Origin of the sequence: Microbacterium sp., assembly GCF_036566905.1 — a bacterium.
GTDB lineage: Bacteria > Actinomycetota > Actinomycetes > Actinomycetales > Microbacteriaceae > Microbacterium.
In genome coordinates this window covers 1-49,109 of sequence record NZ_DATCVK010000020.1, presented here as the reverse complement: position 1 = coordinate 49,109, position 49,109 = coordinate 1, and the positions used below count along the sequence as shown (strand labels likewise).

The following is a 49,109-nucleotide window of genomic DNA, read 5'->3' as shown; positions in this document are numbered from 1 at the left end:
GAACGGCGCCGCGGTCACAGGCGCTGCGGCGGGAGCCGGGCTGAACGGCGAGGGAGGCGGTGCCCCCGGTGCCGCGGCGACCGGAACGGCCTCGGCGGGGGTGTCAGCGTCGTCGACGGGCTCGTCGGACGTCGGGGTCGCAGTGATGACGGGCGTGGATCCCGTGTTCCGCAGTTCGCGGATCTGCTTGCGGGTGAGGGCTGGCGTTGCCGGGTGCTCGGGTGTACTCATTCCTTGCTCCGGTAGAGATGGTGCTTCGCAATGTATTGGACGACCCCGTCGGGCACGAGGTACCACACGGGGTGTCCTCGCTGAACTCGATCACGGCAATCCGTCGACGAGATCGCGAGGGCGGGGATCTCGAGCTGGCTGACGTCGTCGCTGGGCAGACCGTCGGTGTTCAGAACGTGTCCGGGCCTGGACACTGCCACGAAGTGAGCGAGGTCCCACAACTCATCATGGTCTCTCCAACTGAGAATTTGCGCTATGGCGTCCGCGCCCGTGATGAAGAACAGCTCCGCGTCTGGGCGCTGGGCCTTCAGATCGCGGAGCGTGTCGATGGTGTACGTGGGGCCGTCGCGGTCGATGTCGACGCGACTGACGGTGAATCGGGGGTTGGATGCCGTGGCGATGACGGTCATCAGATAGCGGTGCTCGCTCGGCGAGACGTCGGCCTTCTGCCACGGCTCCCCCGTCGGCACGAAGACGACCTCGTCGAGGTCGAACCACTGTGCGACCTCGCTGGCAGCCACCAGGTGCCCATGATGGACCGGATCGAAAGTTCCGCCCATCACTCCGACCCGGGGGGCTGTCGTCACCGACATTCAGGGAACCTCAGTGGCCGTGCCCCGCTCGCTGTACGTCGTCCGCGTGGGCCCTGGCGTAGGCCTCGGCCTTCTGCGAGTGGCGGTTCGCCACGTTGCGGTACGACAGCGTCACGAGCGCCAGCGCGCCGAAGACCACGATCGCGGTGATGCCGTACCCGACGGTCTCGAGGGCGACATTGCCGTGGTGCTCGGTCTCCTCGGCGGCGAGGGCGATGATCGTGGCGAGTGTCATTCGGGCTCCGTTCGGGTTCGCCGCGGGGACGCGGGACTGGACAAGTCTATTCCGTTACGCGCGGACCTGCCCGGCACCGCGCGCGAGCCACTTCGAGCTGGTGAGCTCGGCGAGTCCCATCGGGCCGCGGGCGTGCAGCTTCTGCGTCGAGATGCCCACCTCGGCCCCGAACCCGAACTCGCCGCCGTCGGTGAAGCGCGTCGAGGTGTTGGCCATGACCACGGCCGAGTCGACCTCGGCGAGGAAGCGCGCCTCGTTGGCGGCATCCTGCGTCACGATCGACTCCGTGTGGTGCGTCGAGTAGTGGCGGATGTGGGCGAGCGCGTCGTCGAGATCGTCGACGACCCGCATGGCGATGTCCAGGCTGAGGTACTCGGCTGCCCAGTCCTCGTCCGTAGCGGGGACGATGCCCGAGGCGAGTCGGCCTACGGTGTCGTCGCCGTGGACCGTGACGCCGCTCTGCTGCAGCGCCGCGACGACGGGACCAACGAGGCGATCAGCGGCGCCACGGTGCACGAGCACCGTCTCGACGGCGTTGCAGACGCTCGGGCGCTGCGTCTTCGCATTGACCACGATGTCGCGCGCCCAGTCCAGCGGCGCGGTCTCGTCGAGGACGATGTGGACCACGCCCGCGCCGGTCTCGATGACCGGGACGGACGACTCGGTGACCACGGTCTCGATCAGCTGGGCGCTCCCGCGCGGCACGAGCACGTCGACGATGCCGCGGGCGTGCATCAGCTCGCGCGCACCTTCGCGTCCGAACTCGTCGACGGTCTGGATGGCCTCCGGGTCGATGCCGCGGTCGGCCAGCGCCCCCCGCATCGCGCGCACGAGCGCCGCGTTCGTGTGCTCGGCGGCTGTGCCTCCGCGCAGCACGACGGCATTTCCCGAACGCAGCGCCAGGGCGGCGATGTCGACCGTGACGTTCGGGCGTGCCTCGTAGATCGAGCCGATGACGCCGAACGGAACCGACACCTTGGTGAGCGACACCCCGTTCGCGAGCGTGCGCTCGTCGAGGACGCGGCCGACGGGATCGCGCAGCTGGGCGATCTCACGGACCGCGGCGGCGAGGGCCGCCACGCGGGGTTCGTCCAGACGCAGCCGGTCCTGGAGAGCCGTGGACAGACCGCTCTCGCTGCCGCGCCGCAGGTCGTCGGCGTTGGCGGCGACGATCTCCGGGGCGGCGTCGTCGATCGCGTCGGCGATCGCGAGCAGCGCATCGCGCTTGTCGTCGTCGCCGAGAAGGCCGATGCTGCGTGCCGCATCCTTGGCGAGCAGCATCCGTTCCCGTGCCGTCGTGGCGGTGGTGGTCATCCGCCCAGTGTATCGACCGCCGTGCGCACCGGACCGGTGGCGGCGGGCGCCGTCGGCTCGGGGTTCGGCTGGAACCACGTGCCGATCTCGTCGCCCGACAGGGCCTCGCCGACGAGGTCCGCGCTGGTGACGAGCACGCCGATCCCAGATGCCGCGGCCAGCCGCGCGGCCGACACCTTGGTAGCCGCTCCCCCGGTGCCGACGCTGTTGACGACGACCGAGCCGAACTCGAAGCCGTGCAGATCGTCGCCGTACGTCACGTGGGGGATGGGGCGGGCGCCGGGCTCGTCGGGCGGACGGGTGTAGAGGCACTCGATGTCGCTCAGCAGCACCAGCGCGTCGGCGCCGATGAGCTGGCCGACGAGGGCGGCGAGCCGGTCGTTGTCGCCGAAACGGATCTCGTGCGTGGCGACGGTATCGTTCTCGTTGACGATCGGCAGGATGCGCAGGCCCAGGAGCCGCTCCATCGCGCGCCGCGCGTTGGACCGGTGAGTCGGGTTCTCGAGGTCGCCGGCCGTGAGGAGCACCTGGCCGGCCACGATCCGGAAGGGCCGCAGGGCTTCCTGATACCGATAGATGAGCACGTTCTGCCCGACGGCCGCGGCCGCCTGTTGTGTCGCGAGGTCGCTCGGGCGCTCGTCGAGCAGGAGATACGGCATCCCCGTCGCGATCGCGCCGGACGAGACGAGCACGACCTCGGTGCCGCGCCCGTGTGCGGCGGCGAGGGCGTCGACGAGCGGCTTGATCTTGTGGGCGTTGTCGCCGCTGATCGAGGACGAGCCGACCTTCACGACGACCCGGCGAGCCGCCGGGAGGTCGCGGCGCTCGCGCGCGCTCACTCCGCGTCCTCCTCGTTTCGGTAGCGCTCGGCGACCCGCTCGGCCTCGAGCTCGGCGCGCGCCTCGGCCTTCGCATCCATCATGTCGTGGTACTTCTCGCGTCGCTCGGACGTGGTGCGGCGGGTGTCGCGCAACAGGCGCGGGTCGGTGCCGCGCGGCGCCGTCATGAGCTCAGCGTTCGACGAGATCGAGGGCTCCCAATCGAAGATGATGCCGTCGCCCTCGCCGATGACGACAGTGGCGCCCGGCGTCGCACCGGAGCGGTAGAGCTGGTCCTCGACGCCCAGCTTCTGCAGCCGGTCCCCCAGGTAGCCGACGGCCTCTTCGTTCTGGAAGTCCGTCTGCTGCACCCACTTCACCGGCTTGTCGCCCAGGATCCGGTAGATGTTGCCGTAGGTGCCGCCCTCGACACGCACCGAGAACTCCTTCTCAGAGCCGCGCGGGCGGATCACGATGCGCTCGGGCGCGGGCGTCGCCGCCAGCTCGGCACGATGCGCCGCGACGATGTCTCCGAGGGCGTACGTGAGCTGTCGCAGACCTTCGTGGCTCACCGTGGAGATCTCGAAGACGCGGAACCCGCGGGCCTCGAGGTCGGGGCGCACCAGGTCGGCGAGGTCCTTCGCCTCCGGCACGTCGATCTTGTTGAGTGCGATGAGCTGCGGGCGGTCCAGCAGCGGGGTCTGCCCGTCGGGAACGGGATACGCCGCCAGCTCGGCCAGGATGACGTCGAGGTCGCTGAGCGGGTCACGACCGGGTTCGAGCGTGGCGCAGTCCAGGACGTGCACGAGAGCCGTGCAGCGCTCGACGTGGCGCAGGAACTCGAGCCCGAGGCCCTTGCCCTCGCTGGCGCCCTCGATGAGCCCGGGGACGTCGGCGATGGTGTACCGCTGCTCCCCCGCCTGCACGACGCCGAGATTGGGGTGCAGGGTGGTGAACGGGTACTCCGCGATCTTCGGTCGAGCGGCCGAGACCGCCGCGATGAGGCTGGACTTGCCCGCAGAGGGGAAGCCGACGAGCGCGACATCCGCGACGGTCTTGAGCTCCAGCAGGACGTCGCCCTCCCAGCCGGGCGTGCCGAGGAGCGCGAAGCCCGGCGCCTTGCGCTTGGGATTGGCAAGTGCGGCGTTGCCGAGCCCGCCCAGGCCGCCGGGAGCCGCCACGAAGCGCATGCCCGGCTCGATCATGTCGACGAGGGTCTCGCCCGACTCGTCCTTGACGACCGTGCCGACCGGGACGAGCAGCTCGAGCGACTCGCCGGCCGCACCGGAGCGGTGATCGCCCATTCCGAAGCCGCCATTGCCGGCGGAGCGGTGCGGTGAGTGGTGGTACGACAGCAGCGTCGTGACCTGGGGGTCGGCGACGAGCACGACGTCACCGCCGTGGCCGCCGTTGCCGCCGTCAGGGCCGGCGAGCGGCTTGAACTTCTCGCGCTTGACCGACACGCAGCCGTTGCCGCCCTTGCCGGCGCGCAGGTGCAGCGTCACTCGGTCGACGAACGTGACCATGCGGTCCCCCTGAGGTGTGGATGCTCCCCCGGCGGTGCGGGAAAGCGATAAAGGGAAGGGGCGAGCCGAAGCCCGCCCCTTCCGGAAGTCTGTGCGACTGGCTGGATTACTCCGCGGCCGCCACGATGTTGACGACCTTGCGGCCGCCCTTCTTGCCGAACTCGACCGCGCCTGCGGCGAGAGCGAACAGCGTGTCGTCGCCACCGCGGCCGACGTTGGCGCCGGGGTGGAAGTGGGTGCCGCGCTGACGGACGATGATCTCGCCGGCGAGGACCTGCTGGCCGCCGAAGCGCTTCACGCCCAGTCGCTGAGCGTTGGAGTCACGACCGTTGCGGGTGGAGCTTGCGCCCTTTTTGTGTGCCATCTCTGCGTCTCTTCCTGGACTTACTTGATGCCGGTGACCTTGACGCGCGTGAGGTCCTGACGGTGCCCCTGGCGCTTCTTGTAACCGGTCTTGTTCTTGAACTTCTGGATCACGATCTTCGGGCCGCGCTCCTCACCGAGCACCTCGGCGGTCACGGTGACCTTCGCGAGCTTGTCCGCGTCGGTCGTGACGGAGTCACCGTCGACGAAGAGCACCGCGGGGAGCTCGATCTTGTCGCCGACCTTGGCGGCCTGGCGATCGAGAACGACGATCGTGCCGACCTCCACCTTCTCCTGCCGGCCTCCGGCGCGCACAACTGCGTAAACCACTTCACACCTGTTTCTTCTGGGAGCGCACGCGCTCATGACGTCATCCAAGACTTGGCGCGGATATCTCGACGCACCAAGGGTCCACTTTATCAGATGCGCGATCAGTCCGCGAAAGCACGCCCCCGCCGTGTCGCGGCGTCCCCGTAGGATCTGGACGTGGCCATCCTGATCGACGATCCTCGCTGGCCGGCGCACGGGCGGCTGTGGGCGCATCTGGTGACGGACTCGGACCTCGACGAGCTCCATGCCTTCGCCGAGGCGAACGGCATTCCGCGCCGTGGCTTCGACCTCGACCACTACGACGTGCCCGAAGAGGCGCACGCCCGGCTGATCGCGGCAGGTGCGCAGCACGTCAGCGGCCACGAGTTGGTCAGGCGCCTCATCGCGTCGGGACTTCGGGTGCGGGCGCGCGATCGCCACTGAACCGTCAACGCGGAGCGGATGCCGAGAGCTCGAGCACGTCGGCCGCGCGACGCGGGCCGTCGAGCGTGCGGATGGCTTCGCCGAGGCGACGTGCACGGGCATGGAGAGGCGCGTCGTGAAGCGCCCGCTCGATCGCGCGGCGGATCGCCAGGGGCTCGCTCCGGCGCGACATCGTGGCGCCGACGCCCGCCCGCACGATCGCGCGGCCCATGCGCGGCTGGTCCGAGGTCGCGTCCAGCGGAAGGGTGAGCACGGGAACGCCGTGCGCGAGCGCCGCGAGCGTGGTCCCGTGGCCGCCATGACCCACCACCAGCGACGCGTGTGAGAAGAGCTGGTCGTGCGGCATCCACTCGTGCACCTCGACGCCGTCGGGCACGGCCACCTCGCCGGCCGTCACGGACGGCCCGAGCGTCGCCACGACCCGAGCGTCCAGCCCGGCGACGGCGTCGAGCACCCGCTGCCATGTGGCGACGAGGTCGGCGAAGCCGAACGTGCTGAGGCTCACCACGACGGTCGGCTCCGTCGGCACCGCGTCGACCGCGTCCGTCATCGCGCCGACGTAGACGACGGTCCCGCGGGCGGCCGACAGCTCCGGTTGGTGCGGGAACGGAACCCTGAGCCCGGGGACGGATGCCACGACGATCGGCGCCGCGTGCGTCCGCGGCCGGCCCACGCGCACGCCGCGCGGCCACATCAGGGCGCCGAGCACCCGGAACCCGGGCGCCAGGAATTCGTGCATGGTGTGCTCCAGGACGACGAAGCGCTGCTCCATGCGGTCGAGGACGTCCACGACGGCCAGCAGCATGCAGTCCACGACGACGACGTCCACCGGATCGGCCACCAGCTGAGAGACGGTGTCGCCGGCGATGCCACGGTCGGTGAAGAGCCGCAGCATCTCCGCCGGGCGCGGATCGAGCACGAAGCCCGGTGCGCTCGCGTACGCCGTGAACCGCAACCCGGCGGCGCGATAGGCGCCGCCCTGCGAGTCGTGTCCGAGCACCCGCACGTCATGTCCGCGCTGCGTGAGCCCGCGAGCGATCGCGATCGTCGGCATGCGGTTGCCGCCGCCGTCCCACGTCACGAACACGTAGCGCGCCATGGCGCCCCCGTTCCCCGCCCCGGCGCCCACCCTAGCGAGCCAGGGTGCTCCCCGACAGAGGCGCGCTCCCCGCTCCGGCGACGGCCGGTGCGGGGAGCGGCGTGGGTCTCAGTCCTCGGAGGGCGTGTGAGGCACCGGAGTGCCCGTCAGCGCCGCGGTGGTGACGCGGCGGCGGGAGCGCCCCTGGCCGGGAGCCTTGGGCTCGGGGAGCGCGTTCAGCACAGAGTCGAGCAGCAGGTCCTTCTCGGTCCGGCTCTCCTTCTTCGACCCCGAGTCGGGGCGCTTCTTGCGCTGCTTCTTGGGGCGTTCCACGGGCGCCTGCTCGATGACCGGCGCCGGCTCGGCCGGTGCGACCTCGTCACTGTGATGGATCGTGGATGCGGCGATCTGCGCGAGCGCCGACTTCACGCCCTCGGTGATGACGTGGGTGCCGTTGGATCCGCCGTTCGCGGGGGCGGGCGCGCCGCCTCGCGGTCGGCGACCCGAGGTCGGTGTACCGGCAACGGGTGCGCGGTGCTTGACGACCGGGTCGTGGTGGACGATGACGCCGCGCCCTGCGCAGACCTCGCACGCCTCGCTGAATGTCTCCAGCAGACCCAGCCCCAGCTTCTTGCGGGTCATCTGCACCAGGCCGAGCGACGTGACCTCTGCCACCTGGTGCTTCGTGCGGTCGCGACTCAGGCACTCGACGAGACGGCGCAGCACGAGGTCGCGGTTGGACTCGAGCACCATGTCGATGAAGTCGACAACGATGATGCCGCCGATGTCGCGCAGACGCAGCTGCCGGACGATCTCCTCAGCGGCCTCGAGGTTGTTCTTGGTGACCGTCTCTTCCAGGTTGCCGCCGGATCCGACGAACTTCCCGGTGTTGACGTCGACGACCGTCATCGCCTCGGTGCGGTCGATGACCAGCGAGCCGCCGGAGGGCAGCCAGACCTTGCGGTCGAGGGCCTTCTCGATCTGCTCGGTCACACGGAAGGCGTCGAACGGGTCCTGCTCGCCCTCGTAGCGTTCGACACGATCGAGGAGATCGGGCGCGACCGACTCGAGGTACTTCGAGATGGTGTGGTGCGCGTCCTCGCCCTGGATGAGCATCTTCGAGAAGTCCTCGTTGAAGACGTCGCGGACGATCTTGACCAAGAGGTCGGGCTCGGAGTGCAGCAGAGCGGGCGCCTGGATCGTCTCGATCTGCTTCGAGATGTGCTCCCACTGGTTCGTGAGGCGCTGCACGTCACGGGTGAGCTGGTCCTCGGTGGCCCCCTCGGCAGCGGTGCGGACGATGACGCCGGACGACTCGGGAAGCACCTCCTTGAGGATCTTCTTCAGGCGTGCGCGCTCGGTGTCGGGCAGCTTGCGCGAGATGCCGTTCATCGCACCGCCGGGCACGTACACGAGGTACCGGCCGGGAAGCGAGATCTGGCTCGTCAGGCGGGCTCCCTTGTGACCCACGGGGTCCTTGGTCACCTGTACCAGCACGCGGTCGCCGGTCTTGAGCGCGAGCTCGATGCGGCGCGGCTGGTTGCCCGTCTCCACGGCATCCCAGTCGACCTCGCCGGAATAGAGCACGGCGTTGCGACCGCGGCCGATGTCGACGAACGCCGCCTCCATGCTCGGGAGCACGTTCTGCACGCGTCCGAGGTAGACGTTGCCGATGAGCGACGCGTCCTGGTTGCGCGCGACGTAGTGCTCGACGAGGACGTTGTCCTCCTGCACCGCGATCTGCACGCGGCCGTTGCGCGAGCGCACGATCATCACGCGGTCGACCGACTCACGGCGCGCGAGGAACTCCGCCTCGGTCACGACCGCGCGGCGGCGCCCGGCCTCGCGGCCGTCGCGGCGGCGCTGCTTCTTGGCCTCGAGCCGCGTCGACCCCTTGATGCGCTGCGGCTCGGTGATGAGCTCGACGGCACGCTGGCGCGGCTGCGACGGCGCCTGCGCCTGCTCGGCGGGGGCGGATGCCTCGTCCCGGCCCTCGCCGCCGCGGCGACGACTGCGCCGGCGCGAGGTGCTCGACGAGGCCGTCGTCTCGGGCTCCTCCTCCGGCTGGCGGCCGGAACGCGGTGGGAGCGGGGCGATCTCGGGCGCGTAGAAGACCAGCTGCGTCGACACGGCCGACACGAATTCCTCGGGCAGCAGGCCCAGGCTCACCGCGGTCGGGAGCTCCGGCTCCGATGGGGCGTCGGCCTCCGACGGGGTGTCGGCCTCCCCCGCCGCCTCGGACGCGGTGTCGGCGTCTGCCTCAGCCGTCTCGGGGGTCGCCGACTCGGCGATCGGCTCGACCTCCGTCGTGGACTCGCCGGGCTCGTCGCTCACCGAAGGGGCGTCGGCTGCATCCGTGGGCACCGCGTCGTCCTCGGTACCGGCCTCTGCATCGTCGGCCGCGGCGGGCTCGTCCGAGTCGTCGGGTTCGGCCGTCTCCGGGGCCTCGACCGCCGCGTCCGCCTCAGGGGCGGGCGGCGCTTCGTCCGCTGGCGTCAGCCGCGCGTCGGGTTCGGTCTGCGGGGTGAATTCGGCATCGTTTCCATCAGCCATCACTGGCGTACTCCTAGCGGGGCGACACCGCGCGTCGCCCGGCGAAATCTCGTGCGGCGCCGCCCATGCCCACCGGACGGGGCGGTGCCGCGAACTCACTCGGTCTGCAGCGGATATCCGGCGCTAGGCGGATGCTCGCGCTGCCAAGGGCATTCGTCGCCCTGAAGTCTTCTGGTGATGATCGTCACGGCGCGGCCGCGAGTCATCGACTCCCATTATCGCACTTCCCCAGCCAGAATGCCCATTCGCACCTCGCGAGCGTCCTCCCCACGCCGAGGCGTCCGGATTTGCCACGGTGCCCGGTGCGGCATCCATGCAGATCGCGGTGCCATAATCCGAGTCATGCCCGAGCAGCAGACCCACACCCGTCCCACGGGACTCGCCATCTGGCTCGTCGTCGCCGGCGTCGTCGGATGGTGGGCGGCCTTCTCGCTCACGATCGAGAAACTCCACGCACTTGCGAATCCCGACGCGATCGCGTCATGCGACTTCAGCGTCCTGGTGCAGTGCACCGCGAACCTCGGCTCATGGCAGGGAAGCATCTTCGGCTTCCCCAACCCCATCCTCGGAATCACCGGCTGGGTCGCGCCGATCGTCGTCGGCATGGCGATCCTCGCGCGCGCCCGGTTCGCGCGGTGGTTCTGGTGGTGCTTCTGGCTGGGGATCGCCTTCGCGTTCGGGCTCGTGATCTGGCTCATCGGCCAGAGCATCTACGCACCCAACCTGCACACGCTGTGCCCGTGGTGCATGGTCACCTGGTCGGTCACCATCCCGACCTTCTACGCGGTGACGCTGCACCTGCTGCGGGCCGGACTCGTGCCCGCGTCGGAGGGCGTGCGCAACGCCGCCGACCGGCTCATGGCCTGGGTCCCCCTGGCCGCCATCGTCAGCTACGCGCTCATCCTGCTGCTCGCGCAGCTCGAGATGAACGCCGTCGTCAACATCTGGCAGACGCTGTTCGGCTGACCGCCGGAGTCTCCGGGCGGCCAGCCGACGAGCCGATCAGCCGAACCAGATCTCGAGCTCGCGCGCTGCGGACTCGGTGCTGTCGGAGCCGTGCACGAGGTTCTGCTGCACCTTGAGGCCCCAGTCGCGGCCGAAGTCGCCGCGGATGGTGCCGGGGGCTGCCGTGGTGGGATCGGTCGTGCCCGCGAGCGAGCGGAAGCCTTCGATGACGCGGTTCCCTGCCAGTCGGATGGCGACCGAGGGGCCCGACATCATGAACTCGACCAGCGGCTCGTAGAAGGGCTTGCCCTCGTGCTCGGCGTAGTGGCGCTCGAGGGTCTCGCGGTCAGGCTCCACGAGACGGATGTCGACGAGCGCGTATCCCTTCGCCTCGATACGGGCGAGGATCGCGCCGGTGAGGCCGCGTGCGACGCCGTCGGGCTTGACGAGGACGAGGGTCTCTTCGGTGGCCATGCGGGTCTCCGTTTCGGATCGGGGTTATGAGGGGGGATTCGCTGCGAGCCGCGCATTGCGCCGGTCCAGAGCAGCTCCCTTGATCGTCGCATATCCGTACATGGCGCCGAAAATGACGGCGACGATCGCCAGCGCCGGCACCAGGAACGCACCGAGCGCGATGATCCCCTGCAGCACCCACCCGAGCACGATGCCCCAGCGGTAGCGCACCACCCGGGTGGTGGCGATCATCAGCAGCGCGAGCAGGGCGCCGGCCACCACGCCCCACCACGGCTCGATCGGCGCCGGCAGCGCCCTGAGTCCGTAGATCACGAGACCCGCCAGGAACGCGACGATGGACTCGAATCCCAGCACGATCGTCGCGAGCGACTCGGCCGCACCACGCGGGCGCCGGGTCCGGGGTGCGCGCTCGGCGTTCATTCGCTCCACCCGGCCTTCCAGTCCTCCGCCGCAGCGAGGGTCAGCGCCTCACCGGCGAGCACCACGGATCCGGCGATCACGACGGCGCGGCGATCGGCTGCCGCCGCCCACGCCCGCGCCGCCTCGGCGGCCTCCGCGAGATCGCGATGCACCGAGACGCGGAGGTCGTGCGACTCGGCGAGGTCGGCGATCGCGTCGGCGTCCTCGGCGCGCTCCGAGTCGGGTGCGGTGGCGAACACGTGCGCGGCGACGGGTGCGATCTCCGCGACGATGCCCGCCGCGTCCTTATCGGAGAGCACGCCGAGCACGACGCCCCACTCATCGAAGTCGAAGGCCTCGCGCAGCGCGGTCACGAGCGCACGGGCGCCGTGCGGGTTGTGCGCCGCATCGACGAGCACCGTCGGGCTCGCGCCGACCAGCTGAAGGCGGCCGGGCGAGGTCGCGCCGCCGAGACCGTCCGCGAGCACATCCGCCGCGATGGGCTGGGAGCCGCCTCCGACGAGCGACTCGACCGCTGCGATGGCGAGAGCGGCGTTGAAGCCCTGGTGCGCCCCGTACAGCGGCAGGTACTCGTCCTCATAGGTCGCGGCGAGCCCACGCACGGTGATCTGCTGCCCCCCGACGGCCAGCCGCTGCTGGGCGAGCGCGAACTCGGCGCCCTCGAAGGCGATCGAGGCGCCGCGCGCCGCGGCGGCCGAGCGGAGCACTGCCTCGGCGGCGGCACCCTGTCGTGCCGAGACGACTGCCGCTCCGTCCTTGATGATCCCGGCCTTCACCGTCGCGATCTCGGTGATGGTGTCGCCCAGGCGGTCGGCGTGATCGAGATCGATCGGTGCGAACACCGCCACATCGCCGTCAGCGCTGTTGGTCGAGTCCCATGAGCCGCCCATGCCCACCTCGAGCACGAGCACGTCGATCGGTGCATCGGCGAACGCGACGAACGCGAGCACCGTGAGCAGCTCGAAGAACGTGAGCCGTGCGTCGTCGTTCGCCGCCAGCTCGGCGTCGACGAGGTCGACGAACGGGGCGATCTCGTCCCACGCGTCCGCCACGGCGGCATCGTCGATCGGCTCGCCGTCGATCATGATGCGCTCCGTGAAGCGCTCGAGATGCGGGCTCGTGAACAGCCCCGTCCGCAGGCCGTGGGCGCGCACGAGGCTCTCGATCATGCGGCTGGTCGACGTCTTGCCGTTGGTGCCGGTGACGTGGACGACGCGGTAGGTCTTCTGCGGGTCGTCGAGCAGTTCGAGCACGCGGCAGGTGCGCTCGACGCGCGGCTGCACCCACTGCTCGCCCTGCCGCTGCAGCAGCGCCTCGTAGACGGCGTCGGCCCTCTGGCGATCGCGATCGCTCATGCCGAGACCCCCGTCCGGCCGACCGAGACGGTGAACGCGCCGCGGTTGGCGTACGTGCCCGCGTCGATCACCGCCTCGTACTCCACGGGAGCGCGGCCGCCGCCTGAGGCGATCAGTTCGGCGACGCGGGAGCGCACCGCGTGCGTGACGGCGAGGGTCTCGCCGGCCACGTTCGCGACAGCGAATGCGGCGGCGACCGCCTCGGCGTCCGCGGGGTCGTCGAACAGCAGCCCGAGCCCGATGCGGTCGCTGACGTCGAAGCCGGCGGCCTTGCGGGTGTCCTGCACGGCGCGGATGACGTCGCGGGCCAGCCCCTCGGCCTCGAGCTCGGGCGTCGTCGTGGTGTCCAGCAGCACGAAGCCGTCGCCCGAGAGCAGCGCGATGGCCGTGCCGTCGGCGACGCCGCCCGCCTCGAGGGTGAGGTCGTACTCCCCCGGCTCCAAGGCGATGCCGTCGACCACCACGCCGCCGTCGCGCTCCTCCCACACTCCCGCCTTGGCACCGGCGATGACGTGCTGCACCTGCTTGCCGAGGCGGGGCCCGGCGGCGCGTGCATTCACGGTCAGGCGCTTGCTGATGCCATAGCGCGTCGAGACGTCGTCGCCGAGCTCGATCAGCTCGACCGACTTCACGTTGAGCTCGTCGCGCAGGATGCCGTCGAACTGCGCGAGGGACGCAGCCTCCGCCACCGCCACGGTGAGCGCCGGCAGTGGCAGGCGCACGCGACGGCCCTCCTTCTTGCGGAGCGCGTTCGCGACGCTGGATGCCTCGCGCACGGCGTCCATCGCCGTGCGGATATCGTCCGCGGCGGGGAACGCGTCAGCGTCCGGCCAGTCCTGCAGGTGCACGCTGCGGCCGCCGGTGAGTCCCTGCCAGACCTTCTCGGCAACCAACGGGATCAGCGGCGCCGCGACGCGGGTCAGCGTCTCGAGCACCGTGTACAGCGTGTCGAACGCCTCTCGGCTCTTCGGATCATCGGAGACGCCGACCCAGAAGCGGTCGCGCGAGCGGCGGATGTACCAGTTCGTCAGTGCCTCAGCGAAGTCGCGGAGCTTCGCGGCGGCGAGCGTGGAGTCCAGCACCTCGAGGTCGGCGGCGACATCGCGCACGAGGTCGCCCGCGAGTGCCAGGATGTAGCGGTCCAGCACGTCGGTCGAGTCGGTGCGCCACGAGGCCTGGTAGCCCTCGCCGGTCGCACCGCCGGCGGCGTTGGCGTAGGTCGCGAAGAAATACCACGCGTTCCACAGCGGCAGCAGGAACTCCCGCACGCCGGCACGGATGCCCTCCTCGGTGACGATGAGGTTGCCGCCGCGCAGCACCGAGCTCGACATCAGGAACCAGCGCATCGCGTCGGAGCCGTCGCGGTCGAAGACTTCGCTGACGTCGGGATAGTTCTGCAGCGACTTCGACATCTTGAGTCCGTCGCTTCCGAGCACGATGCCGTGGCACGACACTCCCGTGAACGCGGGCCGGTCGAACAGCGCGGTCGACAGCACGTGCATCACGTAGAACCAGCCGCGCGTCTGCCCGATGTACTCGACGATGAAGTCGGCGGGCGAATGCTCGTCGAACCACTGCTGGTTCTCGAACGGGTAGTGCACCTGCGCGTACGGCATCGAGCCGGAGTCGAACCAGACGTCGAAGACGTCCTCGATGCGGCGCATCGTGCTCTTGCCGGTCGGATCATCGGGATTCGGGCGCGTCAAGTCGTCGATGTAGGGCCGGTGCAGATCGACCTCGCCCTCCGCGTTGCGCGGCAGGCGACCGAAGTCCCGCTGCAGATCCTCTAGCGAGCCGTAGACGTCGACGCGCGGGTGCTCCGGGTCGTCGCTCTTCCAGACCGGGATCGGCGAGCCCCAGTAGCGATTGCGGCTGACGGACCAGTCGCGGGCCCCCTCGAGCCACTTGCCGAACTGGCCGTGCTTGACGTTCTCGGGCACCCAGGTGATCTGCTCGTTGTTCGCGAGCATGCGGTCCTTGATGTCGGTGACGCGGATGAACCAGCTCGACACCGCGCGGTAGATCAGCGGGTTACGGCACCGCCAGCAGTGGGGGTACGAGTGCTCGTAGCTCGCCTCGCGGAGGAGCCGCCCCTCCTGGCGGAGCAGCCGGATGAGCGGACGGTTGGCGTCCATCCACAGCTGGCCGGCGACATCCGTCACCTGCGGCAGGAAGCGCCCGCCGTCGTCGAGGCTCATGATGAGCGGGATGCCGGCGGCCTCGGTCACCCGCTGGTCGTCCTCACCGAAGGCGGGGGCCTGGTGGACGATGCCGGTGCCGTCGCCGGTGGTCACGTAGTCATCGACGAGGATGCGCCACGCTCGCTGCGTGCCCCAGATGCCGGCATCCGCGTAGTAGTCGAAGAGACGGTCGTAGGTGACGTCCTCGAGGTCGGCACCGAGGACCGTCTGCTGGACCGCTTCGCGGGCGGCCTCCGCCGAGTCGTAGCCGAGGTCCTTCGCGTACCCGGCGAGGAGCTCCTCGGCCAGCAGGTAGCGGTGCGATTCCGCTTCGGCGGGCTCGTCGTCGCGGTGTACGTCCGCGGCCCCGTTCGGACCTCCGGGCACGACGACGTAGCGGATGCCGGAGCCGACGGCGAGGGCGAGATTCGTGGGCAGGGTCCACGGCGTCGTCGTCCAGGCCAGGGCTCGCACGGCGGTGAGGCCGAGCGCCTCCGCCTTGAGGCCCGTCAGCGGGAACGTGACCGTCACGGACGGATCCTGGCGCATCTTGTAGACGTCGTCGTCCATGCGCAGCTCGTGCGCCGAGAGCGGCGTCTCGTCGCGCCAGCAGTACGGCAGGACGCGGTGACCCTCATAGGCCAGGCCCTTCTCGTAGATCGTCTTGAACGCCCACAGCACGGACTCCATGTAGGTGAGGTCCAGTGTCTTGTAGCCGCGCTCGAAGTCGACCCAGCGCGCCTGCCGGGTGACGTAGTCCTCCCACTCGCGGGTGTAGGCGAGTACCGATTCGCGGGACTTGGCGTTGAACGCGGCGATGCCCATCGCCTCGATCTCGCTCTTCTCGGTGATGCCGAGCTGTTTCATCGCCTCCAGTTCGGCGGGCAGCCCGTGCGTGTCCCAGCCGAACACGCGGTCGACCCTCTTGCCCCGCATGGTCTGGAAGCGCGGGAAGAGGTCCTTGGCGTAGCCGGTGAGGAGGTGGCCGTAGTGGGGCAGTCCGTTGGCGAACGGCGGACCGTCGTAGAAGACCCACTCATCGGCGCCGTCGCGCTGATCGATCGAGGCGCGGAAGGTCTGGTCGGCCTTCCAGAACGCGAGCGTCTCCCGCTCGATGTCGGGGAAGCGGGGGCTCGGGACGACGGGAGTCACTCCGGTGCCCGGGCGTGCCGAGGCATCGGCCGCAGGTCCGAAGGCGGAGGGGCGGGGGTAGGTCATCTTCTCTCGCAGGTGCTCGCTCGTGTGCTTCCTGCGGGGACGACATGCCTGGAACGGTGACCAGACGTACCGCGGTACCACCCTGCTTTGACGTCTCGGCCCTTCAACGGGGCCGAGCCGCCCTCTTTCACTGCGGCTGTGACGGGCCTGACCCGCTCGGTTCTAATGGGGAATCCGCGTGAGCGGGCGCCTTTTCTTCCGAGAGCTCCCCGGTGATGGCCGGATCGATGCTGCTGACACGAGTCTACCGTGGCTGCGCAAGGGGGGAATGCGGAGCACGGCGGCGGGGTTTCTGGACTCGTGCCAAGATTGACATCCGTGACCGCAGCAGCACCCGAATCCGCTCTGGTTCCCGAATCCGCCCCGACGCGCAGAGTCGCGTGGGCCTCGATGGTGGGAACCTCGCTCGAATCCTTCGACTTCTACCTGTTCGCCTACTTCTCGGCGTTCTTCGTCGGGCCGCTGTTCTTCGACCCGCTCGGGCAGTTCGGCGCCACCAGCGCAGCGTTCCTGACGATCGCGCTCGCCTTCGTGGTCCGCCCGATCGGCGCCGTGATCTTCGGCTACATGGGCGACCGCGTCGGCCGCAGGGCCACCTTGCTGTGGACCGTCGGCATCATGGGCGTCGCGACCGGCCTCATCGGCCTCCTGCCGACCTACGCGCAGGCGGGCTGGCTCGGAGCCGCGCTCCTGATCCTGCTGCGCATCGTGCAGGGCCTGTCGCTGGGCGGCGAGTGGGGCGGATCGATCCTCATCGCGACCGAGAACTCCGGCCCGGTCAAGCGGGCGTTCTACGCCGCGATCCCCCAGCTCGGCTCGCCCGTCGGATCGATCCTCTCGGCGGCCGTGTTCATCGTCCTCACGGCGGTGCTCCCCGCCGAGCAGATCGCCGAGTGGGGATGGCGCATCCCGTTCCTCCTCGCGATCCCGCTGCTGCTCGTGTCGCTGTACCTGCGGTGGTCGATCTCCGAGACGCCCGTGTTCGAGGGTGTCGTGGCCGAGGGACGCCGCGATCGCATCCCGTTCGTCACGATGTTCGCGAAGCGCCCCGGGGCCATGGCGATCGCCATCGGCGCGGCGCTCCTCGGCATCGGTTCGTACTCGCTGATGAACACCTACACGGTCAACTACGGCGTCGAGCAGCTCGGCTTCAGCTTCCAGGACCTGCTCATCGCCACCACGATCGGCGGCCTCCTGCAGCTCGTGACCATCCCGCTCTTCGGCGGCTGGGCGTCGCGGATCGGCTCGGCACGCGTCGTCCTGTGGGGTGCGGTCGGCACCCTGCTCATCGCGTTCCCGATGTACTTCCTCCTCCAGTTCGCCACGTTCCCGATCCTCGTCGCGACGATGCTCATCGGCGGCATCTTGCCGACGATGGCCTGGGCGGCACTCGGCGGCCTGATGAACGACCTCTTCCCCGACCGGTTCCGCTACTCCGCCCTGTCGTTCGCCTACGCGCTCGCGGCGACCATCAGCGGATTCGTCCCGTACCTGACGCTCACCCTCGGAGAGGCGACCGGCTACGCGTGGTGGCATCCCGGCGTGATCCTGGCGATCATGTCGGCGGTCACTCTCGTATCGGCCTGGCTCGCCGCGCGGCGCGCCGTCGAGCCGGAACTGGCGACCGACCCCGCCAGCGCGACGGCGACGGCCTGACTGCAGACGCGACCGAGAGCGGACGGATGCCGGCTGTCGCGGCATCCGTCCGCTTTTCCGGGTCGCGCGCGCCCGGGCTAGAATCGAGCGAAATCCCACACTCAGGCACGCTCACACAGTGCCGCACATATCGCTCGAGGAGTTCCGCATGACCGACGGCCGCCCCGCACAGGGACAGATTCCGGACAAGCCCGCACTGGAGGGCCTCGAGGACAAGTGGGATGCCGCGTGGTCCGCGCAGGGCACGTACCTGTTCGATCGCGTGCGCGCCGCCGAGGTGGGCCGCGAAGGCGTGTACTCGGTCGACACTCCCCCGCCGACCGCATCCGGCAGCCTCCACATCGGACACGTCTTCTCGTTCACGCACACCGATCTCAAGGTCCGGTACGAGCGCATGCGCGGCAAGACGGTGTTCTACCCGATGGGATGGGACGACAACGGCCTGCCCACCGAGCGTCGTGTGCAGAACTACTACGGCGTTCGCTGCGACCCTTCGCTGGCGTACGTCCCGGACTTCACGCCTCCGTTCGAGGGCGGTGACAACAAGTCCAGCCGCGCCGCCGACCAGGTGCCCGTCAGCCGCCGCAACTTCATCGAGCTGTGCGAGCGGCTCACGGTCGAGGACGAGAAGCACTTCGAGGCGCTGTTCCGCCAGCTGGGACTGAGCGTCGACTGGACCCAGACCTACCGCACGATCTCAGACGACACGATCCGCACCAGCCAGCGGGCGTTCCTGCGGAACCTGGAGCGCGGCGAGGCCTACCAGGACCTCGCGCCCACCATGTGGGACATCGACTTCCGCACGGCGATCGCGCAGGCCGAGCTCGAGGAGCGCGAGCAGCCCGCCGCCTTCCACCGCGTCGCGTTCCACAAGACGGACGGCTCGGGCGACGTGCACATCGAGACGACGCGGCCTGAGCTGCTCGCGGCCTGCGTCGCCCTCGTCGCGCACCCCGACGACGAGCGCTACCAGCCGCTCTTCGGCAGCACCGTGCGCACCCCTCTCTTCGACGTCGAGGTGCCGGTGCTGGCGCACCCTCTCGCCCAGCCCGACAAGGGCTCGGGCATCGCCATGATCTGCACCTTCGGCGACGTGACCGACATCATCTGGTGGCGTGAGCTGAACCTGCCGAACCGGACCATCCTCGGCCTGGACGGTCGTATCGTGCCGGACGCGCCGGAAGCCATCGCGACGGATGCCGGCAAGGCGGCGTACGCCGAGCTCGCCGGCAAGACGGTGTTCAGCGCCAAGAAGCGCGTGGCGGAGCTGCTGCAGGAGTCCGGCGAGCTCATCGGCGAGCCCAAGCCGTTCACGCACGTCGTGAAGTTCTACGAGAAGGGCGATCGCCCGATGGAGATCGTCTCGACGCGCCAGTGGTACATCCGCAACGGCGCCCGCGACGAGGCGCTCCGCGACAAGCTCATCTCGCTCGGCACCTCGATGTCGTGGCACCCGGACTTCATGCGGGTGCGCTTCGAGAACTGGACCAACGGCCTCACCGGCGACTGGCTCGTGTCGCGCCAGCGCTTCTTCGGCGTGCCGATCCCGGTCTGGTACGCCCTCGATGAGAACGGTGAGCGCGACTACGACCGCGTCATCACGCCCGACCCTGCGTCGCTTCCCGTCGACCCCTCGACCGATGTGCCGGCCGGGTACACGGCCGACCAGCGCGGAGTGCCGGGCGGCTTCGAGGGTGAGAACGACATCTTCGACACCTGGGCGACCTCGTCGCTGACGCCGCAGCTCGCCGGCGGCTGGGAGCGCGATCCCGAGCTCTGGAACCTCGTCGCACCGTTCGACATGCGCCCGCAAGGCCAGGACATCATCCGCACCTGGCTGTTCTCGACGCTGCTGCGCAGCGCCCTCGAGGACGACCGGGCGCCGTGGACGGATGCCGCGATCTCGGGCTTCATCGTGGATCCCGACCGCAAGAAGATGTCGAAGTCGAAGGGCAACGTCGTCACGCCGGCCGATATCCTCTCGCAGCACGGCTCGGATGCGGTGCGGTACTGGGCGGCGTCGAGCCGCCTCGGCACCGACGCGGCGTTCGACCCGCAGAACCCGACGCAGGTGAAGATCGGCCGTCGCCTCGCGATCAAGGTGCTCAACGCGGCGAAGTTCGTGCTGTCGTTCCCCGTGCCCGCGGGCGCGGAGGTGACCCACGCGCTGGACGCCTCGATGCTCACCGCCCTCGACACGGTCGTGCGCGACGCGACCAAGGCGCTGGACGCCTACGACCACGCGCGTGCGCTCGAGGTCACCGAGTCGTTCTTCTGGACGTTCTGCGACGACTACCTCGAGCTGGTCAAGGAGCGCGCCTACAACCAGGCCGACGTCGGCCAGGCATCCGCGGCGCTCGCGCTGCGCATCGCGCTGTCCACGCTCCTGCGGCTGTTCGCCCCGGTGCTCGCGTTCGCGGCCGAGGAATCGTGGTCGTGGTTCAACGACGGCTCCGTGCACAACGCCGAGTGGCCGGAACCGCTCGGCATCGAGGGCGACCCGGCAGTGCTCAGCATCGTCGGCGAGGCGCTCATCGGGGTGCGCCGCGCGAAGACCGAGGCGAAGGTGTCGCAGAAGGCGGAGGTGTCGCAGGTCACGATCGCCGCTCCCGCCGAAGCCATCGCGGCACTGCGACTCGCCGAGGGCGACCTCAAGGCCGTCGGGCGCATCGCCGAGATCGGCTATGCAGAGGCTGACGCCCTGTCGGTGTCGGAGATCGAACTCGTCCCCCAGGAGGCGTGACATGCAGCTCGGAACGCGCTGGACCTCGGGCGACGAACCGCCGGAAGCGGTGCCGGACGCGCTGCGCCGCGGTATCCGCTCCGTCGACGAGACGATCCCTGCCGACCAGCTCGGTCAGCCGCGGCCGCGCTGGACCCTCACCTGGCTCGAGGGAAGGCCGATCGCCGAGCTCGACACCGGGGTGATCGTGACACTCGACGCCGACGGCAAAGCCGTCGCCCGGAACGATCCGGACGACGGCTTCGGGTAGGTCGGAGCCTCACTCCTCCGGCTCGTTGTGCGTCGAGGCCGAAAGCAGCAGCCGCACCGCGACCGCCGTCGCGACCAGCGTGACGCCCGCGGCGAGCAGGAACGGCAGTCGCAGATCGATGCGTGCCACCCAGCCGCCGAGGAGCGTGGCGAACGGGAAGAGCCCCCACGTCAGGGTGCGGCTGATGCCGAGCACCCGGCCGAACAGGTGGCCGGGCACGATCCGCTGACGCAGAGCGCCCCACGGCACGTTCCAGATCGACACCGCTGCCGCCATGGTGGCGTACGCGATGGTCGCCGAGATCGCCTCCGGCGCGGCCCACACTCCGGCGAGACCGATCGCGGCGACGATGTTGGCGCCGAGCATGACCTTGCCGCGTCCGAACCTCGCGACGAGGGATGCCGCGACGAGGGAGCCGCCCAGGCCGCCCAGCCCGATCCCGGCGGTGACGAGTCCGATGGCGGCCGGCGCGACACCGTGCACATCGAGGAAGTAGAGGAACACCGGCGCCTGGGCGAACGCGAACGCGCAGCCCACGATGGAGGTGAATACCACCATCGACCGCAGGAAGCGGTGCCGCCACAGATAGACGAGCGCTTCGCGCGCGGACACGTTCGACGGTGCGGCCGTCTCGGAGATCTCGACCTCGGCACTCGCCTCGACCTCGGCGTCCATATCGGCCGCTGCGAGCGGCTCCCCCGCGGCGACCGCCGCTTCTGCGGTCGCCGCCGCGCTCTTTCCCGTCGGCGCCTCCGCCCGCAAGGGGCGCGCCGCCGACAGCGGCAGCATCACCGCGAGGACGATGGGGATGAGGTAGCCCGCGGCTCCGACCCACAGGGGCAGCGCCAGCGCCACGGCGAAGAGGACACCGCCGATGGGAGAGGCGATGAAGCTGTCGATCGTGATCTGGGCTGCCTGCAGCCAGCCGTTGGCACGGTCCAGCGCGGGGCGCTGCACCACGCTCGGGACGATCGAGTTGGTCGCATTGTCGAAGAGCGTCTCCCCCAGGCCGAACACGAGCACGCCCGCGAACAGCCACCAGATGTCGATGGCGCCCGTGACGGTGAGTGCGGCCAACCCTACGGCTGCGAGTCCGCGGAGGCCGTTGGCGATCGCCATGACCCATCGGCGATCGAACCGGTCGACGATCATGCCGGCGGGCAGTCCGAAGACCAGCCACGGCAGGAAGGCCAGAGCGCTGAGGGCGGAGATCGCGAGCGGATCGCGGGTGAGCGTCGTCGCGATGAGCGGGACGGCGACGCGGCCGACCCCGTCCGCCAGGTTGCTGAAGGCCGCAGCGGTCCACAGTTTGCCGAAATCGCGGCCGAGCGGGACCCTGCGTGCCCGCCCGGCCGACGACCCCGGCCGCTCCACGGTGCCGATGCTCTCGCTCATCGCGGGAACATCCCCGTCGCAGCGAGCGCCTCGGCGTCACGCCGTGCGCCGCTCTGGGTGCTCTGTGCGGTCAGTGCGCGGCGCCGTTCGGCGCCGTCCCGCCGCTCGACGCGTGCGATCACGTACGCGTCGATGGCGGATGCCGCGCGCAGCAGAGCGCGGTCGAATCGTGTGGCAGATGCGCCGAACCCGCGTGCCGCGAGTTCGCCAGCCGTGATGGTGGTCATGACTGTCCTCCTAGTTGCGGGAGCGGGAAGACGTCAGCCCGGATGGTGACGGGGCGTACGTTCTCGCCGGTCTGATTGCGGTAGTTGTCCACGGCCTCATCGATCAGGGCCATGATTTTGAGAGTCAGCTCTTTGCTCTGCTCGGGGGTGAGCCGCGCGGTGGCCGTGGAGATGAGCGTGCCGTCCTGCCAGAGCTCGTCCTCGCCGCCGATCCCCCGGTTGACGAACTCGAGAAGCTGTTCGTTCCGGTTGCGCAGGAACTCGTTCATGACCACCTGGGTCGCTGCGCGGCCGGCCGGAGTGGCCATCGCGTCAGGGTTGGCGAACGACACGCCTCCGACGGGACGCTCCCACCACCGCTCGCGGCCGGTGCCGCGGTCGGGGGCTTCGCGGATGAGGTCCTGCTTGGCGAGTGCGCGCAGGTGGTAACTCGTCGAGCCGCTGGACTCGCCCAGTCGCTCGGCGAGCGAACTCGCCGTCTGCGGCCCGTACTGGCTGAGGATGTCGTAGATCTTCACCCGGAGCGGGTGCGCCAATGCGCGCAGTGCGCCGGAGTCGAGGACGCGGTCCTCGTTGTGACGCTGTTCGCTGCGGGCGGCGGCATCCGTCTGCGGCTCCTCGTTCTCTCCCATGCCTTCAGAATAGCTATGCAAAGAACTCTTTGCAAGTGTTTCTTTGCAATCATACGTTTGCAAACAGATCTCGGCATGCGCGTCTCGCGTGACTAGGCTGGACGCCATGCCGAACGACAACCCGCTTCTCGCGCCCAGCACTCTCCCCTACGGGCTTCCGGACTACACCGCGATCCTCCCCGAGCACTATCTGCCCGCGTTCGAGGAGGCGTTCGCAGCGCACACCGCGGAGGTGTCGGCGATCACGCGGGTGCGGTCCATGCCGACGTTCGAGAACACCCTGGTCCCGCTCGAGGAGAGCGGGCGCCTCCTGGGCGATGTCGCTCGGACGTTCTACACGGTGTCCTCGGCGGACGCGACGGATGACATCCAGGAGATCGAAGAGCAGCTTGCGCCGCTCATGTCGGCGCACCAGGACTCGATCCAGCTCGACTCCGCGCTGTACTGGCGCATCAAGACGATCCACGATCAGCTCGAGCAGCTCGACCTCACGCCGGAGCAGCGGTATCTCGTCGAGCGCCACTACACGGAGATGTCCCACGCCGGCGCCGGCCTCGACGACGACGCCAAGAAGCGCCTCACCGAGCTGAACCAGCGCCTGTCGACCCTCACCACGCAGTTCGAGAAGAACCTGCTCGCCGACACGAACGACCTGGCGGTCGTCTTCGACGACGTGGCCGAACTCGCCGGGCTCTCGGAGGGCGAGCTGTCCGCAGCGGCACAGGCGGCGTCCGATCGTGGCCTCGATGGCAAGTGGGTCGTCACACTGACGCTCTTCACCGGCCACCCCTACCTGTCGAGCCTGACCGACAGGGATTCCCGTGCACGACTGCTGACGGCATCCCGTTCTCGCGGATCTCGCGGCAACGAGCACGACAACCGTGCCACTCTGCTCGAGATCGTGCGCTTGCGCGCGGAGCGGGCGGCGCTGCTCGGCTACGACTCGCACGCCGCCTACATCACCTCGGACGAGACCGCGGGCTCCCCCGCAGCGGTGCACGACCTGCTTCGCCAGCTCGCGGCGCCGGCGGCCCGCAATGCGCGCAGGGAGCAGGAGAAGCTGCAGGCGATCATCGACGCCGGCAGCGACCCGTTCCCGCTGGAAGCGCACGACTGGGCGTTCTACACCGAGAAGGTGCGGGCGGCGGAGTACGACCTCGACCGGTCTGCGCTGCGCCCGTGGTTCGAGGCCGAGCGCGTGCTCCAGGACGGCGTGTTCCGCGCGGCGACAGATCTCTACGGGATCACGTTCACCGAGCGCGCCGATCTCGGCGGCTATCACCCCGACACCCGCGTCTTCGAGGTGCACAACGCCGACGGATCTGCGCTCGGGCTCTACATCCTCGACCTGTACACGCGCGACACGAAACGCGGCGGCGCATGGATGAACTCGATCGTGCTGCAGTCCCGCCTGCGCGGCACGCAGCCCATCGTGGTCAACAACCTGAACGTCCCGAAGCCCGCAGAGGGGCGTCCGACGCTCCTGAGCCTCGACGAGGTGACGACGCTGTTCCACGAGTTCGGCCACGCGCTGCACGGCCTGTTCGCGACGGTGACGTACCCGCATTTCGCGGGCACCAACGTGTACCGCGATTTCGTCGAGTTCCCGAGCCAGGTCAACGAGATGTGGATCTACTGGCCCGAGATCCTGGCGTCGTACGCCCGCCACATCGACACCGAGGAGCCGCTCCCGGCCGAGGTGGTCGAGAAGCTGCACGCCTCGGAGGCGTTCAACCAGGGCTTCGCGACCAGCGAGTACCTGGCGGCGGCGTGGCTCGACCAGGCGTGGCACTCGCTCTCCGTCGACGAGGCGTCGACCGATCTGGACGTCGCGGCGTTCGAGGCCGCAGCTCTCGCCGACATCGGGCTGGATAACGCGGTCGTGCCCACGCGGTACTCGTCGACGTACTTCGCGCACGTGTTCTCGGGCGGCTACAGCGCCGGCTACTACTCGTACATCTGGAGCGAGGTGCTGGACGCCGACACCGTGGAGTGGTTCCGCGAGAACGGCGGCCTCCGCCGGGAGAACGGCGATCGCTTCCGAGGCCGCCTCCTGGGCGTCGGCGGATCGAAGGATCCGCTCGAGGCCTACCGGGACTTCCGCGGGCGGGATGCCGAGATCCAGCCGCTGCTGGAGCGCCGCGGCCTCGCCGGCTGATCCGGCGCCGGCCGACTACTGCGCCGACGTGCTCCTCGACGCGATAGTGAGGAGCTCGTCGGCCAGGTCGTGGCTCACAGCAGTCGCAGTTCGCGTGCGAACGCCCGCACGCGATCGGCCATCACCGTCGGCACTTCGGCGACCGCGAAATGTCCGCCCTCGTCGAGTCGCTCGAAAGTGCGCAGGTCGCGGTAGAAGCGCCGCGCGAGCGACTCCGGATAGTCGCCTTCATGACGCTGGATGTGCACCGACGCCGGAATCACCACCGGCGGCATCTCATCGGGTTGATCGGCGCCCTCGTAGTACGGGCGGAAGGAGGAGCCGATGCTCTGCGTCGTCCAGTAGATCATCGCCTCCGTGAGGATGCGTTCGCGCGAGATCCGGCGTTCCACGGCACGTGGATCCTCCGATGGCGTGTCACTCCACTCGACCAGCTTCTCGGCGAGCCAGGCGACCAGCCCCGCCGGGGAGTCGTTCAGCGCCGCTGCCAGAGTGTCAGGGCGCGTCGCCTGCACGTGACCGTAGGCGCCGTTCGCGCCGCCCCACTGCTGAAGGCGCGCGAAGAAGGCCACCTCGTCGGGCGCCGTGAGTTCCGGTCGCTCGGCCATCGACGGGAAGTGCGAGTGCGTCACGATGACGCCGCTCACGGCGTCGGGATTGGAGCCGGCGATCAGATCGTTCACGTTGGCCGACACATCCTCGCCGTACGTGAGGAACGTCTCGTAACCGAGCACATCCGTCATGAGCGCGTGCATCGTGGCGGCGAGACGGACCTCGGTCACGGGGCCGTCGGCATAGGCCGATGAGTAGGCGAAGCCCGGAAAGCTCGGCACGACGACGTGGAAGTCGGGCAGCAGGTCGGCGAAGTCGAGCTGCAGTGCGAAGGTGTGCGGCCAGCCGTGCATGACGAGCAGCGCCGGTGCATCATCGCGGTCGGAAGGGAGGTGGGCGAAGTGGACTGTGGTGTCCCCGATCTCGGCGAGGAACTGCGGATGCCGGTTCAGCCACGCTTCGCGGCCGCGCCAGTCCCACGTGCGCCACGTCGCGACGAGTTCGGCGAGGTAGTCGGCGCTCATGCCGGATTCCGGTCGGCGGGGTGAGTCCGGCAACGGTCGGAATCGCGCGAGACGCTCGCGCAGATCGGCGAGTTCGGAATCGGGCACCTGGATCGAGAAGGGGCGCGGACTGTTCACACGCCGAACCTACTCGGCGCCTCCGACACGCTCCCGCATGCCCTGCATCGCCTCACGCGTCCGCGCGAAGGTCCGCACTTCGATGTTGGCGAGGGCCGACACGGTGATTCCGGTCGCCGGATCGTGCCGGCTCACCGCTGTCACGCCGTGGTCGCCTCCCGCCATGACCAGGTCGCCCTCGTCGAGCCACACCCCGCGTCCGTAGCCCAGGCCGTCGTCGGCGTCTGCCGTTGTCGGCTGCACGGCCCGTTCGACCAACTCCGGCGGCAGGATCCGGCCCGCGAGCAGGGCGACCCAGAACCGGTGCAGATCAGCCACAGTCGAATGGGCCCCGCCGTCGCCGGAACCCACGACGGGCAGCTCGAAGACATTGGTCCGCCCATCATCCTTGTACCCCGTGGCGGTTCCCGGTGGCAGCAGGTCGGAGCGCGGGAAGCCGGAAGTTGCCATCCCGGCCGGCGCGAAGACCCGGTTCGCGACGAGGTCGCTGAACGGCATGCCCCCAGCGCGCTCCGCGATGACCGCGAGCACGACGTACCCGCCGTTGCAGTACGAGAACCGCTCCCCCGCGCCGAACTTCGTCGGAAAGCCGTCGAGCATCGGCAGGTACGCCGGAGTCGAATCCAGTCGCTGAGCGGGGACGGTCAGAGGTGCGCGTGCGTCCACCTCTTCATCGAGGTAGTCCCCGATGCCGGAGGTGTGGGTCAGCAGGTGATCGATCGTGACGTCGTCCGCGATGAGCGGGAGGTCGTCCGCGAGGAGGTCGCGCGCGGCGGTGTCGAGACTCAGGAGACCGTCACCCACCAGGGACAGCACGGTGATCGCCGTGAACGTCTTGGTGCCGCTGGCCAGGCCGAAGCGCGTGTGGGGCGTGTTGGCGACTTCGGAGGTGCGGTCCGCGAGACCTACCGCCCACTCGCCGATGACGTCGTCGCCACGGCGGATGCTGATGACTCCAGTGAACCCGTCAAGATCCGGGGTGAACGCGTCCATCCTCGAACTGTATCCGCGCTGCAACGCCGGCGCTCGGCCAGATCGCTGCCTCGCGGAGCGGAGGGTCAGGCGCTCTTGCGCTTCTCCCGGAGGACGAGCGTCGCCGGGGCGCCCTCTTCGACGGCCGCCCGGGTCACGACGACCTTGTCGACGTCGTCTGTCGAGGGGATCTCGAACATGATCGGGCCGAGCACGTCCTCGAGGATCGCTCGCAGGCCGCGAGCACCGGTCTTGCGCGTCACGGCCAGGTCGGCGATGGCTTCCAGCGCCTCACGGTCGAACTCCAGTGCGACGCCGTCGAGTTCGAACATGCGCTGGTACTGCTTCACGAGCGCGTTCTTCGGCTCCGTGAGGATCTCCATGAGTGCTTCACGATCGAGCGACGAGACCGAGGCCACGACGGGGAGCCGGCCGATGAACTCGGGGATCAGGCCGAACTTGTGGAGGTCCTCGGGCCGAACGTCGCCGAACAGGTTGAGGTCTTCGTCCTTGCGGTGCAGCGAGGCGCCGAAACCGACGCCGTGCTTGCCGACACGCGACGAGATGATGTCTTCGAGGCCGGCGAAGGCGCCGGCGACGATGAACAGAACGTTCGTCGTGTCGATCTGGATGAATTCCTGATGCGGGTGCTTGCGCCCGCCCTGGGGCGGCACCGACGCAACGGTTCCCTCGAGGATCTTCAGGAGCGCCTGCTGGACGCCCTCACCCGACACATCGCGGGTGATGGACGGGTTCTCGGCCTTGCGGGCGATCTTGTCGACCTCGTCGATGTAGATGATGCCGGTCTCGGCGCGCTTGGTGTCGAAGTCGGCGGCCTGCAGCAGCTTGAGGAGGATGTTCTCGACGTCCTCGCCGACATAACCGGCCTCGGTGAGCGCGGTGGCGTCGGCGACGGCGAACGGCACATTGAGCCGCTTGGCCAGCGTCTGCGCGAGATAGGTCTTGCCGCAGCCCGTGGGCCCGAGCAGGAGGATGTTGCTCTTCGCGAGCTCGATCTCATCGGCCCGCTGCTCGGCGGACTGGATCGTGCCGTGCGCGCGGACGCGCTTGTAGTGGTTGTACACGGCGACCGACAGCGCCCGCTTGGCGTCGGTCTGACCGACGACGTACTCCTCGAGGAACGCGAAGATCTCGCGCGGCTTCGGCAGATCGAAATCGGCGACGACGCCGGACGAGGACTCGGCCATGCGCTCTTCGATGATCTCGTTGCAGAGCTCGACGCACTCGTCGCAGATGTAGACGCCCGGTCCTGCGATCAGCTGCTGGACCTGCTTCTGGCTCTTCCCGCAGAAGGAGCATTTGAACAGGTCGGCGCTCTCACCGATGCGTGCCATGCCGCTCCTCCTCGTGACGTCGGGGCAAGCCCCCCAGCTGTTCTCCGAGCCTAATAGCTGACGCCGACATGCGGCGGCATTGCGACGCACGTTGTGGAATCGTCGGTTTCGCGCTCAGCGGACGCGGCATCCGGCAGCACGACGACGCCCCGCCGCCCGGGGATCCGGACGACGGGGCGTCGAAGAGGGGGTGCTGCTGCCGAAGCGGCTACTTCGTCAGCGCAGCCTGCTGACCGCGCTTGCGCGTGGTCAGCACCTGGTCGACGAGACCATACGTGACGCTCTCCTCGGCGGAGAGGATCTTGTCGCGGTCGATGTCCTTGTTGACCTCTGCCTGCGTCTTGTTCGAGTGCTTCGCGAGCGTCTCCTCGAGCCATGTCCGCATGCGGAGGATCTCCGCGGCCTGGATCTCGATGTCGGACGCCTGACCGTGCCCGGCCTCGCCGACGGCGGGCTGGTGGATCAGGATGCGGGCGTTCGGCAGCGCGAGGCGCTTGCCGGGGGCGCCGGCGGCGAGCAGCACGGCGGCCGCCGAGGCGGCCTGACCGAGCACGACCGTCTGGATCTGCGGCGACACGTACTGCATGGTGTCGTAGATCGCGGTCATCGCCGTGAACGAGCCGCCGGGCGAGTTGATGTACATGATGATGTCGCGGTCGGGATCCTGGCTCTCGAGCACGAGGAGCTGGGCCATGACGTCATCCGCCGATGCGTCGTCGACCTGGACGCCCAGGAAGATGACGCGGTCCTCGAACAGCTTGTTGTACGGGTCCTGGCGCTTGTAGCCGTAGGCCGTGCGCTCCTCGAACTGCGGCAGGATGTAGCGGCTGCCGGGCATCTGGAGGCCCTGAGGTGCCAGCGGGGCACCGCCGAAGGTGGGGGTCTGCATTCGGGTTCTCTCTCTTTCGCCTTCGGGTGCCGTCAGCTCGCGGTTACGGCGGTGCCGCCGCCGCCGATGACGTCGAGTGCCGAGTCGCGGATGTGATCGACGAAGCCGTACTCGAGCGCTTCGGGGGCCGTGAACCAGCGGTCGCGGTCGCCATCGGCGTTGATCTGCTCGACGGTCTTGCCGGTCTGCGACGCCGTGATCTCGGCGAGTCGCTTCTTCATGTCGAGGATCAGCTGGGCCTGGGTCTGGATGTCGCTCGAGGTGCCGCCGAAGCCGCCGTGCGGCTGGTGCAGCAGCACGCGGGCGTTGGGCGTGATGTAGCGCTTGCCCTTCGTGCCGGCGGTCAGCAGCAGCTGTCCCATCGACGCCGCCATGCCGATGCCGACGGTCACGATGTCGTTGGGCACGAACTGCATGGTGTCGTAGATCGCCATGCCGGCCGTGATCGAGCCGCCGGGCGAGTTGATGTAGAGGTAGATGTCCTTCTCGGAGTCCTCAGCGGCGAGCAGCAGGATCTTCGCGCAGATCTCGTTGGCGTTGTCGTCGCGCACCTCCGACCCCAGCCAGATGATGCGGTCCTTCAGCAGCCTGTCGAAGACGCTGGTCGCGACAAGTGGTTCGGCCATGTGTACTCCTGTTTCCTTGGGTCGCCATCGAATCTACCGGCGCGCCACGAGCGACCCGCCCGTGTTCGCCCTGGGCAGAGCGGGCGCCGGACGCAAGAGGACGGATGCCGCGGCATCCGTCCTCTTGTCTCAATCGGACACTGCACGAGTGCCGGGCGAAGTGCGTGTCACTCGGCGGCGGCGGCCTTCTTGGCCGGAGCCTTCTTCGCGGGTGCCTTCTTCGCGGGGGCCTTCTTGGCCGGAGCCTTCTCGGCGGCGGCCTCGTCGGCGTCGGCGTCCTTCTTGGCGGCGGGCTTGCGCGCGGGAGCCTTCTTGGCCGGCTTCGCGGCGGCTTCGGCCTCCTCGGCCTCGATCACGGCGTCGGCGTCGGCCGCGGCATCCGCGATCTCCTCCGCCTCCTCGACGACCTCTTCCTCGTCCGCAGCCTCGTCCTCCGTGGCGACGAAGCCGCTGAGGTCGACCGGGTTGCCGTTGGTGTCGACGACGGTGACCTTGCCGAGGGCGACGGCGAGGGCCTTGTTGCGGGCGACCTCGCCGATCATGGCGGGAAGCTGGTTGCCCTCCTGCAGCGCGTTCACGAACTCCTGCGGAGCCATGCCGTACTGGGCGGCGGACTGCACGAGGTACTGCGTGAGCTCGTCCTGCGAGACCTGCACGTTGACCGTCTCGGCGATCTTGTCGAGGAGCATCTGCGTCTTGAACTGCTTCTCGCTGGCCTCGGCCACCTCGGCGCGGTGCACGTCGTCCTCCAGACGACCCTCGCCCTCGAGGTGGTTGTGCACCTCGTCCTCGATGAGCTGCGGCGGCACGGGGATCTCGACCTGCTCGAGCAGCGTCTCGATCAGCTTGTCGCGCGCGGCGGAGCCCTGCGTGAAGGCGCCCTGCTGGCCGACGCGCTCCTTGAGGCTGTCGCGCAGCTCGGCGATGGTGTCGAACTCGCTCGCGATCTGAGCGAAGTCGTCGTCGGCCTCGGGGAGCTCGCGCTCCTTGACGGCCTTGACCGTCACCGAGACCTCGGCCTCGTCGCCGGCGTGGTCGCCGCCGACGAGCTTCGAGCGGAACGTGGTGTCCTCGCCGGCGGTCAGGGACTCGATGGCCTCGTCGATGCCCTCGAGCAGCTCGCCCGAGCCCACCTCGTACGACACGCCCTCGGCGCGGTCGATCTCGGCGTCGTCGATGGTGGCGACGAGGTCGAGCTCCACGAAGTCGCCGGTGGCGGCGGGGCGGTCGACGGTGACGAGCGTGCCGAAGCGGGCGCGCAGGCGGTCGAGCTCCTCGTCGATGGCGGCCTCGTCGACCTCGATGGCGTCGACCTGGACCGTGGTGCCCTCGAACGAGGGAAGGTCGAACTCGGGGCGCACGTCGACCTCGACGGTGACCTCGAGGTCGCCCGAGAAGTCCTTCTCGTTCGGCCACTCGGTGACCTCGGCCGACGGGCGGCCGAGCACGCGCAGCTCGTGAGCCGCAGCGGCCTCGCGGTAGAAGGTGTCGAGGCCTTCGCTGACGGCGTGCTCGAGCACCGCGACGCGCCCGATGCGCTGGTCGATGATCGGTGCGGGCACCTTGCCCTTGCGGAAGCCGGGGATCTGCACGTCCTGCGCGATGTGCTCGTACGCGTGCTTGATCGACGGCTTGAGCTCGTCGGGGCTGACCGTGATGTGCAGCTTCACCCGGGTCGGGCTGAGCTTCTCGACGGTGCTGTTCACCATGCCTGTACTTCTCCTCTATCGGACCGCGCGAGGACGCGGCAGTTGAAGGTCTGGGTTCGGAATTCTGAGGGCCGTGATGTCGGGGCGACAGGATTTGAACCTGCGGCCTCCCGCTCCCAAAGCGGGCGCTCTACCAAGCTGAGCTACGCCCCGGGCGGGTTCGCACGCGTGCGTGCGCCTTTCGGCCCCGAGAAGTCTAGCCGACCGGCCCGTGCCCTACCTGCGCAGGCCCAGATCGACTCCACGCGGGCCGCTCACTCCCCCGGTGTGGCGAGCCGCTTCGCGCGGTGCACCGTCTCTCGGACGAGTCCCGATGTACTACGATTGGGCGGTGCCCGTTCGCGGGCGCACGGGGATGTAGCTCAATGGTAGAGCCTCAGTCTTCCAAACTGATGGTGCGGGTTCGATTCCCGTCATCCCCTCCACTGCCCCTCGAGACCGGCCGAAGGTCGCCTTCGAGGGGCATTCGCGTGGATGCCGTCCGTGACGATCACCCCGCGTCATCGCCCGCCCCGGGACTGAGAGCCTGCTGCTCGGACCGTCGGAGGAAAGGCTGGGGGCGGAAGGTTTCGGGGCGGCTCAACCATGAGGCCGCGACGGGAGGAAACTCCATCCGGAGCCGGTGCCGGTCCATGCGGCGCTCTGCGGCATCGGGATCGTCGATGATCGTGTCGATCGCCGTCGTGAGCCAGTCCGTCAGCACCTCGGAGTTGGGCTCGTCGATCTCGGCGATGATGCCCCGCGCGAGAGGAAGGTAGTGCCGAATGCCGCTGCGCTGCCCGAGACCCATGTCCTTGGCTCGCGATGCCCTGTAGGCCTCGAGCGCGTCGACCAGTCGCCGCCGCTCGGACCGGCGGATGAGGTCCACGTTCTGGGTGGCCAGCCGATTCGCAGCCGACGACGCCCGCAGTGCCGCCACTGCCAGCACCGTGGCCACGGCAGCCGAGATGAGCGCGACGACGAGGGCGGTCAGCCCCACTCGACTCTGGCTCTCCAGCAGAGTGACGACGTCGTCGAGCCGGCAGCTGACAGGATCCAGGCGCTCCTCACAGGCTCCCACGGGGCAACCATACTGGCCGGCGCAGGACGCGCACAGGGCGGTGCTGCGAGCAGGGCGGCGGCCGAAGGCCGCCCGCTGGGGGCCTTCGTGTTCAGGGCGATCCGCGCTATCGCGCCGGGCGCCGCAGCGGGCAGACTGACAGCAGCACCGTTCCCTACTCGCTCAGGAGGCGTGATGAGCACCCGGAAGCCGACACCCGGTCCGCCGCAGCCGAAGAAGCTTCCGCGACGCCCGGCATCCAGCCTCGCCGAGAAGTGGACGCGCATCGACGACGTCGACGTCTTCTATCGCGAATCGCCGCGGCCGTCCCGCGATCCCCGCGTCATGGCGCACGTGCACGGGTTCGGGCTTTCGGGCCGCTACCTGCTGCCGACGGCCGAGATGCTCGCCGACGAGTTCCACACGTACGTCCCCGACCTTCCGGGCTTCGGCCGCAGCGGCAAGCGGCGGGACATGCTGGACATCCCCGACCTTGCTCGCGCCGCGCTCGACTTCCTCGACGATCGGGGCGTGGAGAAGGCGACGCTCGTCGGCAACTCGATGGGGTGCCCGGTCATCATCGAGTTCGCGCACCGGTATCCCGACAGGATCGACCGCGCCGTGCTGGTCTCCCCCGCCGGCGGGCTGTTCAATCAGCCGCTGCGACGGGCGATGAAGCAGCTCTCGCAGGACGCGCCGAGAGAGCCGGCCAGGATGGCGCGGGTAGCGGTGCCCGACTACGTGCGGTTCGGCGTTCCGAGCACCGTGCGCATGTTCCGCTCGCTCACGCAGTACCCGTCACTCCAGCGACTGCTCGAGATGCGCATTCCGACGCTCGTCGTGCTGGGTCAGCGCGATCCGCTGCTGCCGCACGCGCACCGCGTCGATGAGATCGCGAGCCAGACCGACAGCCACGTGCTCGTGGTGATGCTGGAGGGCGCCGCGCACGCGATCAACTTCAGTCACCCGGGGCAGCTCGCGCACGTCATCCGGCATTTCATGGACGACCTGCCGATCGAGAACGACCCGGCGTGGCCCGGGCACGTGCGCCTGTACGAGGTGCACCGGGGCAAGCACCACCCTCCGACGAAGCCGCGGGAGTGATCCGTCTCAGGATGCCGCGAAGCCGGCCCGGGCTCAGGCGATGGGGCTCGCCTCAAGGTGCTCCTGCACATGCGCCAGGTAGTGCTCGGCGTTGTGCAGCAGGCCGCCGCGCTCCTCGTCGGTGAGCTCGCGCCGCACCTTGCCGGGCACCCCGGCGACGAGTGAGCCGTCGGGAATCTCGGATCCCTCCAGCACGACGGCGCCGCCGGCGATGAGGCAGCCCGATCCGATACGCGCACCGTTGAGCACCACGGCCCCCATGCCGATGAGCGAGCCGTCGCCGATCGTGCAGCCGTGGACGACGGCATTGTGCCCGACCGACACGTTCTCGCCGATCACGACGGGTCTGCCGGCATCGACGTGCACCGAGACGTTGTCCTGCAAGTTGCTGTTCGCCCCGACGGTGATCGTGTCGCCATCGGCGCGGAGCACGGCGTTGTACCAGACGCTCGCGCCTCGGGCGAGCGTCACTCCCCCGACGATGCGCGCGCCGGCGGCGACGAATGCCGTGGGGTCGAGGTCGGGGGTCCTGCCGGCGGCGGCGAGCACCGAGGCTCCGGGTGCGATCGTCATGGCTGGCCTCTCTTCGCAAGCGCGGTCTCGATGGCATCGAGATACCAGGGTGCAAGGGTGTCGGCGAAGGTCACCGTGAGGTGGTCCTGGTCGCGGTAGATGTTCGCACCGCCGACGACAGGGGCGCACAGCTCGGCGCCGCAGTACACGTCGGTGAAGTCGAGCAGCGTCGCTGCGTCGAGACCGGATGCCGCATCCTTGAGCGGATCGTCGGCGACGAGCACGTCCGAGCGGACGCCGTCGCACTCCGCGACGTCGCGCGTGCGCAGGCACTTATTGGGGTCGGTCTCCCAGACGGGGTTGTCGACGACGGTGATGACGGGGATGCCGCGATCCATCACCGTGCTCCACGCCTCGCGGTAGCCCGCCACCGCAGCGTCGTGGGAGGAGTCGTACCCGGCGGACGAATACGGCGTCGTGGCCAGGGCCGCCGTGAACACGGCATCCAGGTCCGCGTCGTCGATCGCATTCTGCACGCGGTCGCGCCACTCGGTGCACGCGGCGCCGAAGGCTCCGGGCGTCGACAGCGGGGTCGTGTTCCAGGGGCACGCGCCCTTGAACCAGGTGACCAGCTGCCATCCGTTCGCGTCGGCCATCCGCTGGAACGTCGAGAGCAGCTGGTACGCGTGGCTGTCGCCGATGAGCGCGATGCGCGGCGCGTCGGCGTCGTCCGAGCCGAAGGTGCACGACACCGGTCGCGAGTCGGTCAGCTGGACGAAGCACTGCGGGTGCTCGGGGCGGTCGATGCCCGCGAACCCCGGTGCGGGCAGGATCTCGCTGCCGAAGTCGGCGTCGGCGCAGGAGTCGTCGAGAACAGATGCGGCGCCGAAGCACTCCGGCGGGTTCTCCTGCAGTGCGGCGATGTCGCGGGTGCCCTGGTTGTACAGCGGCGCATTGACCAGCCACGCGGTGCTCGCGACGAGAGCGACGACGATCATCGCGGCCAGGGCCGACCAGAGGGTCACCCGTGGCGGTCGCGTGGTCAGAACCTTCCAGCCGCGCGCGGGATCTTCGACGAAGCGCTTGGTCAGCCACGCGAGCACGAAGCAGAGGCCGAGGAGCGCGACGCGGTGGTAGATCGTGAGACCCCAGAACGGCACCGACGGCGCGATGACGATCAAGGGCCAGTGCCACAGGTACAGCGAATACGAGATGTCGCCGACGAACTGCGCGGGGCGGATGGCGAGGATGCGCGTCGGGTACCACCAGCGATCGGTGTTGGACGCGGCGATCACCGCTGCGGCGCCGAGCGTGGGCAGTGCCGCCATGTACCCGGGGAACGGCGTCTGGGCATCGAACGTGAAGGCGACGTAGAGGAGGAGCAGGATGCCTGCCCACCCGAGCACGAAGCTGCCGATCGCGTTGCGCACCCGCAGCATCGGCACGAGCGCGATGAGCGCGCCCACCCCGAACTGCCACATCCTGCCGAACGTGACGAAGTAGGCGGGCGCCGGGTTCGTGATCGTGAAGGCCACGCAGAACACGAAGGACACCACGGTGACGATGCCGAGCGCGGCGATGACGGTGCGGCGCCGCTCACCGCGGAACCACTTCACGCCGATCCATGCCGCCAGCAGCATGATGAGCGGCCACATCACGTAGAACTGCTCTTCGAGCGACAGCGACCAGTAGTGCTGGACGGTGGTCGGCGAGCCCGCGTGATTGAGGTAGTCCGCCGAGTTCAGCGCGAGGTACCAGTTCTCGACGTAGAACGTCGACGCCAGGATCTCGCGCACCTCGTTCGGCAGAGCCGAGGTGGGCATGAGGTACGGCGACATCACGACGACCGCACAGAACAGCAGGACGAGAAGGGATGCCGGAAGCAGGCGGCGGGCGCGGCGCGCCCAGAACTGGCCGAGCCGGACGGTGCCGGTCGCGGTGAGCTCGCGCATCAGGTGCGCCGTGATGAGGAAGCCCGAGATGACGAAGAAGATGTCGACGCCGATGTAGCCGCCGGTGAGACGGCCGGGCCAGAAGTGGTACAGCACGACGCAGAGGACGGCGATGGCGCGGAGACCCTGCACGTGCGGGATGAAGCGGGAGGGCTCGGCGTGTTCGGGCGAGCGGTCGCGGGGCTCGCGGGTCACGGTCGTGGCGGGAACGCTGAGATGCTGCGGTCCGAGGTCGTGATCGGCGGAAGGCACGAAACGACGTTAGCCGCTGTCGCGCGTCCGGCCCGCACCGACAACGTGGATTCGCCGGTTTAGCCCAGCCTTGTCTTGCTTGCGGAATGACTCCTGCTGAGTAGCGTTGCAGTCACTGGAGGGCGATCGCCGAGCTGAGCGACCCTCCGCACGATGGAGGCGACAGATATGACGAACACCCAGACCACCCCCGCAACCGCAGCGAACCCCGACGTCGCCGCCGCGACGGCGCAGTTCCTCACCCCCGTCGTCCTGGGCCTGCAGGCCCTGGCCGTCAACGGGAAGCAGGCGCACTGGAACGTGCGCGGCGCGAACTTCATCGCGATCCACGAGCTCCTCGACTCCGTCGTCGCCCACGCGCAGGACGGCGCGGACCAGGCTGCGGAGCGCATCGTCGCCCTCGGCCTGCCGGTCGACGCCCGCGTCGGGACCGTGGCGCAGAAGACCGCGACCGCTGTGCCCGCCGGATTCACGCAGTGGGACGCGCTCATCCGCAACGTGATCACCGACATGGACACCGTCATCGCGGACGTCCAGGCGGCGATCGACGGACTCGACGAGTTCGACCTCACGAGCCAGGACATCGCGATCAACATCAAGGAGTCGCTCGAGAAGGACCGCTGGTTCCTCTTCGCGCACCTCGCCGAGTGAGCTGATTCGAACGAAGACCCCCGGAATCCCGGGGGTCTTCGTCGTCTCACGGATGCTGCAGGAAGGCGAGGACCGCGAGCACCCGGCGATGCTCGGTGCCCGACTCCTCCAGCCCGAGCTTCGCGAAGATCGCGCTGATGTTCTTCTCGACCGCGCCGACGCCGATGAAGAGCCGCTCCGCGATGCTGGCGTTGCTGCGCCCCTCCGCCATGAGCGTGAGCACGTCGCGTTCGCGCGGGGTGAGCGCCGCCAGCGGGTCGGGGCGGGCCGACAGCAGCCCCTGCACGACGAGCGGGTCGAGCACCGTGCCGCGCTCGCGGACACGGCGGACGGCATCCGTGAACTCGTCGAGGGACGTGACGCGATCCTTCAGGAGGTAGCCGACACCGCCCTCGCCGCCCGCGAGGAGCTCACGGGCGTAGACGCCCTCGACGTACTGGCTGAGGACGAGGATGCCGACGTGGGGAAGGGCGGCGCGCACCGCGAGCGCGGCACGGATCCCCTCATCGCGGAAGCCGGGCGGCAGGCGCACGTCGAGGATCGCGACGTCGGCGCGCGCCTCGCGCACCCGCGCCACGACGTCCTGTGCATCGCCCCACGCGCCGGCGGTCGTATAGCCGGCCTCGTCGAACAGCCGGACGAGCCCCTCGCGCAGCAGGACCGAGTCTTCGAAGAGCACGACGCGGAGCGCGGCGGAGTCGTGCGAGGCGGCCATCTCCTCAGAATAGGCATCGGTCATGGTGCAACAGCCAGCGGGATGTGCGCTCCGACGGATGTGGGCCCGCCGGCGGGACTCGTCACGACGAGGGTGCCGCGTAGACCTGCGACGCGCTCGCGCAGCCCCTCGAGGCCGTGGCCCGTCGTGATGACGGCGCCTCCGCGACCGTTGTCGACGACCCAGACGTCGAGGTGGGTGGGCGCACCGGCGGCATTGCGGCGAAGCGACGCGCGCACCGTCGCGGCGGTGGCGCCCGAATGCTTCACGGCGTTGGTCATCAGCTCGGCGACCACGAAGTACACCGTCCGCGCGACTTCCTGGCTCACCGCCCGGTCGATCGCCGGATCGATCTCGACCTGCGCCCACAGCGGCGAGCCGGCCGCCAGCGCGTCGAGCGCGGCGGCGAGGCCGCGATCCTGCAGGAGCGGAGGAGCGACCCCGCTCGACAGCGCGCGCAGCTCGTCGAGCGCCGCCTTCGCGTGGCCGCGGGCCTCGCGGGCGAGGTCGGCGGCGGCATCCGCGTCTCCGGCTTCGGCCCGACGCTCGAGCGCCGCGAGGTCCATCTGCAGGCGCACGAGGCGCTGCTGCGGACCGTCGTGGATGTCACGCTCGAGACGGCGCAGGGCGACGTCCTCGGCGTGCACCGCGGCGCTGCGAGCGGCCGACTCCGCGCGCACCTCGGCGGCGAGATCATCGGAGTTCCAGCGGCCCAGCATGCCCTTGGCGACGGCGTGGTGACCCCGTGCCAGACCGCCGAGCACCCACGGCATAGTGGCCGTGAAGAGGATGCCGGCGATGAGGTACAGCGTGACCTCGACGGCCCAGCTCGACCATCCGCGGAACAGCCAGGGCAGGTAGTCGGCGACGAAATGGCCCCATTGACCGTCGGAGCCGTCGCTTCCGCCGCGAGGGAGGAACGATCCCCAGAACCAGTAGGTCAGTCCGCCGAGGCCTACGCTCAGCCACACCGTCGTCAATGCGAACGAGATGGTGCTGATGAGGGGGCTCACGATCATGCCGTGCACGAGGTAGAGCCAGTAGTGCGCGTTGCGGATGGGTCGCGTGAGCGTCATCCAGAAGCCGGTGCTGTCCGATCTGTCGCGGTTCCACTCCGGCTCGTCGATCTCGGGGAGACCGGTGAGCAGCAGCAGGAACCGGTCGGCGACACCGAATCCTCTCGCGATGAGCAGGGTGAGCACCCCCAGCGGCAGGCCGATGAGGATGACCAGGAGACCGACGCTCGTCCAGAACAGCGGGGCGAGCACGCTGATCGAGATCATCGCGAGGACGAAGACCGCCAGGAGGTAGAGGGCGCTGCCCGGCGTTCGGATCCAGGCTCGCCCGTAGGAGGCCCAGAACCCGGTGACGGGTCTGGACGCGTCCGGCTGCAGCGGAGCCGGCTCAGTGGTCGTGACGGTCATCGGTGTCTCCCTCGGGACGCTTCAGGTCGGGCTGCTGGCCCGGTTCGACGACCAGGAACTGTCCCATCATGCCCTGGTCCTCGTGCCACAGGAGGTGGCAGTGGTACATGTACGGAGTGGTCGGATCGGCGTAGTCGTCGAACCGCACCAGCAGCCGGTACTCGCGGTCGCGCTCGAGTGCGATCGTGTCTTTGAAGCCGGCGAGCCGGGCCGGCGGCGGGGTGCCGTCGACGCTGAGGATCCGGAACTGCGTGTCATGCACGTGGAACGAATGCGGCAGCGGATTCTCGTTGCGCACGGTCCACACCTCGCTGGTGTCGACGGTGGCGACGAGGTCGGCGCGGCCCAGGTCCATCTGGCGGTCGTTGATGTTGTGTCCCGACATGACGAAGTCGCGCTCGGCTGCGGCACCGCTCGCATCCGCCGGCGGCACGTCCGCAAGCCGCGACGGCACCTCCGGTGAGGCTGCGAGGGATGCCGCGGCCCTCAGCTCCATCACGTCGAAGCTGGCCGCACCCGCGTTGAGCGCCGGGTCGGGCGCCAGCGACCGGAGCACGATGCGCTCCCCCGGTGTCACCGACACCACGATCTCGGCCCGCTCGCCCGGTGACAGCGGGATGTCGGTCGCCGCGACGGGCGCCTCGAGCAGGCCGCCGTCGGTGCCGATGAGGTCGAACTCGCGGCCGTCGGCGAACGCGAAGTCGTACATGCGCGCGCTCGAGCCGTTCAGAAGGCGCAGGCGCACCCGCTCTGTCGTGACGTCGAGGTACGGCGCGGCGGTGCCGTTGACCAGGATCGTGTCGCCGAGCACGCCGTCGAACTGCATGCCGAGACCGCCTGCGAACGACCCGTCGGAGTTGAAGGAGCGGTCCTGCACGATGACGGGGAGGTCGTCGACGCCGTATTCGCGCGGCAGGGCCAGTGCGGCTTCCTCGTCGTCCTGCACCAGGAACATGCCGGCGAGCCCCGCATCGACCTGCTCGCGCGTGCGGCCGTGCAGGTGGGGGTGGTACCAGAGGGTCGCGGCCGGCTGGTCGATCGTCCATTCGGGCTGCCACGTGGCACCCGCGGCGATCGGCGAGGAGGGGCCGCCGTCCATGGCGGCCGGCAGGTGCATGCCGTGCCAGTGCACGGTGGTGGGATCGGCGAGGCCGTTGGTCACGTCGACGCGCACCTGCTCGCCGCGCTCGGCGACGAGTGTGGGGCCGAGGTAGGCGCCCTCGTAGCCGAGCGTCGGCGTCTGCCCCTCCGGAACGAACGACGAGCTGCCCTCCTGAGCGGTCAGCTCGAAGACGCGCACGCCGTTCTCGACGCGTGACGGCGCCCGCGGCGGAACAGCGAGGGGCGCGCGGAAGTCGATCGTCCCGGCCGCGGGAGGGGTGGCGCGCACCGCGTTGGCGGCGAACCAGATCCCCCCGGCGGCGATGAGCAGGGCGATGAGGGCCAGCGGGATCGCGACGAGGACGATGACGAGCCGGCGACGTCGGCGGCGTGGTGCTGCACCCTGCGGCTCCATGGCGGGCGCGGACGGCGGCTGCGGGGCTCGCTGCGTGGGCGGGGGGAAGGTCATGCATCCAGCCTCGCGACGACGCCGTCGCGGCGGCATCCGACCCCCTCCCGAACCCGTACGGGGGAAGACCCCCGCACCGCGGGGAGGGCTTTACGCCAGGTGCGTCAGGCGTCCACCCAGGAGCGTCGCGCCGACGCGCATGCCGCGGAGCTCCGCCTCGTCCGCGGTGAGCGGGTCGCGCTCGCAGATCGCGAGATCCGCGATGTCGCCCGGCTCGATGCGAGCGGGCTCGGCCGACCCGCCGCGGGTGGATGCCGCGAGCGCGGTGGCGGCATCCACTCGCTGCCCGGGCTGCCAGGCGTCGCGGCCGTCGCGCGTGCGGAACACCGCCGCCGCCATCGTCGCCCACGGATCGAGCGGTGCCACCGGCGCGTCCGACCCGAACAGCAGGTTCGCCCCGGTGTCGGCGAGAGCGCGCAGCGGGTACGGCTGCGCGGTCTGTCCGGCCCAGACCGTGTCGGTGAGGTCGCGGTCGTCCAGTGCGTGCTCGGGCTGCACGCTCGCTCCCACGCCCAGACGCGCGAACCGCGGGATGTCGGCGTGGGCGACGAGCTGGGCATGCTCGATCGTGCCCCACGCGCCGGTCGCGGCGAACGCGTCGAGCGCGTGGGAGTTCGCCACGTCGCCGATCGCGTGGATCGCGGACGCGATGCCGGCCGCGGTGGCGCGTGTCATCAGATCGACCAGCGTGGCGAGATCGACGGTCAGGAGTCCGTGGTTGTGCGGATCACCCGGGTACGCCTGGGATGTCGCCGCGGTTCGGGTACCCAGCGAGCCGTCGGTGATCACCTTGAGCGGACCGACCCGGACCAGGTCGGATGCCGCGCCCCGGGCCACATCGCCCGTCTGCAGCCCCTCCGAGACAGCCCGGTCGAGGAATTCGGGGTAGATCCCGAACACGACCCGGAGCGCGTCGAAGCCGTCGGCGAGGCGGCGCACCCACGCGTCCTCGTTCCACGCCATGTCGAGATCGACGAGGCCCACCACGCCGCGGGCCGCGGCATCCTGCGCCATGAGGCCGACGAGCGGATCCGCCACCGACCGGTCGACGGCGTTGAGCCGCCGCGAGATCTCGAACGCGGGCTCCTCGCGGAGCACGCCGACGCCGTCGGGTGCGAATCCCTCGCGGCGGAGAGCGGCGGTGTTCAGCCACACGCTGTGCACGTCGGCGTTGATGAGGTAGGTCGGCACCTCGCCGGTCGCCGCATCGAGGACGGCGAGGTCCGGTGCGTCGGGCCAGAACGCGTCGCGATACCCGCTGCCCACTCGGCGTCCGTCGGACATCGTCTCGGCGGCGGCCATGAGCGCGGCCGCGTGCGCGGCGGAGTCGGCCTGGCCCAGAGCGACGCGTTGCGCCGTGAGCGCCCACTGCACGGTGTGCACGTGGTGGTCCCAGAGGCCCGGGATGACGCAGCCGCCGGCGGCGTCGAGCACGCGCCCGCTCCGAGGCAGCGCCCCGGCGGGCGCGATGTCGATGACGAGCCCTTCGGCCAGGTGGACGTCGACCGGGTCGGACCCGAAGGGGTCGGTGCGCTGGGATCCGGTCAGCCGCGCGTTCGCGATCACGTCGGGGGCGTCACCCCGGGCGAGCGTCATCGGGCCGCCTTACGGGTCTCGAGGTCGCGACGCATCTCGGCCGGCAGCCGCGGATCGGCGTACGGGCTCGCACCGGCCTCGAGCTCGACGACCACCGTCTCGACGACCTCGTCCGGCTTGTTCTGGCTGAGCTTGCGCTTGCCGACGACCCGGGTCGGTGTGAGGCGGAACCCCGCCGTCCCCTTCTCCAGGCGACGGACGAATTCGGGGTCGTTGGGCGGCGCCCACATCATCCGGGGCTGCGGCATGCCGCTCTCGAAGCGAGCCACGAGGCGCTCGAGCACCTCGAGGTTCTCCTCGGGCGTCAGCAGCTCCGGGATGCCGGTGAGATGCGCCGACACGAAGTTCCAGGTCGGCACGCTCTGCGCGTCGCCGTACCAGCCGGGGGAGATGTACCCGTGGGGCCCCTGCACGACGACGAGTAGCTCACGCTCCCCCAGCCCGTGGATGAGGTCGTCGGGCTTGCCGACGTGGCCCACCATGGTGAGGTCGTCCCGGTCGGCGTCGAGGAGCACCGCATAGTGCGAGGCGACGAGCCCGGCATCCGTGGAACTGACCAGCGTGACCCACGGATTCTGCTCGATGAGCCGGCGGATCTCGCTGACATCCGACATCGCGAAGCTCGGGTTCTGACGCATGGACTCAGCCTATTCGCGCAGCGGAGCCGTCAGCCGCGGCGTCAGGCCTGACAGGAGGGGCACCAGTAGAGCTTCCGGGTGGCGACCTCTTCGACGAGGATCGCCGTGCCGCACACGCGGCAGGGCAGCCCGGCGCGGTGGTAGACCCAGTGCCGGTCGTCGCGGCTCGCCATGGCCTTGCGATAGTCGTCGGGGTCGAGGTCGTCCATCGTCATCATCTGACCGGTCTCGACGCCGATCGCGAGGAGCCGCACCCAGTCGCGCCAGATCCCGCGCACGACCTCCTCGGGCACGTCACGGCCCGGCGTGTGCGGATTCTGGCGCGCGCGGAACAGCAGCTCGGCTCGGTACACGTTGCCGATGCCGCTGACGACGCTCTGGTCCATGAGCAGCAGGCCGATGGACGTCGGCTTGCGGCGCACCACCGAGGTGAACCGCTCCTCGCCCTCCGTGACGTCGTCGACGAGGGGGTCGGGGCCGAGCTTCGCGATGGTGGCTGCGACCTCATCGGCGCTCTGCAGCTCGCACGCGGTCGGTCCGCGCAGATCGGCGCAGGTCACGTCCGTGAGCAGCCGCAGCCGCACCTGCCCCACCACGGGCGGCGGCCACTCGTCGCCCTCATCGGCGAGACCCGTCGTCTGCTCCGACATGCGCACGTGCACGCGGGTACGCCGCGGCGCTCCGATCGAGGTCAGCGAGTTCTCACCCGCGCTGTCGAGGATCGCCTCGCCGAGCTCGGTCCCGCGTTGGTTGGTCTGCCCCATCCGGCCATTGGCCGAGGCGATCGTGGGGTCGACGAGGATATCCCCCGCGAAGTCCCAGGCGCCGTACATCCCCAGATGCACGCGCAGCCACAGGTCGTCATCGAACTCGAGGAACATCTGCTTGCCGACGGCCCGCACCTGCGTCGCGGTGCGGCCGCTGATGATCGCCGCGCCTTCGACGAAGCGGCCCTGCGGACTCGAGGACACGACGGCGCGGCCGACGAAGTTGCGGTCGAACTGGCGGGCGATGCGATGGACGGAATGGCCCTCGGGCATCGGGTCAGCCGGCTTCGGGGTCGAACGAACTGTCGTCGGCGGCGAGGACGTCGGGCTGCTGAGCGGCGCGCGGGTCGGGCTGCAGTGTGCCGTCCTCCTCGTAGGCGGCGAGCTGCGCGATGCGTCGCGCGTGGCGCTCCTCGCCCGAGAACGGGGTCGCGATGAAGCGGTCGATGAACGTCGTCGCCTCTTCGAAGGTGTGCTGGCGGGCACCGATCGCGATGACGTTCGCGTCGTTGTGCTCACGCGCGAGCTCGGCGGTGGCGATGCTCCACGCCAGGGCCGCACGGACCCCGACGACCTTGTTCGCGGCGATCTGCTCGCCATTGCCGGAGCCCCCGAAGACGACGCCGAGCGTCTCGATGCCGGCTGCCTGGTCGCGCACGACGGCCTGGGCGGCGCGGATGCAGAAGGCCGGGTAGTCGTCGAGCGGGTCGTACTCGAGGGGGCCGTGGTCGACGACTTCGTGACCCGCCGCGGCGAGATGGTGCTGCAGCTGCGTCGAGAACTCGAGGCCGGCGTGGTCGGTCGCGATGTGGATGCGCATGGGCTCAATCCTAGGGAAGCCGGAGGGGACGGTGACGGGTGACGGCGCCTCGGTGCCGGGCGGTGCGGCGGAGGTGTCCGAGGCTCAGGGCGCGACGCCGGCGGCAGCCGGCTTGAAGCCCGCGCGCACGTTCTCGCAGCAGGCCGGGCGGCACACGTCGAACCACGGCCCGAGGTGCGTCGCGTGCGGGCGCTGCGCCGCAGGCGTGCCGCTCAACCGCTCCTGGACCAGGTCCACGAGCCCCGACACGAACACCGGGTCGACACCGGGGGTCGGCGTGCGCACCGCACGGATGCCCGCCTCGCCCGCGGCATCCATCGCCTCGGTGTCGAGGTCCCACAGGACCTCCATGTGGTCGCTCATGAATCCGAGGGGGACGATCGCCACCGCCTGCACGCCGGCACCGGGGAGCTCGGCGATCACGTCGTTGACGTCGGGCTCGAGCCACGGCTGGCTCGGCGGGCCCGAGCGCGACTGGTACACGAGATCCCACGCGACGCGGTCGGCGCCCTGCACCTCTGCCGCGACTGCCGCCATGACCACCTCGGCGACGGCGAGGTGCTGGGCCGCGTAGGCGCCGCCCTCCCCGAGATCACGGTGGTGCTCGTCGCCTTCGCGCGGGCCGGACCGCTCGGCATCCGCCGTCGGAATGCTGTGGGTCGAGAACAGCACCCGCACCGCCTCCGGGGCGATGGCGTCGGCGAGGAATCCGCGCACGGCGTCGCGCACGCCGTCGACGAAGGGCTGCACGAAACCCGGGTGGTCGAAGAACTGGCGAACCTTGTCGATGGTGACGGTGTTCTCGAGCCCGGTGTCGGTCAGCACGCGTGCGAAGTCCTCGCGATACTGCCGGCAGCTCGAGAACGAGGAGTAGGCGCTCGTGGCGAGGCCGAGGAGCCTCGTGTCGCCGGCGGCCGCAGCATCCGCCACCGCCTCGTCGAGGTACGGCGCCCAGTTGCGGTTGCCCCAGTACACCGGAAGGTCGATGCTTCGGGCCGCGAGCTCCGCCTCGAGCGCGGCCTTCAGCGCACGGTTCTGCGCATTGATCGGGCTCACCCCGCCGAAGTGGCGGTAGTGGTGGGCGACCTCCTCGAGGCGCTCGTCGGGGATGCCCCGCCCGCGCGTGACGTTGCGGAGGAACGGGATGACGTCGTCCTGGCCCTCGGGACCCCCGAAGCCGGCGAGCAGGATGCCGTCGTAGGCGACGGCCTGCTCCACGTACGGAGCCCCGGAGGCGGCGGCGGGCGATGCGAACGGTACGACGTGCTGCTCGGGAGAAGTCACTCCTCCATCCTGACATCCGGAGCGCACGATTCCGGCCACGATCGGTGCTTCACACGGCGGCTGACATAGGCTGGACCGGTTGTCATCGGTGCCAGCAGCGCTGATGGCGGCCGCCGGATCGAGTGTCCGCGCAACGGGCTTATCGAGATCATCCGTCATCCTCACCCATGGGAGCCAAAGCAGTGCCTGGAGAGAACCTCACCCGGATCGAGGCGCAGGAGCGCCGCGCGATCGTCGACACGCAGTCCTACGAGATCGCGCTGGACCTGACGAAGGGCGCCGAGATCTTCGGATCGCGCACCGTCGTCCGCTTCACCGCCACCGCGGGTGCCGCGACGTTCATCGACCTGATCGCGCGCGAAGTGCGCGAGATCACCCTCAACGGCCGGTCCATCGACCCGGCGGCCGCCTTCGCGGATTCGCGCATCGCGCTCGATGGCCTCGCCGCCGACAACGAGCTCGTCATCGACGCCGACTGCCTCTACACGAACACGGGCGAGGGCCTGCACCGCTTCGTCGACCCGGTCGACGGTGAGGTGTACCTCTACTCGCAGTTCGAGGTTCCCGACTCGCGCCGCGTCTTCGCCGTCTTCGAGCAGCCCGACCTGAAGGCGACCTTCGCGTTCACGGTCACCGCGCCGGAGCCGTGGAAGGTCGTCTCCAACTCCCCCACCCCCGAGCCCAAGAAGCATGGGGACGGCACCGCGACGTGGCGCTTCGAGCCCACGCCCCGCATCTCGTCGTACATCACGGCGCTCATCGCCGGGCCTTACGAGGCGACGTTCTCGGAGCTCACCAGCTCGTCGGGCCGCGTCATCCCCCTCGGCGTGTACGGCCGCAAGAGCCTCTGGCAGTACCTGGACTCCGACTACATCTTCGACAAGACGCGTCAGGGCTTCTCGTACTTCGAGGAGAAGTTCGACTACGCCTACCCGTTCGCGAAGTACGACCAGCTGTTCGTTCCGGAGTTCAACGCGGGCGCGATGGAGAACGCCGGCGCGGTGACGTTCACCGAGACGTACGTGTTCCGCTCGAAGGTGACGGATGCCGTCAAGGAGCGTCGCGTCGTGACGATCCTGCACGAGCTCGCGCACATGTGGTTCGGCGACCTCGTCACCATGAAGTGGTGGAACGACCTCTGGCTCAACGAGTCGTTCGCCGAGTGGGCGTCGACGATCGCCACCGCCGAGGCCACCGAGTGGACCGAGGCGTGGACGACCTTCAACGCCATGGAGAAGACCTGGGCGTACCGCCAGGACCAGCTCCCCTCCACACACCCCGTCGTCGCGCAGATCAACGACCTCGAGGACGTGCAGGTCAACTTCGACGGCATCACGTACGCCAAGGGCGGCTCTGTGCTCAAGCAGCTGGCCGCGTGGGTCGGCATCGACGAGTTCTTCGCCGGCGTGGGCGCCTACTTCAAGAAGCACGAGTGGTCGAACACCGAGCTGTCGGACCTCCTCTCCGAGCTGGAGGTCACCAGTGGCCGTGAGCTCTCGACGTGGTCGAAGAAGTGGCTCGAGACCGCGGGCGTCAACACGCTGTCGCCCGAGATCGTGACGGATGTCGACGGCACCATCACGCGCTTCGCGATCGTGCAGACGGCACCGGCCGACTATCCGACCATCCGCCCGCACCGTCTCGGCGTCGGGTTCTACGACCTGGACGCCGACGCCCTCGTGCGCGTGCATCACGTCGAGCTCGACGTCGACGGCGACCTGACCGAGGTCCCCGAGCTCAAGGGCCGCAAGCGCCCCGCTCTCGTGCTGCTGAACGACGAGGACCTGGCATACGCCAAGATCCGCCTCGACGACCAGTCGCTGCAGACCGCGATCGACCACCTCGGCAAGATCAGCGACCCGCTCGCCCGGTCGCTGGTGTGGGGCGCCGCGTGGGACCAGACGCGCGACGCCGAGGCATCCGCGTCGGACTACGTCGACCTGGTGCTGCGCAACATCGGCGCCGAGAGCGAGTCGACCACGGTGCGTACGACGCTCGCCCAGCTGCAGCTCGCGGCGAACTCGTACGTGGCGCCGGAGAAGCGCGACGTCACCCGCGCGCACGTCGCCGATGCGCTGTGGCAGCTCGCCGAGGCAGCGGAGGCCGGCAGCGACAGCCAGCTGCAGTTCGTCACCGCCTTCGCCTCTGCGGCCGCCACGCCGAGCCAGTGGGAGAAGGTGCGTCAGGTGCGCGACGGCGAGGTGACCTTCGCCGACCTCGCGATCGACACCGACCTGTCGTGGCAGCTGCTCGTGTCGCTCGCCGCCGGCGGCGTCGTGACGGCGGACGACATCGACGCCGCGCTCGCAGCCGACAACACCGCCAAGGGCGGCGAGTTCGCGGCGCAGGCCAAGGCCGCCCTGCCCTCGGCCGACGCGAAGGCAGCGGCGTGGTCGTCGCTCGTCGACAGCGACGACCAGCCGAACACGATCGTCCGGGCCGCCGCGCTCGGCTTCGTGCACCCGGCCGGCCGTCAGCTGCTCGACGGCTTCGTCACGCGCTACTTCGACACGCTGCTGCCGATCTGGGACTCGCGCACGTATCAGATCGCGCAATACCTGATCGTCGGCCTCTACCCCGCGCCGCTCGCGAACGTCGCCCTGCGCGACGCCACGCGCGCCTGGCTCGAGGCGCACGCCGACGCCGCCCCGGCGCTGCGCCGCCTCGTCGCCGAGAACCTCGCGGGCGTCGAGCGGGCGCTCTCGGTGCAGGACCGCGACGCCCAGTAGCAGATCGTCGGCGTGGTACCCAGGTACCAGTCGCCGTTCTCCAAGACCCTCCTTGCGGCCGACGCGGCGCAGGGAGGGTCTTGCGTAGCGTCGAAGACATGATCGTCGCAGAGAATCTGAGCAAGAGCTTCGGAGCCAAGCACGCCGTCCAGGACGTGAGCTTCACCGTCCAACCGGGCCGGGTGACCGGGTTC

General features: G+C 69.6%; 42 protein-coding genes, 2 tRNA genes and 2 pseudogenes. 11 read left to right on the top strand and 35 right to left on the bottom strand.

Annotated features, from left to right (window positions below; translation table 11 throughout):
- From VIP82_RS02195 to rplU, 8 genes and pseudogenes are all read right to left on the bottom strand, one after another.
- Positions 1–231 (bottom strand): annotated as a pseudogene (locus VIP82_RS02195) (hypothetical protein); the annotation flags it as partial.
- Complete coding sequence (nadD, locus tag VIP82_RS02190) at positions 228–824, bottom strand: nicotinate-nucleotide adenylyltransferase (protein WP_331905657.1); 597 nt, start codon at positions 822–824, stop codon at positions 228–230. The gene nadD and the pseudogene VIP82_RS02195, both read right to left, overlap by 4 nt.
- A 10-nt stretch (positions 825–834) precedes the next feature.
- Positions 835–1,059, bottom strand: a complete 225-nt coding sequence (locus VIP82_RS02185; protein ID WP_308867122.1) for a hypothetical protein — start codon at positions 1,057–1,059, stop codon at positions 835–837.
- 54 nt (positions 1,060–1,113) lie between these two features.
- Positions 1,114–2,373 (bottom strand): glutamate-5-semialdehyde dehydrogenase, encoded by a 1,260-nt coding sequence (locus tag VIP82_RS02180; RefSeq protein WP_331905656.1) that lies wholly within the window; start codon positions 2,371–2,373, stop codon positions 1,114–1,116.
- Positions 2,370–3,212 (bottom strand): glutamate 5-kinase, encoded by an 843-nt coding sequence (gene proB / locus VIP82_RS02175; RefSeq protein WP_331905655.1) that lies wholly within the window; start codon positions 3,210–3,212, stop codon positions 2,370–2,372. Before proB ends, VIP82_RS02180 begins: the two co-directional genes overlap by 4 nt.
- A complete protein-coding gene (obgE, locus tag VIP82_RS02170) occupies positions 3,209–4,717 on the bottom strand; it encodes a GTPase ObgE (protein WP_331905654.1) in 1,509 nt (502 codons plus the stop codon). The genes proB and obgE overlap by 4 nt, the downstream gene beginning before the upstream one ends.
- 106 nt (positions 4,718–4,823) lie before the next feature.
- The gene (gene rpmA, locus VIP82_RS02165; RefSeq protein ID WP_331905653.1) at positions 4,824–5,081 is read right to left on the bottom strand and encodes a 50S ribosomal protein L27; all 258 of its coding nucleotides are present in this window, start codon (positions 5,079–5,081) and stop codon (positions 4,824–4,826) included.
- A gap of 20 nt (positions 5,082–5,101) precedes the next feature.
- Positions 5,102–5,410, bottom strand: a complete 309-nt coding sequence (rplU, locus tag VIP82_RS02160; protein WP_308867116.1) for a 50S ribosomal protein L21 — start codon at positions 5,408–5,410, stop codon at positions 5,102–5,104.
- Between the two features lie 156 nt (positions 5,411–5,566).
- Between rplU and VIP82_RS02155 the strand changes: the two genes are divergently transcribed.
- On the top strand, positions 5,567–5,833 hold the full coding sequence (locus tag VIP82_RS02155) for a DUF4031 domain-containing protein (protein ID WP_331905652.1): 267 nt from the start codon (positions 5,567–5,569) through the stop codon (positions 5,831–5,833).
- Between the two features lie 4 nt (positions 5,834–5,837).
- On the opposite strand, the gene VIP82_RS02150 is transcribed toward VIP82_RS02155, so the two are convergent.
- The gene (locus VIP82_RS02150; protein WP_331905651.1) at positions 5,838–6,932 is read right to left on the bottom strand and encodes a glycosyltransferase; all 1,095 of its coding nucleotides are present in this window, start codon (positions 6,930–6,932) and stop codon (positions 5,838–5,840) included.
- Positions 6,933–7,040: 108 nt separating this feature from the next.
- Positions 7,041–9,464, bottom strand: coding sequence for an Rne/Rng family ribonuclease (locus VIP82_RS02145; protein WP_331905650.1), 2,424 nt, complete (start codon positions 9,462–9,464; stop codon positions 7,041–7,043).
- 342 nt (positions 9,465–9,806) lie between these two features.
- On the opposite strand from VIP82_RS02145, the gene VIP82_RS02140 reads away from it, so the two are divergent.
- Positions 9,807–10,430 (top strand): vitamin K epoxide reductase family protein, encoded by a 624-nt coding sequence (locus tag VIP82_RS02140; RefSeq protein WP_331905649.1) that lies wholly within the window; start codon positions 9,807–9,809, stop codon positions 10,428–10,430.
- Between the two features lie 36 nt (positions 10,431–10,466).
- On the opposite strand, the gene ndk is transcribed toward VIP82_RS02140, so the two are convergent.
- From ndk to ileS, 4 genes are read right to left on the bottom strand one after another with little or no spacing between them, the layout of a single operon-like run.
- Complete coding sequence (gene ndk / locus VIP82_RS02135; RefSeq protein ID WP_308867112.1) at positions 10,467–10,883, bottom strand: nucleoside-diphosphate kinase; 417 nt, start codon at positions 10,881–10,883, stop codon at positions 10,467–10,469.
- Positions 10,884–10,907: 24 nt separating this feature from the next.
- Complete coding sequence (locus VIP82_RS02130) at positions 10,908–11,303, bottom strand: DUF4233 domain-containing protein (protein WP_331905648.1); 396 nt, start codon at positions 11,301–11,303, stop codon at positions 10,908–10,910.
- Positions 11,300–12,658, bottom strand: a complete 1,359-nt coding sequence (locus VIP82_RS02125) for a bifunctional folylpolyglutamate synthase/dihydrofolate synthase (protein ID WP_331905647.1) — start codon at positions 12,656–12,658, stop codon at positions 11,300–11,302. The genes VIP82_RS02130 and VIP82_RS02125 overlap by 4 nt, the downstream gene beginning before the upstream one ends.
- Complete coding sequence (ileS, locus tag VIP82_RS02120; protein WP_331905646.1) at positions 12,655–16,056, bottom strand: isoleucine--tRNA ligase; 3,402 nt, start codon at positions 16,054–16,056, stop codon at positions 12,655–12,657. The genes VIP82_RS02125 and ileS overlap by 4 nt, the downstream gene beginning before the upstream one ends.
- A 318-nt stretch (positions 16,057–16,374) precedes the next feature.
- Between ileS and VIP82_RS02115 the strand changes: the two genes are divergently transcribed.
- From VIP82_RS02115 to VIP82_RS02105, 3 genes are all read left to right on the top strand, one after another.
- Positions 16,375–17,712, top strand: coding sequence for an MFS transporter (locus VIP82_RS02115; RefSeq protein WP_331905645.1), 1,338 nt, complete (start codon positions 16,375–16,377; stop codon positions 17,710–17,712).
- Positions 17,713–17,860: 148 nt separating this feature from the next.
- Positions 17,861–20,455: a valine--tRNA ligase gene (gene valS, locus VIP82_RS02110; RefSeq protein WP_331905644.1), complete on the top strand. Its 2,595-nt coding sequence runs from the start codon at positions 17,861–17,863 to the stop codon at positions 20,453–20,455.
- Between the two features lies 1 nt (position 20,456).
- On the top strand, positions 20,457–20,705 hold the full coding sequence (locus VIP82_RS02105) for a hypothetical protein (protein ID WP_331905643.1): 249 nt from the start codon (positions 20,457–20,459) through the stop codon (positions 20,703–20,705).
- A gap of 9 nt (positions 20,706–20,714) precedes the next feature.
- On the opposite strand, the gene VIP82_RS02100 is transcribed toward VIP82_RS02105, so the two are convergent.
- The 3 genes from VIP82_RS02100 to VIP82_RS02090 are packed head-to-tail and all read right to left on the bottom strand — an operon-like array spanning position 20,715 to position 22,959.
- Entirely contained in the window at positions 20,715–22,100 is a 1,386-nt protein-coding gene (locus VIP82_RS02100; protein WP_331905642.1) for an MFS transporter, read from the bottom strand.
- Positions 22,097–22,327, bottom strand: coding sequence for a hypothetical protein (locus tag VIP82_RS02095; RefSeq protein WP_331905641.1), 231 nt, complete (start codon positions 22,325–22,327; stop codon positions 22,097–22,099). The genes VIP82_RS02100 and VIP82_RS02095 overlap by 4 nt, the downstream gene beginning before the upstream one ends.
- Positions 22,324–22,959 (bottom strand): ArsR/SmtB family transcription factor, encoded by a 636-nt coding sequence (locus VIP82_RS02090; protein WP_331905640.1) that lies wholly within the window; start codon positions 22,957–22,959, stop codon positions 22,324–22,326. The genes VIP82_RS02095 and VIP82_RS02090 overlap by 4 nt, the downstream gene beginning before the upstream one ends.
- A gap of 106 nt (positions 22,960–23,065) precedes the next feature.
- Between VIP82_RS02090 and VIP82_RS02085 the strand changes: the two genes are divergently transcribed.
- Positions 23,066–25,117, top strand: a complete 2,052-nt coding sequence (locus tag VIP82_RS02085) for a M3 family metallopeptidase (protein ID WP_331905639.1) — start codon at positions 23,066–23,068, stop codon at positions 25,115–25,117.
- 74 nt (positions 25,118–25,191) lie between these two features.
- On the opposite strand, the gene VIP82_RS02080 is transcribed toward VIP82_RS02085, so the two are convergent.
- The 7 genes from VIP82_RS02080 to VIP82_RS02050 form a co-directional block, all read right to left on the bottom strand.
- Positions 25,192–26,310 (bottom strand): epoxide hydrolase family protein, encoded by a 1,119-nt coding sequence (locus VIP82_RS02080; RefSeq protein ID WP_331905638.1) that lies wholly within the window; start codon positions 26,308–26,310, stop codon positions 25,192–25,194.
- Between the two features lie 9 nt (positions 26,311–26,319).
- Complete coding sequence (locus tag VIP82_RS02075; RefSeq protein ID WP_331905637.1) at positions 26,320–27,303, bottom strand: serine hydrolase domain-containing protein; 984 nt, start codon at positions 27,301–27,303, stop codon at positions 26,320–26,322.
- Positions 27,304–27,368: 65 nt separating this feature from the next.
- Positions 27,369–28,637: an ATP-dependent Clp protease ATP-binding subunit ClpX gene (clpX, locus tag VIP82_RS02070; RefSeq protein ID WP_331905636.1), complete on the bottom strand. Its 1,269-nt coding sequence runs from the start codon at positions 28,635–28,637 to the stop codon at positions 27,369–27,371.
- 208 nt (positions 28,638–28,845) lie between these two features.
- Positions 28,846–29,526 carry an ATP-dependent Clp protease proteolytic subunit gene (locus VIP82_RS02065; RefSeq protein ID WP_331905635.1) on the bottom strand — a complete coding sequence of 227 codons (681 nt, stop codon included), beginning with the start codon at positions 29,524–29,526 and terminating at the stop codon, positions 28,846–28,848.
- A 32-nt stretch (positions 29,527–29,558) separates the two neighbouring features.
- Positions 29,559–30,152, bottom strand: coding sequence for an ATP-dependent Clp protease proteolytic subunit (locus VIP82_RS02060; RefSeq protein ID WP_331905634.1), 594 nt, complete (start codon positions 30,150–30,152; stop codon positions 29,559–29,561).
- Positions 30,153–30,319: 167 nt separating this feature from the next.
- A complete protein-coding gene (gene tig / locus VIP82_RS02055; RefSeq protein ID WP_331905633.1) occupies positions 30,320–31,861 on the bottom strand; it encodes a trigger factor in 1,542 nt (513 codons plus the stop codon).
- Positions 31,862–31,940: 79 nt separating this feature from the next.
- Positions 31,941–32,014: transfer RNA gene (locus VIP82_RS02050), tRNA-Pro, on the bottom strand.
- 198 nt (positions 32,015–32,212) lie between these two features.
- Here VIP82_RS02050 and VIP82_RS02045 point away from each other — a divergent pair.
- Positions 32,213–32,286: transfer RNA gene (locus tag VIP82_RS02045), tRNA-Gly, on the top strand.
- 65 nt (positions 32,287–32,351) lie between these two features.
- On the opposite strand, the gene VIP82_RS02040 is transcribed toward VIP82_RS02045, so the two are convergent.
- Positions 32,352–32,921: a hypothetical protein gene (locus VIP82_RS02040; protein ID WP_331905632.1), complete on the bottom strand. Its 570-nt coding sequence runs from the start codon at positions 32,919–32,921 to the stop codon at positions 32,352–32,354.
- 174 nt (positions 32,922–33,095) lie between these two features.
- Between VIP82_RS02040 and VIP82_RS02035 the strand changes: the two genes are divergently transcribed.
- A complete protein-coding gene (locus VIP82_RS02035) occupies positions 33,096–34,004 on the top strand; it encodes an alpha/beta fold hydrolase (protein WP_331905631.1) in 909 nt (302 codons plus the stop codon).
- 33 nt (positions 34,005–34,037) lie between these two features.
- On the opposite strand, the gene VIP82_RS02030 is transcribed toward VIP82_RS02035, so the two are convergent.
- Positions 34,038–34,577 (bottom strand): gamma carbonic anhydrase family protein, encoded by a 540-nt coding sequence (locus VIP82_RS02030; protein ID WP_331905630.1) that lies wholly within the window; start codon positions 34,575–34,577, stop codon positions 34,038–34,040.
- A complete protein-coding gene (locus VIP82_RS02025) occupies positions 34,574–36,721 on the bottom strand; it encodes an acyltransferase family protein (RefSeq protein WP_331905629.1) in 2,148 nt (715 codons plus the stop codon). Before VIP82_RS02025 ends, VIP82_RS02030 begins: the two co-directional genes overlap by 4 nt.
- Before the next feature lie 168 nt (positions 36,722–36,889).
- Between VIP82_RS02025 and VIP82_RS02020 the strand changes: the two genes are divergently transcribed.
- Positions 36,890–37,372 carry a Dps family protein gene (locus VIP82_RS02020; RefSeq protein WP_331905628.1) on the top strand — a complete coding sequence of 161 codons (483 nt, stop codon included), beginning with the start codon at positions 36,890–36,892 and terminating at the stop codon, positions 37,370–37,372.
- 46 nt (positions 37,373–37,418) lie between these two features.
- On the opposite strand, the gene VIP82_RS02015 is transcribed toward VIP82_RS02020, so the two are convergent.
- From VIP82_RS02015 to VIP82_RS01980, 8 genes are all read right to left on the bottom strand, one after another.
- Complete coding sequence (locus VIP82_RS02015; RefSeq protein ID WP_331905627.1) at positions 37,419–38,087, bottom strand: response regulator transcription factor; 669 nt, start codon at positions 38,085–38,087, stop codon at positions 37,419–37,421.
- A gap of 20 nt (positions 38,088–38,107) precedes the next feature.
- Positions 38,108–39,511, bottom strand: coding sequence for a sensor histidine kinase (locus VIP82_RS02010; RefSeq protein WP_331905626.1), 1,404 nt, complete (start codon positions 39,509–39,511; stop codon positions 38,108–38,110).
- Positions 39,492–41,081 carry a multicopper oxidase family protein gene (locus VIP82_RS02005; RefSeq protein WP_331905625.1) on the bottom strand — a complete coding sequence of 530 codons (1,590 nt, stop codon included), beginning with the start codon at positions 41,079–41,081 and terminating at the stop codon, positions 39,492–39,494. The genes VIP82_RS02010 and VIP82_RS02005 overlap by 20 nt, the downstream gene beginning before the upstream one ends.
- A gap of 90 nt (positions 41,082–41,171) precedes the next feature.
- Positions 41,172–42,677 (bottom strand): amidohydrolase, encoded by a 1,506-nt coding sequence (locus VIP82_RS02000; RefSeq protein WP_331905624.1) that lies wholly within the window; start codon positions 42,675–42,677, stop codon positions 41,172–41,174.
- The gene (locus VIP82_RS01995) at positions 42,674–43,315 is read right to left on the bottom strand and encodes an FMN-binding negative transcriptional regulator (RefSeq protein WP_331905623.1); all 642 of its coding nucleotides are present in this window, start codon (positions 43,313–43,315) and stop codon (positions 42,674–42,676) included. The genes VIP82_RS02000 and VIP82_RS01995 overlap by 4 nt, the downstream gene beginning before the upstream one ends.
- A 41-nt stretch (positions 43,316–43,356) precedes the next feature.
- Complete coding sequence (locus VIP82_RS01990; protein ID WP_331905622.1) at positions 43,357–44,355, bottom strand: Fpg/Nei family DNA glycosylase; 999 nt, start codon at positions 44,353–44,355, stop codon at positions 43,357–43,359.
- Positions 44,356–44,359: 4 nt separating this feature from the next.
- On the bottom strand, positions 44,360–44,902 hold the full coding sequence (locus VIP82_RS01985; protein ID WP_331905621.1) for a ribose-5-phosphate isomerase: 543 nt from the start codon (positions 44,900–44,902) through the stop codon (positions 44,360–44,362).
- An 84-nt stretch (positions 44,903–44,986) separates the two neighbouring features.
- Positions 44,987–46,186, bottom strand: coding sequence for a ferrochelatase (locus tag VIP82_RS01980; RefSeq protein ID WP_331905620.1), 1,200 nt, complete (start codon positions 46,184–46,186; stop codon positions 44,987–44,989).
- Positions 46,187–46,368: 182 nt separating this feature from the next.
- Here VIP82_RS01980 and pepN point away from each other — a divergent pair, with 182 nt between their 5' ends.
- Complete coding sequence (pepN, locus tag VIP82_RS01975) at positions 46,369–48,915, top strand: aminopeptidase N (protein WP_331905658.1); 2,547 nt, start codon at positions 46,369–46,371, stop codon at positions 48,913–48,915.
- A gap of 98 nt (positions 48,916–49,013) precedes the next feature.
- Positions 49,014–49,109 (top strand): annotated as a pseudogene (locus VIP82_RS01970) (ABC transporter ATP-binding protein); the annotation flags it as partial.

What these genes read in the sequence shown, in the direction of transcription:
- VIP82_RS02130 (WP_331905648.1), bottom strand. Translation starts at nt 11,303, where the DNA reads ATGAACGCCGAGCGCGCACCCCGGACCCGGCGCCCGCGTGGTGCGGCC.
- VIP82_RS02060 (WP_331905634.1), bottom strand. Translation starts at nt 30,152, where the DNA reads ATGGCCGAACCACTTGTCGCGACCAGCGTCTTCGACAGGCTGCTGAAG.
- VIP82_RS02010 (WP_331905626.1), bottom strand. Translation starts at nt 39,511, where the DNA reads ATGACCGTCACGACCACTGAGCCGGCTCCGCTGCAGCCGGACGCGTCC.
- ndk (WP_308867112.1), bottom strand. Translation starts at nt 10,883, where the DNA reads ATGGCCACCGAAGAGACCCTCGTCCTCGTCAAGCCCGACGGCGTCGCA.
- VIP82_RS02180 (WP_331905656.1), bottom strand. Translation starts at nt 2,373, where the DNA reads ATGACCACCACCGCCACGACGGCACGGGAACGGATGCTGCTCGCCAAG.
- ileS (WP_331905646.1), bottom strand. Translation starts at nt 16,056, where the DNA reads ATGACCTACCCCCGCCCCTCCGCCTTCGGACCTGCGGCCGATGCCTCG.
- VIP82_RS02150 (WP_331905651.1), bottom strand. Translation starts at nt 6,932, where the DNA reads ATGGCGCGCTACGTGTTCGTGACGTGGGACGGCGGCGGCAACCGCATG.
- VIP82_RS02125 (WP_331905647.1), bottom strand. Translation starts at nt 12,658, where the DNA reads ATGAGCGATCGCGATCGCCAGAGGGCCGACGCCGTCTACGAGGCGCTG.
- VIP82_RS02100 (WP_331905642.1), bottom strand. Translation starts at nt 22,100, where the DNA reads ATGAGCGAGAGCATCGGCACCGTGGAGCGGCCGGGGTCGTCGGCCGGG.
- VIP82_RS02140 (WP_331905649.1), top strand. Translation starts at nt 9,807, where the DNA reads ATGCCCGAGCAGCAGACCCACACCCGTCCCACGGGACTCGCCATCTGG.
- VIP82_RS02075 (WP_331905637.1), bottom strand. Translation starts at nt 27,303, where the DNA reads ATGGACGCGTTCACCCCGGATCTTGACGGGTTCACTGGAGTCATCAGC.
- VIP82_RS02145 (WP_331905650.1), bottom strand. Translation starts at nt 9,464, where the DNA reads ATGGCTGATGGAAACGATGCCGAATTCACCCCGCAGACCGAACCCGAC.
- VIP82_RS02095 (WP_331905641.1), bottom strand. Translation starts at nt 22,327, where the DNA reads ATGACCACCATCACGGCTGGCGAACTCGCGGCACGCGGGTTCGGCGCA.
- VIP82_RS01990 (WP_331905622.1), bottom strand. Translation starts at nt 44,355, where the DNA reads ATGCCCGAGGGCCATTCCGTCCATCGCATCGCCCGCCAGTTCGACCGC.
- valS (WP_331905644.1), top strand. Translation starts at nt 17,861, where the DNA reads ATGACCGACGGCCGCCCCGCACAGGGACAGATTCCGGACAAGCCCGCA.
- VIP82_RS02015 (WP_331905627.1), bottom strand. Translation starts at nt 38,087, where the DNA reads ATGGCCGCCTCGCACGACTCCGCCGCGCTCCGCGTCGTGCTCTTCGAA.
- VIP82_RS02030 (WP_331905630.1), bottom strand. Translation starts at nt 34,577, where the DNA reads ATGACGATCGCACCCGGAGCCTCGGTGCTCGCCGCCGCCGGCAGGACC.
- VIP82_RS02090 (WP_331905640.1), bottom strand. Translation starts at nt 22,959, where the DNA reads ATGGGAGAGAACGAGGAGCCGCAGACGGATGCCGCCGCCCGCAGCGAA.
- VIP82_RS01985 (WP_331905621.1), bottom strand. Translation starts at nt 44,902, where the DNA reads ATGCGCATCCACATCGCGACCGACCACGCCGGCCTCGAGTTCTCGACG.
- VIP82_RS01995 (WP_331905623.1), bottom strand. Translation starts at nt 43,315, where the DNA reads ATGCGTCAGAACCCGAGCTTCGCGATGTCGGATGTCAGCGAGATCCGC.
- VIP82_RS02000 (WP_331905624.1), bottom strand. Translation starts at nt 42,677, where the DNA reads ATGACGCTCGCCCGGGGTGACGCCCCCGACGTGATCGCGAACGCGCGG.
- VIP82_RS02105 (WP_331905643.1), top strand. Translation starts at nt 20,457, where the DNA reads ATGCAGCTCGGAACGCGCTGGACCTCGGGCGACGAACCGCCGGAAGCG.
- VIP82_RS02085 (WP_331905639.1), top strand. Translation starts at nt 23,066, where the DNA reads ATGCCGAACGACAACCCGCTTCTCGCGCCCAGCACTCTCCCCTACGGG.
- VIP82_RS02020 (WP_331905628.1), top strand. Translation starts at nt 36,890, where the DNA reads ATGACGAACACCCAGACCACCCCCGCAACCGCAGCGAACCCCGACGTC.
- rpmA (WP_331905653.1), bottom strand. Translation starts at nt 5,081, where the DNA reads ATGGCACACAAAAAGGGCGCAAGCTCCACCCGCAACGGTCGTGACTCC.
- nadD (WP_331905657.1), bottom strand. Translation starts at nt 824, where the DNA reads ATGTCGGTGACGACAGCCCCCCGGGTCGGAGTGATGGGCGGAACTTTC.
- obgE (WP_331905654.1), bottom strand. Translation starts at nt 4,717, where the DNA reads ATGGTCACGTTCGTCGACCGAGTGACGCTGCACCTGCGCGCCGGCAAG.
- clpX (WP_331905636.1), bottom strand. Translation starts at nt 28,637, where the DNA reads ATGGCACGCATCGGTGAGAGCGCCGACCTGTTCAAATGCTCCTTCTGC.
- VIP82_RS02065 (WP_331905635.1), bottom strand. Translation starts at nt 29,526, where the DNA reads ATGCAGACCCCCACCTTCGGCGGTGCCCCGCTGGCACCTCAGGGCCTC.
- tig (WP_331905633.1), bottom strand. Translation starts at nt 31,861, where the DNA reads ATGGTGAACAGCACCGTCGAGAAGCTCAGCCCGACCCGGGTGAAGCTG.
- VIP82_RS02185 (WP_308867122.1), bottom strand. Translation starts at nt 1,059, where the DNA reads ATGACACTCGCCACGATCATCGCCCTCGCCGCCGAGGAGACCGAGCAC.
- VIP82_RS02005 (WP_331905625.1), bottom strand. Translation starts at nt 41,081, where the DNA reads ATGACCTTCCCCCCGCCCACGCAGCGAGCCCCGCAGCCGCCGTCCGCG.
- VIP82_RS02035 (WP_331905631.1), top strand. Translation starts at nt 33,096, where the DNA reads ATGAGCACCCGGAAGCCGACACCCGGTCCGCCGCAGCCGAAGAAGCTT.